Below are 55,761 nucleotides of genomic sequence, written 5' to 3'. Positions count from 1 at the left end.
CGCCAGTGCGCCGAATGCGCCGTGGGTGGAGGTGTGGCTGTCGCCGCAGACGATCGTCATACCCGGCAGGGTGAAACCCTGTTCGGGACCGACGATGTGAACGATGCCCTGGCGCTTGTCGCGTTCGGAATAATATTCAACGCCGAAGTCCCTGGCGTTCTGCGCCAGCGCTTCCACCTGAATACGGCTTTCTTCGTTCTTGATGCCTTCCAGCCGGTCGGCGGTGGTCGGCACGTTATGATCGACCACAGCGAGCGTGCGGGCCGGCGAATGCACCGGACGGCCGGCGATGCGCAGACCTTCGAAGGCCTGCGGGCTCGTCACCTCATGAACGAGGTGACGGTCAATATAGAGAAGACAGGTTCCATCCGGGTCGCGATTGACGACGTGGTCGTCCCAGATCTTGTCATACAAAGTGCGGGGTGCGCTCATGGCTCTGTGCCTTGTCATGGAAAAGGATAATAGGGTTCAGTAAGGCGGTGGACAGCGGTGCTGTCAGGCGAGCCTAAGTCGGCTGGTGAGCGCCCCGGAAATGCGCGCAAAGAAGCGTGCCGGCAGACGCTTGTGGTCCTGCAGCACATACACATTCTGAGCGAGACATCCGAATTTCGATCCCATGGCAACTTTCATAGCAGATCGATGGTTTTACGGCAACATGAATGCGCAGGAGACAGGCTGAAGGACAGGATCGTGCCAACACTATGCACTGCATCACGGCGAGACGGCCTGCCCAGCAACGCTTTGCAGTTGTTATGATGCAACGCAACTTGCCTATTTTGCAGCGCACATATAGATGGGTTCCCTTATCATTTGCATTCGACGAGAAATCGAAGGGAGGAAAGCATATGGTATCCGAAAAGGCCCTTATCTCGAAGATCACCTGGCGGCTCATGCCGTTTCTTGGCCTTCTCTATCTCATCGCCTATATCGACCGGCAGAATGTCAGCTATGCCAAGCTGCAGATGGTCGATGCGTTGAGCCTCAGCGAATACGCCTATGGTCTTGGCGCGTCGCTGTTCTTCATCGGCTACTTCATCTTCGAAGTGCCGAGCAACCTGTTCCTCAACCGCTTCGGCGCCAGCAAATGGTTTGCCCGCATTCTGGTTTCCTGGGGGGCCGTCACCATTGCGCTTGCCTATACGCAGAACGCTACGATGTTTTACATCCTGCGCTTCCTGCTCGGGCTTTGCGAGGCGGGCTTCTTCCCGGGTGTGCTGTTCCTGATGACGCTCTGGTTCCCGCGCGATTATCGCGGCCGCATGATCGGCCTGTTCATGATCTTCAGCGCGCTCGCCAATGCCATCGGCGCGCCGCTCGGCGGCATGTTGCTCGATCTCGACGGTTTCCTCGGTTATGCCGGGTGGGAATGGGTATTCCTTGCCACTGGTATTCCGGCTGTGATCGCTGGCATAGCCACCTTCTTCTATCTGGATGATACGCCCGAAAAGGCCAAGTTTCTGTCGCAGGACGAGAAGGACTGGCTGAAGAACCGGCTTGCCGAAGAGAACAAGGGCATGGAAGAGCATGCGGAAGATGGCTTCAAAGCCCTGATCAATCCGCGGGTTCTGTTCATGTCGCTCTGCTATGTTGGATTTCCGCTGGCCGCCTATGGTCTCAGCTACTGGCTTCCAACCATCGTGAAGAGCTTTGGCGTTTCCAACACCGCGAACGGTTTCATCAACATCATCCCCTGGGTGATCGTTGCCGTTGCCTTGTTCGTCGTGCCTCTGGCGGCCGATAAGGCAAAGAACAAGACGCCCTATATCGTTGGTCCTGCCTTTATCGGCGCGTTTTGCCTGCTGATGTCGGCATTGCTGAGCGACCCGGTGTTGCAGTTCGCTTTCCTCTGCATCGCCGCTGCAGGTATCTTTGCAGGCCAGCCGGTGTTCTGGAGCCTGCCCGGCCGCTTCCTCAAGGGAGCGGGCGCTGCTGCGGGTATCGCCGCCATCAATTCGGTCGGCAATCTCGGTGGCTTCGTGGCGCAAAACGTCGTGCCCTGGATCAAGGATCAGACCGGCAGCACCATTGCGCCGATGTTCTTCCTTGCCTTCTGCCTCGCGCTTGCCGGTGTGCTAGTCATCATCGCCACCCGCAAGATGGGCAATCAGGCTCAAACCGCCTGAACCAAAAGAGAGGGATGGCCGGATTGCTTCCGGCTGTCCCCTTTCCCTCATCCTTGTTTCGAGCGCATCGCCTTTTCAATCCGCCGCAATATCAGTGATAGGCCTATGGTCAAGATCAGGTAGATATAGGCGACGATCGAATAGGTCTCGAAAAACCGGAAAGAACCGGCGGCATAGACTTTTCCCATTTGGGTGATGTCGGTGACGCCGAGCACCGAAACAAGTGAGCTGTCCTTCACCATCGACACGAAATCGTTCGAAAGCGGCGGAAAGATCGTCCGGGTCGCCTGTGGCAGAGTGATCAGCCTGAAGCGCTGATAGCGGCTGAAACCGAGGGCCTTTGCTGCCTCGATCTGCCCCTCCGGAACGGCCTGTATGCCGGCGCGGAATATCTCTGCAATGAAAGCCGCATAACCGATGGTCAGTGCGATGATCGCCCGCCAGATCAATGATACGTCCCGCACAAGCAAAGGCTCCACCCATCCCTGTGAGACAAGCGGAGCAGTCAGCCCGTTATAGAGCGCCACCAGGCCTGGCGTTCCCACAAAAGCGATGTAGAAAAGCAGAACGATGATCGGTATGCCGCGAACCACTTCGATGTAAAACCGTGCCACTTGCCGTGCCACGATATTATCAGCCATTCCGACGAGGGCGATGCAAAGGCCGAGCAATGTTGCCAGCATAAAGGCCATGAGCGTGACGGAAACCGTGATGCCGACACCTTTTGCCACGGTGCTGAACACCTGCGTGTAAATGCCATTGACAGCGATCATCGCGGCAAGGGCAATGCCGATCACGAGGATCGCGAGCAGCCACCAGGGAAAATCCTCGCTCGTGCTGTTCTGCGTGTTCCGCTTTGTTGTGGCGTCGTGCAGCGTCATTCGCCAAGCTTGTAGTCGAGGAACCACTTCTTATCGAGTGCGGCGAAGGTGCCGTCCGCCTTCAGCGCCGCGATCGCGGCATTGACAGGGGCAACGAGATCGGAACCTTTTTTGAAGATGAAACCGAAGTCATCGCCGCCAAGCGGACCACCGATCAGTTTGAGCGTGCCGTTTGACGCATCGACATAACCCTTGCCGGCAACGCCATCGGTGAGCACGAGGTCGACATCGCCTGTTTTCAACGCCTGAACGCTGGCGCCGAAGGTTTCCATCAGGCGAAGGCGCGGATTTTGCTCGTTGCCATCCAGAACATCGTAAACGGCCGTGTAGAAGGGCGTGGTGCCGGCCTGTGCGCCAACGAGACCTTTATCGAAGGCGGCGAAACTCTTTGCGTCGGTAAAGCGGTTTTCGTCTGCCCGCACCAGCATGAACATTTCCGAACGCATATAAGGGACGGAGAAATCCACTTTTTCCCTGCGGTCGTCCTTGATGCTGATTCCGGTCATCCCGATGTCGTATTGCCCCGCAGAAACTGACTGTATCATCGCGTCCCAGGAAATATTTTGATATTCGACCTTGAAATTCAGCCGTCTGGCGATCTCTTCCATCGCATCATATTCCCATCCGATGGCTTTTCCGCTTTTCGGGTCGACGAATTGCAGCGGCGGATAGGCATTTTCCGTGACCACGACGACGGTGCGTCCCTCAAGATCCGGCAGATCGACGGCGCCGGCGAGTGCAGGCGTCATGGCCAATACGGCGAGGGCGGCGAGAAACGGGCGTCTGGCGATCATGAAAGGCTCCGGAGCGATTTTTCTCAAATTGCACGCTTGCCGGAGCGAGAGCAAGACATGTGAGCGCAACAAAAAAGGCGGTCCCAAGACCGCCTTTTCCGTAAATCCAGTAAACTGGAAATCTTATTCTGCTGCGGTTTCTGCAGCCTTTGCTGCTTCTTCTGCTGCCTTGGCTTCAGCAGCTTCGGCTGCTGCCTTTTCGGCGGCGAGAGCCTGTGCTGCTGCTACCTTTTCAGCTTCCAGACGTGCCTTTTCTTCGGCAGCTGCCTGGCGCTCGGACTCGTTCAGCTTACGGGCGCGCGTACCGGTGTTTTCAACGATACGGGCAGCCTTGCCGCGACGGTCGCGCAGATAGTAGAGCTTCGCACGACGAACCTTACCGCGGCGAACGATTTCAACGCCTTCGACCAGCGGGGAGTAGATCGGGAATACGCGCTCGACGCCTTCGCCGTAGGAGATCTTGCGAACGGTGAAGCTTTCGGAAAGGCCGCCGCCGGAACGGGCGATGCAAACGCCTTCATAAGCCTGAACGCGGGTACGGTTACCTTCGGTAACGCGCACGTTGACGCGCAACGTGTCGCCCGGAGAAAACTCAGGAAGGGTGCGCTTTGCTTCGATCTTGGCAGCCTGTTCGGCTTCCAGCTGCTGAATGATATTGGTCATGTTAACCTCTGATTTCTTCTGAAACAGCCAGAGCGCTCAACGGTTGCCTGTCGGTCGATGCCTTCAGGCCATGCCTTGCGGCAGGAGCGGGTTCGCCATTCTTTGCTTGCGGTTAAAGGGGTAAACCCCAATTCCACGCGGGCACATACACGAGGATGCACCGTTTGTCATCCCTTCATGACAATTTTTATCAATTCTTCGCCGCGCTCTGACAGTTGCGAAGCGGCTTTCGGCCGGATATGGCATGAAAACCTTGGGAGGGGCCATGTCCATATTCATCGTTCTCATGCTGTTTGCAACCGGCTTTCTGTCAGGTGTCGTCAATGCGATTGCCGGCGGCGGCACATTCCTGACCTTCGGTGCGATGACGCTGGCCGGCCTGCCGCCGATTGTCGCAAACGCCACGTCGGCGATCGTGCAGTTTCCGGGCTACGTCACGTCCGTCATCGCCTATGGGCCGGAGATACGCGCCCATTGGCGCGAGGCGATCCTTCTGTCGGCTGTTTCCGTCGTCGGTGGGCTGGGTGGATCGCTCCTGCTTCTGTCGCTCGACAACCCCTCCTTTCGTCAGCTGGTTCCATGGCTGCTTCTCGCCGCCACCGCCGTTTTTGCCGCCGGCCCTTGGCTCAGGCCGAAGGCAAGCACCGAGCGCTCTCCCGGCAATCTGCCGAGCCTCGTCTTCCAGGGGCTTGCCTCCATCTATGGCGGCTTTTTCGGCGCAGGAATGGGCATCATGATGCTTGCCATCCTCGGAATAACCTCGGGCGGGAGCTATCATCATCTCAACGCTTTGAAGAACCTGCTGTCGGTGGTGATTGCGGTCATCGCGATTACGATCTTCGTCAGCGGCGGTGTTGTCTCCTGGTGGGCGGCGCTCATCATGTTTCCCGCGGCAGCGCTTGGCGGCTATGCGGGCGTGCACACGGCGCGGCGGGTGCCGCAGTGGGTCATTCGCTGGCTGGTGATTGCGGTCGGGCTGGTGCTGACGGCTTATTATTTCGTCTCGACCTGAGGCTTCTCAAGAAGGTCGGGCCGCCTTTCCTTCGTCAGCTTCAGCGCCTGTTCATGACGCCATTTGTCGATGACGGCGTGATTGCCGGAGGTGAGAACGGCGGGGATATCGCGGCCTTCCCAGACCTGCGGGCGGGTATAATGAGGATGTTCCAGCAGCCCGCCCTCGAAGCTTTCATGCACGCCGGAAAGGTCATTGCCCATGACGCCCGGCAGGATGCGCACGACGGCGTCCAGCAGCGTCAGCGCCGCCGGCTCACCGCCGGAGAGGATGTAATCGCCGATCGACACCTCCTCCAGTGCGCGCGCCTCGATCACCCGCTGGTCGACGCCTTCAAAACGGCCGCAGACGATGATTGCGCCGTCACCCGCCGCAAGTTCGCGCACACGGTTCTGGGACAATGGCTTGCCGCGCGGGCTCATCAGCAGGCGCGGGCGCGTGTCACCATCGGAAACGTGGTCGATGGCCGCGGCCAGGACATCGGGTTTCAGCACCATGCCAGCGCCGCCGCCTGCGGGCGTGTCATCGACGCTTCTGTGCCTGTCGGTGGCGAATTCGCGGATCTGCACGGCGTCCAGCGACCATTGTCCCCGCTCCAGCGCCTTGCCGGCCAGCGAATATCCGAGATGTCCCGGAAACATTTCCGGGTAAAGCGTCAGCACGGTAGCCTTGAAGGTCATCGGTTACTTCTTGCCGAACGGCGGAACGCCGGTTTCGTCCTTGTCGTCGGGATTATCGATCAGGCCGGCGGCCATCGGATCGATAAGAATGCGTCCGGCTTCGAGGTCGATCTCCAGCACCGCCGCCTCTGAAAAGGGAATGAGGGCCGGGCGACGGCCCGCACCCTTCAGCTCCAGCAGATCACCCGCGCCGAAATCATAGACCGCACTGACGGCGCCATAACTCTTGCCTTCGGCATCAACCGCCTCCAGCCCTTCGAGATCGGCATAATAGAATTCGTCGTCATCAAGCTCGTCGTCGGGCAGATTGTCGCGTTCGATGAAGAGTTCGAGCCCATTCAGGCTTTCGGCTGCATCGCGGTCGTTGACGCCCCTGAAGCGCACAATGACAACGTTCTTGCCCTCGCGAATTTCCAGAATTTCAAAAATGCGGCCATCGGCGCTGACCAGATTGCCGTAATCGCCGAGCGCCAGCGGGTCATCGGTATATGTGCTGACACGGACTTCGCCACGCAGACCCTGCGCGCCACCGATTTTTGCCATGAGTATCGGGTTTTCCAGCTTTGCCATCGGGCCGTCCGTCTTCTGGTATTGGTTGCGTCAGCTTTAAGGTCTGTTGACGCCAAAATAAACAAAAAACGGGCGGCGTGGAAATCCACGCCACCCGTTCCTCAAAAGTTTCCGTGCAGATTATTCTGCAGCAGAGGCTTCCGCAGCGGCAGCGGCTGCATCTTCAGCCTTCTGCTTCTTTTCAGCAACGCGTTCCAGAGCGCGCTTGCCCGGCTTTGCCTTTTCCGGGTTGCTGCGAGCGGCGCGCTCGGCAAGGCCGGCTTCTGCGAGGAAGCGCAGAACGCGGTCGGTCGGCTGTGCGCCCTTGGCGATCCATTCCTTGATGAGGTCAGCCTTCAGCTCAACGCGCTGCGGGTTGTCCTTGGCAAGCATCGGGTTCCAGGAACCGACCTTCTCGAGGAAGCGGCCGTCGCGGGGCGAACGGGCGTCAGCAACAACGATCTGGTAATACGGGCGCTTCTTGGAACCACCGCGTGCGAGACGAATTTTGAGTGCCATGTCATTTACTCCTTAGGATGGCTTGTCCGCCGTTCAGGCGGTCTTTTCTGTGCCGCCATGTTCGGCGGCGATTGCTTCATGATGCCGGATGACTTCCTTGATGATGAAGTTCAGGAACTTCTCGGCGAAATCCGGGTCCAGATTGGCGTCCTTTGCCAGGTGGCGAAGGCGTTCGATCTGGTATTCCTCGCGCGCCGGGTCTGCCGGCGGCAAATTGTATTTTGCCTTCAGCACGCCCACCGCCTTGGTACAGCGGAAACGTTCGGCAAGAATGTGAACCAGTGCGGCATCGATGTTGTCGATCGACTGGCGGTATTCGGAAAGCTGGGCTTTCACCTCTGTATTGTTCATTGGCGTCCCCCTCACTTCTTTTTCGGAAAGCCGGGAAGGCCCGGCATGCCGCCAAGACCCGGCAGCTTTGTGCCTCCGAGGCCCGGCAATCCGCCCGGCAGACCGCCAAGGCCGGGCATTCCACCCGGCTTGCCGAGGCCGGCGGCTTCCGCCTGCTTCTGGAGCGCTTCAAGCTGCTTCGGATCGATGTTGGACAAATCAGGCATGCCGCCGCCCATCATGCCACCGAGACCCATCTTGCCGGCAAGGCCGCCCATCATCTGCTTCATGATGCCGCCTTTGCCCTTGCCGCCCATGGCTTTCATCATGTCGGCCATGCCGCGATGCATCTTCAGAAGCTTGTTGATTTCGGCGGCATCGGTGCCGGAACCGGCAGCGATGCGCTTCTTGCGGCTGTGTTTCAGAATATCCGGATTGGCGCGCTCCGCCTTGGTCATGGAGGAGATGATGGCAATCTGGCGATCGAACATCTTGTCGTTCATGCCGGCTGAAGCCATCTTGTCCTTCATACCGGCCATGCCGGGCATCAGCCCCATGATGCCGCCCATGCCGCCCATCTTTTTCATCTGGGCAAGCTGGTCGGCCAGATCGTTGAGGTCGAACTTGCCCTTGGCCATCTTCTCGGCCATGGCGCGGGCTTTTTCCGCATCGATGTTTTCGGCGGCCTTTTCGACCAGCGAGACGATGTCGCCCATGCCGAGAATACGGTCGGCGATACGGCGCGGGTGGAACTCGTCGAGTTCGTTCATGCGCTCGCCGATACCGATCAGCTTGATCGGCTTGCCGGTGACGGCGCGCATGGAGAGGGCCGCACCGCCGCGGCCGTCGCCGTCCATGCGGGTGAGAACAAGGCCGGTGATGCCGACACGCTCATCGAAATTTCGCGCCAGATTGACGGCGTCCTGACCGGTCAGCGAATCCGCCACCAGCAGGATTTCATGCGGGTTGGACTTCTTCTTGATGTCGGCCATTTCCAGCATCAAGGGTTCGTCGATATGGGTACGGCCGGCGGTATCGAGAATGACGACGTCGTGGCCGCCGAGCTTTGCGGCCTGCACGGCACGTGCGGCAATATCCGTCGGCGACTGGCCGGCAATGATCGGCAGCGTGTCGACGCCGGTCTGGACGCCGAGCTGGCGAAGCTGCTCCTGTGCGGCCGGACGACGCGTGTCGAGAGATGCCATCAGCACCTTCTTCTTGTCGCGGTCGGTCAGGCGCTTGGCGATCTTGCCGGTGGTTGTGGTTTTACCCGAGCCCTGCAGACCTACCATCATGATGACGACGGGGGCGGCCGCATGAAGGTCGATCGAGACGCCTTCGGTGCCGAGCATTTCGACAAGCTCGTCATGGACGATCTTGACGACCATCTGGCCGGGCTTGATGGATTTCAGAACGGCCGCGCCGACGGCTTTTTCACGCACTCTGTCGGTGAAGGAACGTACGACTTCCAAGGCCACATCCGCTTCCAGCAGCGCACGGCGAACCTCGCGCAGGGCGGCGGCAACATCGGCTTCCGTCAGCGCGCCACGGCCGGTCAGTCCATTTAGAATGGAACCAAGGCGGTCCTGGAGGTTTTCAAACATCGTTTCTTCCTTCTTCGTTCCGGGTTTCCGAAACGTCGGTGCTTTCGCTGGCAAAAACAAGACGCAAAGCCAAAAAGCACCCGAGGGCGCATCGCGCTGTCGGGTGTTGACCTCCGGGATCTCTTTATACCTTTTCGGGTCCCGGTCGGCGGCTTGGAGTCGTGAAACTGCCAGCTGATGGGCGGGATAAACAGGAAAGTGCCGGAAAAGTCAAGGCAGCGTTGGTTTCCGCCCGACAAAGCCTGCATTTCATCTTTGCGTGATCGGTCGTCGGCCGCCAGAGGCGGTGCTTGAACGGCGCCATTCTGCTCCCTATACATTTGTCATGAACCGTCGAAAATTTTTCCGTTTTTCCGCTGTTGGCCTGCTCGCTCTGGCGGGCGGCGGCCTTTATGCCCGTCGTTCAAGCGCCAGCGCCTATTATAGCGGCCCCATTTCCGATCATTTCGACGGGATACGCTTTTTCAATCCCGGTGGTACGCCACCCAGCAACTTCATGGGTCTGCTGAAATGGCGCTTCAATGGTGAACGCGCCAAGTGGCCGGAAAGCTATGCGAGCCCGTTTCCGTTTGCGAAACCGGACAGCCGGGTCGAGGGTAAAGACATGCGTGTCACCTTCATCGGCCATGCTTCCTTTCTTATCCAGACAGCGGGCCTGAATATTCTCGTCGATCCCGTGTGGTCTGAGCGCACGAGCCCGTTCAGCTTCGCCGGGCCCAAGCGCGTCAACCCGCCCGGTATCCGTTTCGAGGATCTGCCGCCCATCGATCTCGTGCTGGTAACGCATAATCACTACGATCATCTGGATATGGAGACGCTGAAGCGCCTGCATGTGGCGCACAAGCCGCTTTTCATCACGCCGCTCGGCAATGATGCCATCATCCGTACCGGCGTTCAGGCGGCGCGCATCGAGGTGGGCGACTGGGGTGATGTGATTGATGCCGGTGCGGTGAAAATTCACTTCGAGCCGTGCCATCATTGGTCGGCACGTGGTCTGAACGACCGGCGCATGGCACTCTGGGCGGCGTTCGTCATCGAAACGCCGGGTGGGAAAATCTACCATATTGGCGATACCGGCTTTCACGAGGGCCTCAACTATCACGCCGCGCGCAAGAAGCATGGTGAGTTCCGCCTCGCCAACCTGCCCTTCGGCGCCTATGAACCGCGCTGGTTCATGAAGGGCCAACACCAGAACCCGGCGGAAGCCGTGGAAGGCATGAAGCTTTGCGGTGCGGCGCATGTCTGCGGCCACCATTGGGGTACGGTACAGCTCACCGATGAGGCGGTGGATGCGCCGCTTGTGGCCCTCAAGGCAGCGCTGACCGAACACGGGGTGGAGGAGAGCCGTTTCCGGCCGATGCGCCCCGGAGAGGTTTTCGACGTGCCTTCCGCGTGACAGCCGCCCCGTTTGCGACGCAACAGTCTGGTAATTTGCCGGTGTTTCCGCCATATAGGGCGAAAGCACGGGAAAATCCCGTATGAAAAGCGGTTTTCAGGTTTAAAGCGATGGCGAACACGGTCGAATTTGCGAAGATGAACGGGCTTGGCAACAAGATCCTGGTTGTCGATATGCGCGGCCGAAAGGATATGGTCACGCCAGAGGCAGCAATTGTACTCAATGCCGATCCTGCCACCCAGTTCGACCAGATCATGGCCATCCACGATCCGCGTATCGAGGGAACTGATGCCTATATTGACATCCTCAACTGCGATGGCACCAAGGCGCAGGCCTGCGGCAACGGCACGCGTTGCGTGGTGCAGGCGCTGTCGTCCGAAACCGGCAAGACCAGCTTCACCTTCCAGACGGTCGCCGGTATCCTGAATGCCGTCGAGCATGAAGACGGCATGATATCGGTCGATATGGGGCTCCCGCGTTTCCGCTGGAGCGACATTCCGCTTTCTGAGGAATTCCACGATACCAGCCGCATCGAGTTGCAGATCGGGCCGATCGACGCGCCGATCCTGCATTCGCCTGCCGTCATGTCGATGGGCAACCCGCACGCCATATTCTGGGTTGATCGTGATCCGATGGAGTTCGATCTCGAACGTTTCGGGCCGCTTCTCGAAAACCACCCGATGTTTCCGGAAAAGGCCAATATCACGCTGGCGCAGGTCGTTTCAGACAGCGCGCTTCGCACCCGCACCTGGGAGCGCGGCGCCGGGCTGACGCTTGCCTGCGGTTCCGCCGCCTGCGCTTCAGCTGTTTCCGCTGCCCGCACCGGCCGCACTGGCCGAAAGGTCAGCATCGATGTGGCCTCCAGCCCCATTCGCGTGCCGCTGACGATCGACTGGCGTGACGATAACCACGTCATCATGACCGGTCCTGCCGAGTGGGAATGGTCAGGGTCGGTCGACCCAGTCACCGGTTCCTGGGCGCGGGATGCGGTCGAGCGGGGGGCTGTATGAGCGGCGTCGAGGTCATAACCTTCGGCTGTCGTCTCAACACCTATGAATCGGAAGTGATGCGGGCGGAGGCCGAAAAGGCCGGGCTTAACAATGCCGTGCTGGTCAATACCTGCGCGGTGACCGGGGAGGCGGTGCGTCAGGCCCGCCAGGCGATCCGCCGCGCCCGGCGCGACAACCCGTATGCGCGCATCATCGTCACCGGCTGCGCCGCCCAGACCGAGAAGCAGACCTTTGCCGACATGCCCGAGGTGGATGCGGTGCTGGGCAATGAGGAAAAGCTGAAAAGCGCCTCCTATCGCGCGCTGCCGGATTTCGGCGTTTCGGCGGAAGAAAAACTGCGTGTCAACGATATCATGAGCATCAAGGCGACTGCGCCGCAGATGGTCAAGCACATAGACGGGCATGTGCGCGCCTTCATTCAGGTGCAGAACGGCTGTGATCATCGCTGCACCTTCTGCATCATTCCCTATGGGCGCGGCAATTCGCGCTCCGTGCCGATGGGTGCGGTGGTGGATCAGGCGCGCAGGCTGACGGAGAGCGGTTATTGCGAGATCGTGCTGACCGGCGTGGATGCGACCAGTTACGGCGCCGATCTGCCGGGTGAGCCTTCTCTTGGTTATCTTGCCAAGACATTGCTGAAGCAGGTGCCCGACATTCTGCGCCTGCGCCTTTCTTCCATCGACAGTATCGAGGCCGACCACCATCTGATGGATCTGATTGCCGGTGAGCCGCGTTTCATGCCGCATCTGCACCTGTCACTCCAGCATGGCGACGACATGATTTTGAAACGCATGAAACGCCGCCATTCACGTGCCGATGCCATCCGCTTCTGTCACGAGGTGCGGGCCCTCAGGCCCGATGTGGCCTTCGGCGCGGATATGATCGCCGGTTTTCCGACCGAGACTGAAGAGATGTTCGAGAACGCGGCGACGCTTGCGGAAGAATGCGGCATTTCCAACCTGCATGTCTTTCCCTACAGCCCGCGTGCCGGCACGCCCGCCGCACGCATGCCGCAGCTGGACCGAGCGCTTGTGAAGGAGCGGGCGGCGAGGCTTCGCGTGCGGGGGGAGTCGCTTAAGGTGGCGCATCTGCAAGGAATGGTTGGTTCGGTGCAGACCATTCTTGTTGAAAACAACGGTTTTGCCCATACGGACAATTTCACGCTGGTGGCGGCGCCCGATCTTGCCCCGCGCACTCTTGCGCGGGTTGCGATTACCGGCCACAACGGCAAACATCTGAATATGAGGCTTCTAGCCGCAGATGCGGCCTGAGACAGCGCAAGAAAAGAGACACGGGAACAACCATGGCCCTCGGCTTCATCAAAAAAGTCTTTTCGTTCGGCAAGGACAAGGCCGAAACGGAAGAGCGGCCACAAGAGAATGCTGCGCTTGAGCGCGGCAATGAAAACGCCTCTTTCGAAGCGGCGCTGAACGACGCCGAAGCGCATGATGCTGTCGACAGGGATCCTGTTTCCGAACTGGAGATGGAGACGGCCGGCGGCCCGGCCCCCGACGAGGCGGAAGATCTAGCCTCCTCCGGCGAGAATGAAGACGAGGACGCGCCGCTTCTTCCCGGTGCCGAGCTTTCCGGCGATATGGGCCTGGTGCCATTGTCGTTGCTACAGGCGGAAGCGGCTGCCGAGGAGCAGGTCGAACCGACTCCGGAGGCTGCCGACGTCGTGCTTGATGCCGATGCGATGGATGCGCTGCTTGACGAGGCGGAAGCCGCGACCGCGCCTGAACCCATTGCGGTTCCACCATCTCTGCCAAAGGGCTTTTCGTCCGCCAGCGAACGGCAGGAGCCTGCGCCAGTCGCACCTGAGGTGAAACTGACATGGTTCCAGCGCCTGCGAAACGGGCTTGCCCGCACGTCTTCGCAGCTAACCACACAGATTTCAGCGCTTTTCACCAAACGCAAGCTGGATGAAGATACGCTCGACGAGCTGGAAGACCTTCTCATCCAGTCCGATCTCGGCGTCGAGACCGCCATGCGCATCACCGGCGCGTTGTCATCCGAACGCTACGGTAAGGATGTGAGCGGTGAAGATGTGGCGCGCATTATGGCTGGTGAAATCACCAAGGTGCTGAAGCCTGTTGCCAGACCTTTGGAACTCGATCTCTCGCACAAGCCGCATGTCATTCTCGTGGTCGGCGTCAACGGTACGGGCAAGACGACGACCATCGGCAAGCTCGCCGCCAAGCTTTCTGGCTCGGGCCTCAAGGTGATGCTGGCGGCCGGCGATACTTTCCGCGCGGCAGCGATCGAGCAGTTGAAGATATGGGCCGACCGCACCGGCTCGGACTTCATCGGCACCAAGCTTGGGGCAGATGCCTCGGGTCTCGCTTACGACGCCTATGAGCAGGCTCGGGCGCAAAAAAGCGATGTGCTCATCATCGACACCGCCGGCCGTTTGCAGAACAAGACGGAACTGATGGCGGAACTGGAAAAGATCGTGCGCGTGCTCGGCAAGCTCGATCCGGATGCGCCGCACACCGTGTTGCAGACTCTGGACGCAACGACGGGCCAGAACGCCATGAACCAGGTGGAAATATTCCGCAATGTTGCGGGCGTTTCGGGCCTGATTATGACAAAATTGGATGGCACGGCGCGGGGCGGTATCCTCGTCGCCATCGCTGCAAAACACAAGCTGCCGGTCTATTTCATCGGCGTGGGTGAAGGTGTTGACGATCTGGAGCCCTTCGAGGCGGAAGATTTCGCCAAAGCCATTGCGGGAGTTTGAGTATGGATATTGAAAGCAATTCCAAGGAAAGCGAAAAGATGGTGGCGGAAATCAGCCCGCTCCTGAAATTCGTGCTTGAGCTTGGCCCGCTCGTCGTTTTCTTTTTCGCCAATTCCCGCGGCGAATGGCTTGCCACCACTTTTCCGGTTCTGACAGAGTTCGGTGGCCCGATCTTCATCGCCACCGGCCTGTTCATGATCGCGACGGCGATTGCGCTCTCCGTTTCCTGGGTGCTGACGCGCAAGCTGCCGATCATGCCGCTGATTTCAGGCATCGTGGTCTTCGTGTTCGGCGCTCTGACGTTGTGGTTGCAGAATGACACTTTCATCAAGATGAAGCCGACCATCGTCAACACGCTGTTCGGCGTTATTCTGCTGGGCGGCCTGTTCTTCGGGCAGTCGCTGCTCGGTTACGTCTTCAATTCCGCCTTCAAGCTTACGGATGAGGGCTGGCGCAAGCTGACGCTGCGCTGGGGCATCTTTTTCCTCTTTCTGGCGGTGCTGAACGAGGTTGTCTGGCGCATGTTCTCCACAGACACCTGGGTGGCCTTCAAGGTCTGGGGCACCATGCCGATCACCATCATCTTCACCATGGCGCAGATGCCGCTTGTGATGCGCCATTCTGTCGAGCCGCTTGGCAAGGACGAAAAATGACATTTGCGGAGATGCCGGCTTCCCGTTCGCGTTCGCTTAAATGGTTCGGCGTGGCCGCCGGGCTGCTTCTCCTGCAGATCATCATTCTCTACGCCATGGGCCGCATTCCGATTTGTGAATGCGGTTATGTGAAGCTGTTCGAGCCTGGCGTGAATACACCGGGCAACTCCCAGCACATCGCTGACTGGTACACCCCGTCACATATCATCCACGGCTTCCTGTTCTACTGGTTTGCGTGGCTGCTGTTCCGCAACAAGCCGCTTTCCATGCGGCTTTCCCTTGCGGTGCTGGTAGAGGCCGCGTGGGAAATTCTTGAAAACTCGCCCATCATCCTCGATCGCTACCGAACCGCGACGATGGCGCTGGGGTACACGGGCGACAGTATCCTGAACTCGGCGATGGACACGGTTTTCATGGCGTTGGGTTTCTTCTTCGCCGGCCGTGCGCCGGTGTGGCTAACCGTGGTGGCCGCCATCTTCTTCGAGATATTCACCGGCTGGCTGATCCGCGACAACCTGACGCTCAACGTCGTCATGCTTGTCTGGCCTGTTGAAGCCATAAAGGAATGGCAGAACGCGCTCCCGCAAATGTGAACGGTGTTCGCCGACATTGCAGTCCGAACGGCCCTGGAATCGCGCGATATATGCAGGCTTTCTTAAGGGCATTGCGGTAACATCCGGGTTCAAAGGCTCGTCTCTCCCTCCGGCAGAACCCATTGCAAGACAATTTCGCCTATCTTCTTCCCTTTATCATGCTGACATTCGGCGTGGTGTTTCTGTTCCTGCAGAGGACCGGGCAGGCTTCCGCCCGCTACTGGGGTATCGGATATCTTTCGGCGGCCTTTGCTTTTGCAACACCGCTGGTGCTTGGCGGGCTGCCTTTTGAAGTTCAGGCGATCCTTTCGAATCTGTTGTTCTTTTCCGCCTTCTTCCTCTATGGCCACGCGTTGCTCACCCATTTCGGGCGGCCGCTCTATACCAAGGCGCGGCTGTCGATCGTCGTGGTTGCGGTGTTGCTGGTCTCTTTCCATGTTTTCATCACCCCCGATCTGAAACGCGAACTCGTCATCGGCGATCTCGTTTGCGCCCTTTTGCTCGCGATCCCGGTCTGGCTCGTGCGAAAGCGCCCGGCTGCGCTTGCCGACAGGCTGATGGTGGGGATCGCCTGTCTCGTGGTGGTGGAGACGCTGGTGCGCATCGGCTTGCTGCTGGTGATGACGCCGGGAGGCTCGATGATCGAGCTCAGCGAGTTCTTCGAGTCGGATTATGCTTTCTACATGCAGCTTGCCGCGAGTATTTTTGGCTTCCTGCTCGCGCTTTCGGTGCTCGCGAGCCAGATTTCCGTCACCGTGGACCGGCATCAGCACGCGGCGGAGCATGACCCCCTGACGGACGTGCTGAACCGCCGTGGCTTCGACCGGCGTGTGCCCGACTTTCGCAATGATACGCCTGATGGCGCGGTGATTGCCTGCGACATAGACCATTTCAAGCGCATCAATGATGTCTACGGCCATGCGGCGGGAGATATCGTCCTCATCGGCCTTTCCGATCTTCTCACAAAAAATGCGCCCGAGGATGCGCTGGTAGCGCGTTTCGGCGGCGAGGAATTCGTGGTGTTCCTGCCCGGTCAGACGGCTGCTGCGGCCAGCCAGCTTGCCAATGGCATGCGGACAGGCCTGTCGTCACTGGATTGGCGGAACCGGGGTGTGACCAGTCAGATCACGGCGAGCTTCGGTGTTTCGGCGGTCGCGAGGGGCGATCATTCCATTCACGACGCCATCAAGCGTGCTGATGACAGTCTTTATGCCGCAAAACGCGGCGGTCGCGATCAGGTGGTGCTGGAAGGCATGCGTCTGCCGGCGGAAGGCCCGCCTCTGAGGGTCGTTAACAAGGCGTGATGCCTTACGAGCGGTTATTTTCCGGCTGCGGCCGCAATGGCCGGTCGCAGGTCGCGCTCGACGCTGCGGGCATCAAAGGGGCCGACCTTTTTGTAAAGGATCGTGCCGTCCGCGCCGACCAGGTAACTTTCGGGAATGCCATACACACCCCAGTCAATCGCCGCCTTGCCGCTGGGATCGACCCCTATCGCGGCAAAGGGGTTGCCGAGCTCGCCGAGGAAGCGCAGGGCATTGTCCGGCTTGTCCTTGTAATTGATGCCGACGACAGTGATGCGGTCGTCTTTCGCCAGTTCCTGCAACAGCGGATGTTCCTGCCGGCAGGGAATGCACCAGGAAGCGAAGACATTGACCAGCGTCAGCTTGCCCTTGATGGCGGCATCCGTCAGTGCCGGCAGGTTCGAACCTTCCAGTGGCGGCAGCGACAGGGTCGGCGCCCTGGTACCGATCAGCGCTGACGGTATGGCGCTGACATCCAGTCCGTTGACATCCTGATCATATAGCATCTTGCCGGCAACGAGGGCAAAGCCGCCGAACAGCAGCAAGGGAAGAAGCGCCAGCGCGTAACGTGCGCGGCCAGACGACCTGGATTTTGATGTGTCATTCTGGTTAGTCTGCGTCATTTGCCGTCACCAGCGGAACCGGCTCTTGCCCTGCGGCGCACGCCGGATGCTTCGAGTTCCTTCAGTTCCCGCTTGCGTGCCTGGCCGTCAACGACGACCCAGGCGATGAGACAGAGAACGACAAGGCCGGTCGCCGCATAGGACATGCCGATATAAAAGGCGTGTGTCATCCCTCAACCCTCCCGGTTCGCCATGCGAGCGGCAAGCCGGCGTTGCGCGGCCACGCGGCGGCGCCAGATTTCATTGCGCATGGCGGCGATATGCAGGGTGAAGAACAGCAACGTGAAACCGATCGCCATGGTCAGAAGCGGCCAGAGAAACTCCGCGTCGATGGCGGAGCCGCCCATCCGGATGACGCTTGCCGGCTGGTGCAGCGTATTCCACCACTCGACAGAAAACTTGATGATCGGAATATTCACGAACCCGACGAGGATCAGCACCGCGCTGACGCGGGCGGCTCTGGATGGATCGTCCATGGCGCGGTTGAGTGCGATGAGCCCGAGATACATCAGGAAAAGCACGAAAACGGAGGTCAACCGCGCATCCCACACCCACCAGGTTCCCCACATAGGCTTGCCCCAGAGTGAGCCGGTGATAAGTGCGATGAGCGTGAAGGCCGCGCCAATGGGGGCTGCGGCCTTATGGCTGACATCGGCCAGCGGATGGCGCCAGACGAGGGTGCCGATAGCGGATATTGCCATGACCGAATAACACATCATGGCCAGCCAGGCGGAGGGCACGTGCACATACATGATGCGCACCGTGTAACCCTGCTGGTAATCTCCTTCCGAGGTGAAGGACATGTAGAGGCCGGCCGCCAGCACCAGCGCGGTCAAACCGGCGAGCCATGGCAGGATGCGTGCCGCCAGCGCCAGAAACCGCGTGGGATTGGCGAGATCGCTGAACTTGGTGATGGAGAAAGTCTGCTCGTTCATGCCGTTTGTGTAACCCGAGAATGGCCGCCCCGCAATTGATCCCTGTCAACAGGGTATCGTGCGTTGCGGTTTCCTCAATCCATAACATTGCGCAACGCCAAAGCGGCAAAGAAAGGGCCGGTCACGGCTGAAAATAACGTGATCGCGCACAAAATGAGAAAGGGTGGGAGGAAAGGCGCCGGGTCCTGCACTGCGGCGTAGGAAGCGCTGACACCGAAGATCAGCACCGGAATGGCGAGCGGCAGGACGAGGATGGAGACCAGAAGGCCGCCGCGTGGCAGGGCAACGGCAACCGCCGCCCCCACCGCGCCGATGAAGGTGATGGCGGGTGAGCCGACGAGGAGGGTGAGCATCACCGCGCCGATTGCCACCTCGTCCATGTTCATGAACAGGCCGAGAAGGGGTGATGCCAGCACTAGGGGCAGGCCCGTTGATACCCAGTGCGCCAGGCATTTGACGAAGACGGTCAGCACCAGCGGCGTTTCCTGCATCAGGATGAGATCGAGGGAGCCGTCGTCGCGTTCGGCCTGGAACAACCGGTCGAGGCCGAGAAGGGCGGACAGAAGTGCGCCGATCCAGACAATGGCCGGGCCGATACGGGCAAGCAGGTTGAGATCGGGTCCAACGCCGAAAGGGATGACGGCAACCACTGTCATGAAGAACAGGACGCCGATCAGCGCGCCGCCGCCGGCGCGGATGGAGAGTTTGAGATCGCGGAGGAAGAGAGCGGTCATTGGGGTGGCCTCGGCGGGTGAAGTTTACCCCCCTCTGCCCTGCCGGGCATCTCCCCCTCAAGGGGGGAGATCGGCAAGATGCCCTTCCACCACTCCATTCTCGAGCGTCGAGATTGTCGAGACCTAGCCACAGGCCGATCTCCCCCCTTGAGGGGGAGATGCCCGGCAGGGCAGAGGGGGGTAGGCCGCCTGCACATCGCCATCACGCCCAAGCCTCCACACCCGCAAACCCCGTCATCTGCAATTCCCGCGCATTCGTTAGCCCCAAAGGCTGATGGGTTGCCGCCAGCACGATACCGCCTTTTGCAAGATGGCCTTTCACAAGGTCGGTAAACATGTCGTCTGCCGCCCTGTCGAGCGCCGCAGTCGGTTCATCGAGAATCCATACCGGCCGCCATGCGACAAGGAGCTTTGCCATCGCGAAGCGGCGCTGTTGACCGGCGGACAGGTAACCGAAAGGCAGGTGGGTAATGCGGGCAAGGCCGACACTCTCGGCCGCTTCGTCAATCGCTACGCCCGCCGCGCCATGAAAGTCTCCAAGGAAATCCTTCCAGAAGCGCAGGTTCTCGGAAACTGTCAGTTCCGTCTTCATCGCATTGCGATGGCCGAGATAATGGCACGCTTCCGAAGGTCGCATCTCGGCTTCTATTACTTCGCCGGCTATCTTCACTTGCCCCCGCTCGGGTCGCAACAGACCGGCCACCGTGCGCAGCAGCGTCGATTTTCCCGAGCCGTTACGCCCGGTCAGCACCAGCGCCTCACCGTCGCTTAACTTGAAGGAAATGTTCATGAATATGAAATCTTCGCCGCGTCGCACGCCAAGATTTTCCGCCGTCAGATGCATGCTGCGGTTCCGATTAAAATTTGCCGTTCGATCATAAAAAAATCGATTAGCGTCGTGGAATGGTCTGGCACGTTTGTCTGAAATTATCTATATGGGTGTCAACACGCCAGCGGCCGGCGTGAACATCATCTTGCGCCGGACTTGACGATTGCGAGGAGCAATTTTCACGTGCGGACAGCGGAAATGGTCGTACCCGCATCCTGATGTGCATGAGTGCATAGGTGTCCGCACGAACGTGTTGGCTATCAGTGTAAGCGGGGTTTTTATCCATGCCCAAATCACTCGACAGTTTCAAATGTCGTTCCGTTCTTACCGTCGATGGTAAGGACTATGTCTATTTCAGCCTGCCCAAGGCTGAAGCCAATGGCCTGAAGGGCGTTTCCAAGCTGCCCTATTCCATGAAGGTCCTGCTCGAAAACCTCCTGCGTTTCGAGGACGGCCAGTCCGTTACCAAGGAACACATTCTGGCGGTTTCCGAATGGCTCAACAACAAGGGCCTCACCGAAAACGAAATCGCCTACCGCCCCGCCCGCGTTCTCATGCAGGACTTTACCGGCGTTCCTGCCGTGGTCGATCTTGCCGCGATGCGTGATGGTATCAAGGCTCTCGGTGGAGATCCCGAAAAGATCAATCCGCTGGTTCCTGTCGATCTCGTCATCGACCACTCCGTTATCGTTGACGAATTCGGTACGCCGAACGCTTTTGCCCGCAACGTCGAACTTGAATATGAGCGCAATGGCGAGCGTTACCGCTTCCTCAAGTGGGGCCAGCAGGCATTCAAGAACTTCCGCGTTGTTCCCCCCGGCACGGGCATCTGTCACCAGGTCAACCTGGAATATCTCGGCCAGACCGTCTGGACCAAGGAAGAGGACGGCGAGACCATCGCTTATCCGGATACCTGCGTCGGCACGGATAGCCACACGACCATGATCAACGGCCTCGGCGTTCTCGGCTGGGGCGTCGGCGGTATCGAGGCTGAAGCGGCCATGCTTGGCCAGCCGGTTTCCATGCTTCTGCCTGAGGTCATCGGCTTCAAGCTGACTGGCAAGGTGAAGGAGGGCGTCACCGCGACCGACCTCGTTCTGACCGTCGTGCAGATGCTGCGCAAGAAGGGCGTCGTTTCCAAGTTCGTTGAATTCTTCGGCCCCGGCCTTGATTCAATGTCTTTGGCCGACCGAGCGACCATCGGCAATATGGGCCCGGAATATGGCGCGACCTGCGGCTTCTTCCCGGTTGACAGCGAAACCATCAATTACCTGACGATGTCCGGCCGTACAAAGGATCGTATTGCCCTCGTGGAAGCCTACTCCAAGGCCCAGGACATGTGGCGCACCGGCGACGGTTCCGATCTTGTCTTTACCGACACGCTCGAACTCGACCTCGGCGACGTTGTACCGTCCATGGCCGGCCCGAAGCGTCCGGAAGGCCGCCTGCCGCTCGAAACCATCGCGCCCAATTTCGCGACTGCTCTCGAAAACGACTACAAGAAGCCCGGCCAGCTTTCGAGCCGCTACGCGGTTGAAGGCGAGGACTTCGATCTTGGTCACGGCGATGTGGCAATTGCCGCCATCACCTCCTGCACCAACACGTCCAACCCCTCCGTCCTCATCGCTGCCGGCCTTCTCGCCCGTAACGCTGTCGCCAAGGGGCTGACCTCCAAGCCATGGGTGAAGACGTCGCTTGCACCTGGATCACAGGTGGTTGCCGAATATCTCGACAAGTCGGGCCTTCAAAAGGATCTCGATGCGATCGGTTTCAACCTCGTTGGCTTCGGCTGCACGACCTGCATCGGCAACTCCGGCCCGCTGCCGGCGCCGATCTCCAAGACGATCAACGACAAGGGCCTGATTGCGGCCGGCGTTCTCTCCGGTAACCGCAACTTCGAAGGCCGTATCTCGCCTGACGTGCAGGCGAACTATCTGGCCTCTCCGCCCCTCGTCGTCGCTTACGCTCTTGCCGGTACGGTCCAGAAGGACCTGACCAAGGAGCCGATCGGCAATGATAAGGACGGCAACCCGGTCTATCTCAAGGATATCTGGCCGACCTCGAAGGAAATTCAGGAGTTCATCCTGAAATACGTCACGCGCGAGCTTTACGAGACGAAGTACGCCGACGTCTTCAAGGGTGATGCCAACTGGCAGGCCGTTCAGGTGCCGCCGGGTCAGACCTATGCCTGGGACGACCACTCGACCTATGTCCAGAACCCACCCTACTTCGTGGGCATGGGCAAGACGGGCTCGGGTCTCAAGAACATCAAGGGCGCGCGCGTTCTCGGTCTCTTCGGCGACAAGATCACCACCGACCATATTTCTCCGGCCGGTTCGATCAAGGCGGCATCGCCTGCCGGTGCTTATCTCACCGAGCATGGTGTCGGCGTTGCCGACTTCAACCAGTACGGCACACGTCGTGGCAACCACGAAGTGATGATGCGCGGCACCTTCGCCAATATCCGCATCCGCAACCACATGCTCGGCCCGAACGGCAAGGAAGGTGGCTACACCATTCACTATCCGTCCAAGGAAGAGATGTCGATCTATGACGCGGCCATGAAGTACAAGGCTGAGGGCGTTCCGCTCGTCATCTTTGCAGGTGTCGAATATGGCAACGGCTCATCCCGTGACTGGGCGGCCAAGGGTACCAACCTGCTCGGCGTCAAGGCGGTCATCGCGCAGTCCTTCGAGCGTATTCACCGTTCGAATCTGGTCGGCATGGGCGTCGTCCCCTTCGTCTTTGAAGAGGGAACGTCCTGGGCGAGCCTCGACCTCAAAGGCGATGAAATCGTTGAGATCGACGGTCTCGAAGGCGAGATCAAACCGCGTGAAAAGAAGATCGCCAAGATCACTTACAGCGATGGCACGGTGAAGGAAGTTCCGCTTCTTTGCCGTATCGATACGCTTGATGAAGTGATCTACATGAACAATGGCGGTATTCTGCAGACCGTTCTTCGCGATCTGGCTGCGTAAAGCTTCGGCAATCGAAGGCGCCGGGAGGGATCCCGGCGTCTTTCCGTTTCAAGTCGCTTGTTTTGTGATTGTCGCTCACCCCTTCGTGACTTTCTATTGAAGGGCGTTAGACGTTATTTTCCGGTTTGCATCCCGGCGGGATTGATCGCATCAATTCGTCTGGAGCTCTTCCGGACAAAGGTTTTTGTAATGCCGCTGAAATTCCCCCTGTCGATATGTCTTCTCGGCACGTTGCTCGTCACCTCCGCGCAGGCGCAGGAGGCGGTGAAGGGCGTCGTCGAATTGTTCACATCGCAGGGATGTGCATCCTGCCCCCCGGCGGATGAGGCCCTGCGCAAGATGATCCAGAAGGGCGACGTCGTCGGTCTCTCCTACCATGTCGATTATTGGAACTATCTCGGCTGGACGGATTCGCTCGCATCCAAGGAAAATACCGAACGGCAATACGGTTACATGCGTGCACTCGGCCGCAACGGGGTCTACACGCCGCAGGCCATTCTGAACGGCCGTGACCACGTAAAGGGCGCGGATGTGCGCGGGATTTATGACAGGCTCGACTCGTTCAAGCATGAGGGCAAGGGATTGAACGTACCCGTCTCGTCAAAATTTGCGGGTGATGAGGTGGAGATCGATATCGGTGCGGGCAGCGGCAAGGCCGATGTCGTCGTCGCATATTTTACCCGGGAGCAGACCGTGGATGTGCAGAAGGGTGAAAACCAGGGGAAAAAAATGTCCTACTGGCACAGCGTTTATGACGTGCAGACGGTCGGCATGTGGGACGGTTCGCCGATGACGGTAAAGCTGCCGGCGAGCGTGGTGGCCAAGGTAAAAAAGGGCGGCTGCGCCGTGCTGTTGCAGACGGCGAATTCAAGCGGTGATCCCGCGGCAATTGTCGGTGCAAGTATTTTATTGGGGAACGAAACGCCATAATCGCCGATCTGGCGATTGAAGATCCGGTCCGGGCACTGGGGGCTGGGGGTAAAGGGTCAATGCACCGGACCGGGTCATCTTGGTGCCTAGGCATCAATTGACAATGCGACTATTCCACCCAATTCAGGCCATGGTTTGACCGAAATACGGCAGGCGCCCGTAAAATGGGTGCCTAAATGGTTACCGTTTTTACCCTGCTTTTGCGCGGGACGGTTTGTCGGTGATGTTGGGGCAGATGCTCGTTGTCGCATTGTTTTTCTGCCTGCAGAGCTTTCGAAGCCGAGAAACCCCATCTGGTTCCTGTGAGCGCCGTAAGTCGACAACACTTGCAATTTCGAGCCGCCAAGCTCACATTGATCTGATGATTTGGGTGGAATCGGAGGTACTGGATGACCGATCAACCGGATGTGCAGCAGGCTCAAACCGCTTCACGCGACAGCTCCACCGTTATCGATCTCCGTGAATACAAGAAGAACAAGGATCCATTGCCGGTGACCTTTCACCGCCGCGAGCTGGATGCGATTTTGCGCATTTATGGCCGCATGGTGGGAGAAGGGGAGTGGCGGGATTACGCCATCGATCATCTGAAGGAAAAAGCGGTGTTTTCCGTCTTTAAACGGTCGGGAGAAATGCCGCTCTATAGGATCGAAAAGAACCCCAGGCTGGCGGCGAAGCAGGGAGCTTACAGCGTCGTGAATGTGGATGGCCGCATTCTGAAGCGCGGCCACGAGCTGCCGCAAGTCCTCAAGGTTTTCGACAAGGTTTTGAAACTTATCGAATGAGCTCCAGTAACGTCAGTCTCCTGCCTTGACGGACGATCAGGCGCATTGAGTGAAATGAGGTAATAAAAAAGGCGACCCTGAGGTCGCCTTTCTTTTTTCCGTAGGACCCAATCCCTTAGTCGTCGCGGTTCCCGAGGAACTGCAGGAGGAAGGTGAAGAGGTTGATGAAGTCGAGATAGAGCGTCAGCGCACCCATGATGGCCTTGCGGCCGGCGACGGCAACATCGTCAGCATCGAAATACATTTCCTTGATCTTCTGGGTGTCGTAGGCGGTCAGGCCTGCGAAGATCAGCACGCCAATCGCGGAAATCGCGAACTGCAGCGCGGAGGATGCAAGGAAGATGTTGACGATCGAAGCGATGATCAGACCGAACAGGCCCATGATCAAGAACGAACCCATGCCAGACAGGTCTTTCTTGGTCGTGTAACCGTAAAGCGAGAGCGCACCGAACGAAGCCGCGGTCACGAAGAAGGTCTGCACGATGCTCTGGCCGGTGTAGACCAGGAAGATCGAGGAGAGCGAAACACCCATCAGCGCGGCGTAAACCCAGAAGGTCGTCTGCGCAGCGGAAACGCTCATGTTCTGGATGCGGAAGCTAAGGAAGAAGACCAGTGCCAGCGGAGCGAGCATCACGACCCAACGAAGCGGCGACGCGAAAAGCAGCTGCTGGACAGCCGGATTGGAAGCGGCGAGCGTATAAGTGCCGAACGCGGCAACGCCGGTGATGACCAGAGCCAGCGCCATAAGGTTGTAAACCTTGAGCATATAGGCGCGAAGACCTTCGTCGATCAGCGCACCAGACTGTGCACGCGTCTGCGCCATGCGGTTCTGGTAGTTATTAAAGTCAGCCATTGTTTCCTCTTTTGAGCTCCGTAATTGCTACGGTGTCGGGATACCTCCCGGGCGCCGCTGCGGAGCTTCAGCAAGCCTGCTCAAGAATATGATGGCAGAACGTGTTCGATACAAGGCCTTTTCCCGCCGAAAAGACACCGTATGCGCGAAAAGCGCTCACGTTTTGGCGATCATTACAAAGAATTAATCGTTAAAGTTAAGCGACGCACAACCGATGATCATTCACCAGCCTGTCTGAGAACGGGCGCTGCCTTCTGCCCGAGAATCCGCCAGGTGCCGATGAGGCCGATGCCCACAGTCATCACAAGGGCGACGACGAGGGTTCCGATTGCCACATCCGGCAGGAAGCTGGAGGGTAGCTTCATGATGCGGGCGATCACGAACCATGCGGAGACACCGCCGGCGAAAAGCGCGAAGACGGCGGTGGCGAGACCGAGGATCATGTATTCATAGGAGAAGGCGCGTATGAGCAGGCTTCGCGTGCCGCCCAGCGTTTTCAGGATGACGGCGTCATGCGTACGGGCGCGATTGCCGGCCGCAAGCGCGCCGGCGAGAACCAGGACGGACGCAATGAGCGCAACGGCTGCGGCGGCGCGGATCGCGGTCGCGAGCTGGCCGACAAGCCGGTTGACGACGTCGAGTGCATCCTTCACGCGGACGCTGGTGATCGTGGGATACGTATTGGTGACGGCGCGCAATATGCGGCCTTCGTCGGCCGCAGTTGCGGAAGGATCGGCAAGTGTTGCCAGCCAGGCATGGGGCGCGCCGCGGAAAGTATTGGGCGAAAACACCATGACGAAGTTGATCGACAGGGATTCCCATTCGACATTGCGCAGATTGGCGATCTTCGCCGAAATGCTGCGGCCAAGCACGTTGACGGTAACGCTGTCGCCAATCTTCAGGCCCAGATCACCCGCCTCTTTCGCTGCGAAAGAGACCAGCGGTTCGCCGCTATAATCCGTTGCCCACCATGCGCCCTCCGTCAGCTTGGCATTTTTAGGAATGTTTTCGGAATAGGTGATGCCGCGGTCACCACGCAGCACCCATCGCCCGGACGAGGGTACGTCCATTTTCGTCACGTCTTCTCCGTTGAGAGCGAGGATGCGGCCGCGCAGCATGGGCACTTCCGTCAGGGTGCCATGCGGCGCTTCCTGTTTGAGAAGATCGCGGAAGCCTTGCACTTCGCTGCCCTGAATATCGACGAAAAAGAAATTCGGCGCTTTCTCCGGCAGGCTGTCCGTTAGTTCGCGGCGCAGGTTGCCGTCGATCAGTGTCAGCGTCACGAGGAGGGTCAGGCCGAGGCCGAGAGAAAGAACCACCGAGGGGGTGAGTGCGCCCGGTCGGTGAATATTGCCGATCGCCAGTCTCAGCGCAGCCGAATGAACGCGCGGACTGCGCTTGGCTATGGCCTTTACGCCGGAGGCAACCAGCCGCAGCACTACGAAGGCAAAGGCAATGGCCGCGAGGAAGACCGAGGCTATGAAACGGTCTTCCGCCGAGAAGACAGCAAGGGCCGCAAGCGCCGCCAGAAGCACACCGGTCGCGGTCAGATAAGGCCAGGACGGCAAGCTTCCCTCCTCGAAACCCTGTTCGCGGAAGAGCGCCGTAGCCGGCACCTCGCGTGCCTGACCGAGTGGTACGATGGCGAAGGCGAGTGTCGTCAGGAGGCCGAACAGGGCGGCGAGACCGAGCGCGCCGGGATAGAAGGCAAGTTCTTCCGGCACTGGCAGCACGCCCTCCAGAAACCGCATGGCGATGAGTGGCGCAACGGCACCGACCACAAGCCCGATGACAATGCCGACAGCCGCTATGAAGGCGATCTGGAAGAGATAGGTCATGGTGACCACGGAGGCCGGCGCACCCAGGCATTTCAGCGAGGCGATGGTGGTGCGCTTGGAATCCAGAAATGCGCGAACGGCATTGGCGACGCCGACACCGCCGACGATCAGGGCAGTGAGGCCAACCAGCGTCAGAAACTGCGAGAACCTGTTGACGTTTTCGGTGAGCGACGGGGCAGCCCGGTCGCTGGTGCGGATCGACCAGCCGGCATCGGGAAACGCCTTGTTGGCTGCATCGGTCACTGCCGCCCGTGCTGCAGGATCGTTCAGCTTGATCTTGTAGGCGTGTTCCACGAGACTGCCCGTCTGGACGAGACCAGAGGCGAAAAGGGCGTCGCGGCTGACCATCAGTCGAGGAGCAAAACCGAAACCATCAGATAGGGCATCCGGCTCATCGATCACGGTGCCGTTCAGTTTCAACGTCACATTACCGAGCAGAATCTCATCGCCGACCTTGATTCCGAGCCGTTCCAGTAAAAGCGGCGCGGCAATCGCGCCATAGGTGTCGCCATTTCCGGCCAGAAGCTCGCTCAGCGGCCGGTTCGGCTCGGCCACGAACGTTCCATAGAGCGGGTAGGAGCCGTCAATGGCCTTTACTTCCGTCAGGGTCTGTTCTGAGCCATTCGCGAGGCGCGCCATGGAGCGTAGACCGGTGGAAACCGCGACGGTGCCGAGACTATCGAGGTAAGCGCGCTCTTCTGCCGTCACTTCCCTGTTGCGCAGCTCAAAACGCACGTCGCCTGCCAGTATGGACTGCCCCTCCGTGGCGATGGCGCTGGTGACCGCGCGCGAGACGGAATTGACGGCGGCGATGGCGCCGGTTCCAAGCGCGATGCAGGCGAGGAAGATGTAAAAGCCCCGCAGGCCGCCGCGAATTTCGCGCCGCGCGAGCCTTGCTGCGTTTCTGACATTTGCAAAAGACGGAAGAAAGATTCCGGTCATGCGGATACCGCCCGAGCCATCTGTGAGCGGGCGCTGTCGCCCTCGATTTCGCCGGAGCGGACCTTGATCTGCCGTGAGCATCGGGCCGCCAGCGAGGGATCATGGGTAACGAGGATCATCGTCATGCCGCGCTCGGCCTGTTTGGCAAACAGAAGATCGGCGATCTGTTTGCCCGTGTCGGTATCGAGGTTGCCGGTCGGTTCATCGGCTATCAATACGGCTGGCGACGGGGCGAGTGCGCGGGCGATGGCCACACGCTGCTGCTCGCCGCCGGAGAGCTGTCCGGGATAATGATTGAGGCGCTCGCCGAGACCGACAGCGACCAGTTCACGCTCGGCGATTTCGAACGGGTTCGGAACGTTTGCCAATTCCAGCGGCACTGCGACATTTTCCAGTGCGGTCATGTTGGCGATGAGGTGGAAGGACTGAAAAACGATGCCAATGTTGCGGCCGCGGAAATCCGCGAGCGCGTCCTCACCGAGCTCGTGCAGCGGCGTATCCGCAATGATGATTTCGCCGCTGTCGAGCCTCTCGAGCCCGGCAAGCACCATCAGAAGTGTCGACTTTCCCGATCCGGAGGGGCCGACGATGCCAACCGCCTCGCTCTCTCTGATTGAGAGATCGATGTTCTTGAGAACGTGGACGGAGGCGGCGGCATTGCCGAGCGTGAGGTCGGCTTTCTTCAGCTCTATGATGCTTTTCGTCACAATTCTCGTTCCTATATAGGGTGATGAAAACGGTCTGGCGGTCGATCAGGCAATGGGAACCAAGTTAGGAAAGCCGTGATGAGATTTAAAGCTGCCCTGTTTCACTTCATCGTCATTTTCTCCACCGCCCTTTCCGCCACTGCTGGTTTCGCCCAGGAGCGGACATTGCAGCTGGTTGGCCTCGGCGACAGCCTGATGGCGGGTTATCAGCTTCCCCCGACTGACAGCTATACCGCACAGCTTGAAGCTGCATTAAAGGCCAGGGGGATCAATGTCGCCATCGCCAACGCAGGTGTGTCCGGTGACACTTCCTCAGGCGGTCTGGCGCGGGCGGAATGGTCTGTTCCCGATGGCACTGACGGCGTCATTCTGGAACTGGGCGCCAACGACGCCCTGCGGGGAATTCCGCCGGAACAGACCGAAAAGAACCTCGACACCATCATTTCCGGTTTTCAGAAGCGCAACATAGCCGTGTTGCTGGTCGGTATTATGGCGCCGCCAAATATGGGCGATGATTATGCAAAGCGCTTCAATCCGATATTCCCGAAGCTTGCGGGAAAATACAACCTGCCGCTTTATCCCTTCTTTCTGGATGGCGTGGTGACGGATGATGCGCTGAAGCTGGACGACAAGATGCACCCCAATACCAAGGGGGTGGCAGTGATGGTCGAAAAATCTTTGCCGGCTGTTGAAAGCTTCATCAAGACAATCGGTGCGCAAAAAAAATAAGCACTTGCGCCCGTCTGCATTGCGTGATTCGCTATGCTTGTTCTGCCAAAAGATTCGGGGAGCTCGCCATGCCGAGACTGTTTACCGCCCTCGAAATTCCGCGCAATGCGGCGATGAGCCTCTCGTTGTTGCGCGGTGGTCTGCCGGGAGCCCGGTGGATCGATGTGGAGAATTATCACATAACCCTTCGTTTTATCGGTGACATCGACGGTCGTACCGCCGATGAGGTCGTTGACAGGCTGGACCGGATAGACCGGCCGGAATTCCAGCTCAACCTCACCGGAATGGGCTCCTTCGGCTCCAAGAAGCCGCATTCCATCTGGGCTGGCGTTTCTCCCTCGCCCGAAATGCATGCGCTGCAGGCGGAAATCGAGAGAATCTGCCAAAGGATCGGTCTCCCGCCCGATCCGCGCAAGTTCATGCCCCACGTCACGCTGGCGCGGTTGCGCTCCTCCCGCGTGGACGATGTGGTGCAGTATCTTTCCGGACGCGGCAACTTCCGCACCTCACCCTTTACGGTCGGCCGCTTTGTGCTGATGTCGTCGAAGGAATCGGTGGGTGGCGGGCCCTATATCGTCGAAGAGGTGTTTCCGCTTCACGAGGCGCGGTCCAGCTCGATCTTTTCGAGCAGCGATCTGCATCCCGCTAAAAGCATGTTGTAAACTGTGAGGAATCCGTCCTCGGCCCCGTAATAGGGATCGGGGACGTTCTCGCGACGCCCGGCGGCATATTCCATGAAAAGATGGATTTTGTGCCGGTGCCTTTCGGAGCTCAATCGCAGCAGGTTCGCCAGATTGTTTTCGTCCATGGCGAATACCAGATCGAAGGTCTCGAAATCCGCCGCAGTGACCTGTCTCGCCCGTTGAAGTGAAATATCGATACCGTGCCGGCGCGCCATGGCGATGGATCGCGGATCGGGCGCGTCACCCCTGTGCCATCCGCCGGTGCCGGCGGAATCGACGATAAGCTGATGAAGCGCTGCGCTGTCGGCAAGTTCCTCAAAATCCCTTCGGCCAACGGTGAGCGGCAGATATTGCCCATGCAAACGAAGAGAATAGCTGTATGTTTCATGGAATATGCGTCGATCCGGTCGTTAAAGAGTTAATGGGTTTTAAAGCGGAGGCAAATTCATGAAATATCCCAGACTCGAGCCCGATGCCATCCGGCAGGCCCTGCAGAAACTGGAGGGTTGGTCCCTGCGCGAAGACGGGGCAGCGATCGTCCGTTCCTTCAAGTTTTCCAGCTTTGCGGAAGCCTTCGGTTTCATGGCTGAATCCGCACTCGTCGCAGAGCGGCTCAATCATCATCCCGAATGGTCCAACGTCTACTCGCGGGTCAAGGTATGCCTCACGACCCATGATTCGCAGGGTGTGACGGAGCGCGATTTTCTTCTGGCCGAGGCCATGCAGAAGGCCGCTGCCGGCCGAGGCAATTGAACGCTCCGCCTTAAATCCCATATAATAGCCGTGACCGGAGGACCGTCGATCATGGATGATGTGAAAATCGGTGAAATTCTTCTGCCGGGTGAAACCGACAGGCAGCGTGAGCGCGAAGAGGTTGTTCGGACCAGGTTCTGGCCGAAGCTGAAACGTGTCATGTCGAAAGTGCCGTTTGCCCGCGATGCGGCCGCGGCCTATTATTGCGCGATCGATCGCGACACGCCGCTGCGCGCCAAGGGTATCATCCTCGCTGCGCTGGCTTATTTCATCATGCCTTTTGATGCCGTGCCGGACATGCTGGCCGTCGTCGGTTTTACTGATGACATAGCCGTCATTACCGCAGCGCTCGCGATGATCCGCGCCAATATCAAGATGGAACATTACGACGCGGCGGACGCCATGTTGAAGCGGCAGCAGGAAGCCGGGTAACGCCTCTGTGATCTGCCCGTTCGGGCGCGCCCGACGGGCGACAAATTCTTGCCTGAATTTATGTGTCATACACACGGAGGAAGGGTGTCGCACGCCCTTCTCCTCAGGGCGTCGGGAGTCGCCAATCTGTAACACTGCAAGGCGTTTCCGGCATTTTATGCGTGTTGTTGACGGTTTGGTAACCGCTTCCCGACCACAATGAGAAAAGACGATCCGCACCTGAACGTGGCCGATCCAGACTCTGGGCTCGCCGATGCTTCGGGCCAATGGAAGACAATAACCCGGCAGGAAATTCTATGTTTGTAAGAAGTGTAGCAACCGCAGCGGCCATTTTGCTGACCAGCGTCGGCGTAGCATCTGCACAGTCGCCCACGCGCATCCAGCAGTTCAATGCTTGGGGTGCCTATTCGTACAAATCGGGCAACAGCACCGTCTGCTACGTTCTTTCCATTCCCACCGCCAAAGAACCGGCGAGCGTCGACCACGGCGATATATTCTTCATCGTCTCCCAGCGCCCGGGCCAGAACATCTCCTACGAGCCGCAGGCCATGGTAGGTTATCCGCTGAAGCAGGGTTCGAAGGTCAATGTGACGATCGACAACAAGAATTTCGTCATGTTCACCAAGGACAAGGCCGCCTGGGTTGAAAACGCTGCGGAAGAACCGGCTCTCGTGGCTGCCATGAAGGGCGGCAAGTCCATGACCGTCAAGGCAGTTTCTGGCCGTGGCACCGCGACCTCCTATTCCTATTCGCTGTCGGGTATCTCGGCTGCTCTCAAGCAGATCGAGAGCTGCAAGTAACGCTGACCCTTCATCGCGTTTGACAATGGCCGGTCCTCGACCGGCCATTTGCGTTTTTGCCGGTTTGATGCTAAAGGCGCGGCAATATTGACAGGCGGATGCGCGAAAAGTGCTCCGCCTTTGATTTTCTCGACATGCAGACGATTTTCCGCCTTCCCGACAGGCCGGTCGTGCGACGCATGGAACGATGGGATAACGTGATGTCCGTAATGCAAGCTCCTGCCGGTCTGGCAGTCAAAACCCCGCTGATCGCCAATAGCGATCTCATGTCCGGCAAGCCGTCGCTGATCGGCATGACCCGTGAGGAGATGGGTGAGGCGCTCGCGGAAATCGGTGTGCCGCAAAAGCAGGTGAAGATGCGCGTCAGCCAGTTGTGGAACTGGCTTTATGTGCGCGGCGTTTCCGATTTCGACAATATGACCAATGTCGCCAAGGAGCTTCGCGAGAAGCTGAAGGCGGCCTTCACCATCGCTCGACCTGAAATCGTCGAGGAGCAGATCTCCAATGACGGCACCCGCAAATGGCTGATGCGTTTTCCGCCGCGGGGCGCTGGTCGTCCCGTCGAGATCGAAACGGTTTATATTCCGGAAGAAGGGCGCGGCACGCTGTGCATTTCGAGCCAGGTGGGCTGTTCGCTGACCTGTTCTTTCTGTCACACCGGCACGCAGCGTCTGGTGCGGAACCTGACGGCCGAGGAAATCCTCTCGCAGCTGTTGCTGGCGCGTGATCGGCTCGGTGATTTCCCCGATGGTTCGACGCCGGTTGGTGCTTATGTGCCGAGCGAAGGCCGCAAGGTCTCCAACATCGTGATGATGGGCATGGGCGAGCCGCTCTACAATTTCGAGCATGTTAAGACCGCGCTTCTGATCGCCACCGATGGCGATGGCCTGTCGCTTTCCAAGCGCCGCGTTACACTCTCCACCTCGGGTGTGGTGCCGGAAATCTTCCGCACCGGCGATGAGATCGGCGTCATGCTGGCGATTTCGCTGCATGCGGTGCGTGATGAGTTGCGCGACATGCTGGTGCCCATCAACAAGAAATATCCTCTGAAGGAACTGATCGAAGCCTGCCGCAGATATCCGGGCCTCTCCAACGCCCGGCGCATCACCTTCGAATATGTGATGCTCAAGGACGTCAATGACAGTCTGGAAGACGCCAAGATGCTGGTGCAGCTTCTGAAGGGCGTTCCGGCCAAGATCAACCTCATTCCGTTCAACCCGTGGCCGGGCACGAATTACCAGTGCTCGGACTGGGCGCAGATCGAGAAGTTCGCCGATTTCATCAATCAGGCAGGTTATGCCTCGCCGATCCGCACGCCGCGCGGCCGCGATATCCTAGCGGCCTGTGGCCAGCTGAAGTCGGAATCCGAGCGCATGCGCAAGACCGAAAGGCTGGCTTTCGAGGCGATGATGATCGCCAACCATGGCGCAGACGACTGAATAAGCCGGTTTTGCCTCATAAAGCTGGGTTTCCGGCGGTTCTCCGATTGATTTCGGCCTGTCTTGTTCCTAAGAAGACGAAAACAGGGAACCAACAGGAGGATATCCATGCGCGCATTCATTCTGGCTCTCGCCGCTGCGAGCGCCATCGTTCTGCCGGCGAAGGCTGAAACCGTCACCGTTGCCGTGACCGCCATCGTCGAACATCCGGCACTCGATGCCGCCCGCGATGGCGTGAAGGCTGCCCTTGCCGAAGCGGGCTACAAGGAAGGTGAGAACCTCAAGTTCCTTTACGAATCCGCGCAGGGCAATCCCGGCACCGCAGCACAGATCGCGCGCCAGTTCGTTGGCGAGGCACCTGCTGTCATCGTGCCGATTTCCACGCCGTCCGCCCAGGCCGTCGTTGCCGCCACGCGCGACATTCCGGTTGTCTTCACGGCGGTTTCCGATCCGGTCGGCGCACAGCTCGTCAAGGATATGCAGAAGCCGGGCCGTAACGTCACCGGCCTTTCCGACATGTTGCCGGTCGGCGAACATCTGGCGCTCATCAAGGAAATCTCGCCGAACGCCAAGTCCATCGGCTTCATCTACAATTCGGCCGAGGCAAACTCTGTTTCGACACTCGCTCTCTTGAAGACCGAGGCCGAGAAGGCGGGTCTCAAGGTCGTTGAATCCGTCGCCACCAAGTCGGCTGAGGTGCAGGGTGCGACTCGTGCGCTGGTCGGCAAGGCCGACGTGATCTACGTTCCGACTGACAACACCATCGTTTCGGCTTTCGAGGCTGCTGCCGGTGTTGCGTCTGAAGCCAAGATCCCGCTCTATGCCGCCGATACGGATTCCGTTGCTCGCGGTGCGGTGGCTGCCCTCGGCTTCAACTATTTCGACGTTGGCAAGCAGACCGGTGCCGTCGTTGTCCGCATCCTCAAGGGTGAAAAGCCGGGCGATATTCCGGCAACCGTTGCTGTTGGCACCGATCTCGTGATCAACAAGAAGGCCGCTGAAAAAGCAGGCGTCACCTTCCCCGAAAGCGTTACGAAGCGCGCTACCAAGGTCATCGACTGAACCGAAACCTGACTGAATAACGGGCGGCGGCAAACTCGCCGCCCGTTTTACGTGGCACGAGACGGTGCCCGTATCCGCCCGATGGCGGCAATAACAAGGACATTACCGTGAGCCAAATCGCCTTCTGGGGTGCCGTGGAGCTGGGACTGGTCTTCGCTTTCGTGGCGATCGGCGTTTACCTCGCTTTCCGGGTGCTTGATTTTCCTGACCTGACCGTGGACGGTTCGTTTCCGCTTGGCGCTGCCGTGGCAGCCGTGCTGATCATCGCCGGTCTGAATGCCTGGGTCGCGACGGCGATTGCGATGGTGGCCGGTGCGGCTGCCGGCATCGTGACCGCCACACTCAATGTGCGTTTCAAGATTCTGAACCTGCTTGCCTCGATCCTGACGATGATCGCACTGTTTTCGGTCAACCTGCGCGTGATGGGAAAGCCGAATGTCGCGCTGCTCAATCAGGACACGATGATATCGCCGTTTTACGGCCTCGGCCTTTCTGAATATCTGGTGCGGCCGCTCTTCGTCGGCGCTTTGGTGCTGATTGCGGTCATTCTCGTCTGGCGTTTCCTTGAAAGCGATGCGGGTCTTGCCATGCGCGCGACGGGTGCCAATGCCCGGATGGCGCGGGCGCAGGGCGTGAAGACCGGTAGCCAGATCTATCTTGGCATGGCGCTTTCAAATGCGCTTGTGGCTCTTGGTGGTGCGCTGTTTGCCCAGACCAATGGTTTTGCGGATGTGACTTCCGGTGTCGGCACCATTGTTGTCGGGCTTGCGGCCGTCATCATCGGTGAAACCCTGTTTGGCGCGCGCGGCATCCTGATCGCGCTGATCGGCTGTGTCTTCGGCTCCATCGCCTATCGTCTCGCCATCCAGCTTGCTCTGTCGAGTGATGTGTTGGGTCTCAAGGCGTCCGATCTCAATTTCGTAACGGCGGTACTGGTGGCCATCGCATTGATCCTGCCCCGACTGCGCCGTGGGGGAGCAACATCGTGATTTCGCTTTCCGACATCCAGGTCGTCTTCGGGCGCGGCACGCCGCTGCAGAAGCAGGCGCTGTCCAAGATAGACCTCACCATTGAGGATGGCTCCTTCGTCACGGTCATCGGTTCCAATGGTGCGGGCAAATCCACACTTCTCGGTGTTCTGGCCGGCGATGTGCTGCCCACGGCAGGCAGGGTGATGATCGGTGGCGCCGATGTTACCCGCAAGCCGACCGCCAGCCGGGCGGGGCGGGTGGCACGCGTGTTTCAGGACCCGCTGGCGGGCAGCTGCGGCGCGCTTACCATCGAGGAAAACCTCGCGCTAGCGGCATCACGTGGTGAACGTCGCGGTCTTTTGCCCGCGCTCGGACGTGGCCGGCGGGATTTTTTCAAGGAGCGTATCGCTTCGCTCAATCTCGGTCTGGAAAATCGTCTGAAGGACCGCATGGACCTTCTGTCGGGCGGCCAGAGGCAGGCGGTCTCGCTCGTCATGGCGACACTATCAGGCTCGGACGTGCTTCTATTGGACGAACATACGGCAGCGCTCGATCCTGGCATGGCGGAATTCGTGATGGAATTGACCCGCAAGGTGGTATCGGAGCGCAAGCTGACGACGCTGATGGTCACCCATTCAATGCGTCAGGCGCTGGACTATGGCACGCGCACGATCATGCTGCATGCCGGTGAGATCGTGCTCGACGTTTCCGGCGACAGCCGCAAGGATCTTGAGGTGGAGGATCTGATCGACATGTTCCGCAAGATACGCGGCCAGAAGCTCGATGACGATGAGTTGCTGATTGGTTGATTCTAAAAAAGGCGCCGTAAGGCGCCTTTTGTTTGCCGTCAGCGCGCCTGCGTGAAGAAAATCTTCACGGCGAAAAGCGAAAAGACGCCGGCGATCGTATAATCCAGTCCGCGCAGAATCTTCCGGTTGCGTTGCAGCCAGGCGGAGAGAACATCTGCGGCGATCACGATGCCGATGCCGATCGGCAGTGCGACGATGATTGACCAGATGCCGAGGAAAATCAGCTTGCCGGTCACATGCGGATCAGATGCGCTGACGAATTGCGGCAGGAAGGTCATGAAGAAGATGATGATCTTCGGGTTCAGCAGGTTGACCCAGATGCCGTTCAGCAGGGCGGATTTGAGGGAGGCCTGCGCTTTTTCGCCGGTGCCTTTGACCATCACGAAATCCGAGCCCTTGCGGATCGCCTGAATGGCGAGCCAGACAAGATAAGCGGCTCCGCCGGTCTTCAGGATCATGAAAGCCGTCGGCGAGGCGACGATGAGGGCGGCGACACCGAAGGCGACCAGCATCGTGTGCACGGTGATGCCGATATTGGTTCCTACCAGGGTCATGAAGCCCGCCGCCCGGCCTTCGCGCAGGGAGCGGCTGATCCAGAGCGTCATGTCCGGACCCGGTGTTACCGCCAGGAGAAGGATGGCGATGGTGAAGGCGATCAGTGTTGGCAGGCTTGGAACGAAATCCATCGCGGCACCCGTAAAGCTGGAGAGGGCCGTTGTTTAACGTGATTGCGGATTTCTGCCAATGTTTTTGAGTGGCGGCCCTAGCGCAGTGGTGGATTAAGCAGGGCGGGGCACCGCAATTTTCAGATCGCGGCGGCCCCTTGGCGTCAGTTCTTGAGAAAGCTGGTGAAGGCGGCGGAATATTCCGTGTGCCAGCGTGAGAGCGGCGGGCGGTTCTGGACGATATCATAGGCCGCCCAGAGAATGCGTTTCTCGTCCGTCGGGCGGTCAACCTCGCCATCCGGGCAGAGAATGTAGAAATCGCCCCGGCCGATGCTTTCGAGCATGAACTCGATGGTCTGTTCGCCGGTCCAGGCGCCTTCCGGTTTTTCCGTTCTGCCGTGGGCTGTAAGGCCCGTGAAGACGAAGCCGGGGATGAGGAGATGGGCGGAAACTCTACCATTTGGAACATTGCGCAACTCGTGTTGAAGCGCTTCCGTGAAGGTTTTGACGCCTGATTTCGAGACATTGTAGGCGGGATCGCCGGGAGGCGTGGTGATGCCCTGTTTCGAGCCGGTGTTGATGATGAGTGCCGGCTCACCATGGGCGATCATGCCCTGACCGAAGACACGGCTGCCATTCACAACGCCCATCAGATTGACGCTGATAATCTTTTCCCAGTTGGCCTGGGGACCGAAAATGGCGCTGCCAGGCTGGATGCCGGCATTGTTCATGAGGACGTGAACGCGCCCGAAACGCTGAATTACGGCGCGTTCCAGCGCCTCCAGCTCATCGAGTTTCGAGACGTCGGTCGGGATCGCAACGATTTGCGCCTCGCCGTCCCGGGCAAGTGCCAGAACGTCCGCATGCGCGGCGGCAAGTTTCTCGCCATCGAGATCGACGAGCACGACACTCATGCCGAAACCGGCGAATTTGCGGGCGGCGGCGAGTCCGATGCCAGAGGCCGCACCTGTTATGACGGCGACATTATCTTCCTTGAATGCGGGGTGGATGGTCGTCATAGGTTTCTCCTTCGCGTCGTTTCTGCTGTTTCCAGCGGTTTGCAACGTTGCCTGAACCTGAGTGGCTTCATTCACGGTTTTCAAGTCGATCGCGCCGCTTCATCATAAAGCGCGAATTTTCTAAATGCATGTGACAACGGCTTCGTTCCCCTCGGTGTAGCTGTCGTCACGTGCGTCACGCGTGTCCATCAATTGTTTTGTCGCTTATCTCACGGAAAAGCGCTTCACACATTTCGGGTTGCACTGTAAAAGTGCCGAAATCCCAAGGAAATGGCGGTGTCCCGATGCCGTCATCATGCAGATGGACATCACTATGGCACTCCCGAAAGACGTTAAGAAAGTCGTTCTCGCCTATTCCGGCGGCCTCGACACCTCGATCATTCTGAAATGGCTTCAGACGGAACTCGGCGCTGAGGTCGTTACCTTCACCGCCGATCTCGGCCAGGGCGAAGAGCTTGAGCCGGCACGCAAGAAGGCCGAGATGCTGGGCATCAAGGAAATTTTCATCGAGGACGTCCGTGAAGAGTTCGTGCGCGATTTCGTGTTTCCAATGTTCCGCGCCAACGCCGTCTACGAAGGCGTCTATCTGCTCGGCACCTCCATTGCCCGGCCGCTGATTTCCAAGCACCTGATCGAAATCGCCAGGAAGACCGGCGCCGACGCCATCGCCCATGGTGCGACCGGCAAAGGCAACGACCAGGTGCGTTTCGAGCTTTCGGCCTATGCACTGAACCCTGACATCAAGATCATCGCCCCGTGGCGCGACTGGACGTTCAAGAGCCGTACCGACCTCCTGAACTTTGCCGAACAGCACCAGATTCCGGTTGCCAAGGACAAGAAGGGCGAAGCGCCGTTCTCCGTCGACGCCAACCTGCTGCACTCCTCTTCCGAGGGCAAGGTTCTAGAAGACCCGGCGGTGGAAGCTCCTGAATATGTGCATATGCGCACGATCTCCCCGGAAGCCGCTCCCGACAAGGCAACCGTCATCAAGGTTGGTTTCCGAAAGGGTGATGCCTGCTCGATCAATGGTGTCGAGATGTCGCCTGCGACGCTTCTTGCCACGCTCAACAATTATGGCCGTGAAAACGGCATCGGCCGTCTCGATCTGGTCGAGAATCGCTTCGTCGGCATGAAGTCGCGCGGCGTTTACGAAACGCCCGGCGGTACCATCCTTCTTGCCGCGCATCGCGCCATCGAGTCCATCACGCTCGACCGGGGTGCCGCGCATCTGAAGGACGAGCTGATGCCGCGCTACGCCGAGTTGATCTATTACGGCTTCTGGTTCTCGCCGGAGCGCGAAATGCTGCAGGCCCTGATCGACAAGAGCCAGGAGCATGTGGAAGGCGAAGTGACGCTGAAGCTCTATAAGGGCAACGTCATGGTAACCGGCCGCGAGAGTGCCAAGTCGCTCTACTCCGACGCGCTGGTGACCTTTGAGGACGACCACGGCGCTTATGACCAGAAGGATGCTGCAGGCTTCATCAAGCTCAATGCGCTGCGTCTTCGCACGTTGGCAAAGCGCAATCTCAGCAGGTAATTCTGTTCTTGAAAAAATAACGAAACCCGCTGGTGGTGACACCGGCGGTTTTTTCATGTCGCTCTTCTGGAGACGATGCGGAAGCCGATGTAGCTGGCAACGGCCGTGAATTCCATCATGGGAATGATGACGCCGAAGCCGGTCAAAGGTGAACCGATGAGGGAGGCTGCAGCGCCGCCGGCGAAGCCCGATCCCATCTGGATAAATCCCATCATGGCCGATGCCGAACCGGCGATATGCGGGAAGGGCGCAAGCGCTGCTGTCACCATCGAAGGGGTCAGCAGGGCGATGCCGACAGTCGCGACTGCAACGGGCCCCATGATCGAAAGGAACGATGGCGGCATCAGGAAAACCGACAATAAAATAAGGACGCCGCCGGTTCCGGAAAAACAGAGGCCGATCACGACCGAGCGCCGGTCACCCAGTCGGGGCGCGATGTAACGCAGGGCAATCGAGCCGAAGAAGTAGGCGCCTGTCTGCATCAGCATGCCGATGCCGAAGGCGGTGGGTGTCATGCCGACCTCGTTGATAAGGATGAAGGTCAGCATGGTGGCCTGCGCATAAAGCGCGCCGATGGAACCACCGAGCACCAGTGCAGCCAGAAGGAAACGTGGCGCGCTGAGCAGCGTGCCATAGGCCGACAGGAGCCGCCTGGGCCGGATCAGGCTCCTGTCCGGAACCGTTGTTTCCCGCAAAAAAATCACGACGGATAAAATGGCGATGGCTCCGAGGCCGACCATCAGAAAAAACACGGATTTCCAGCCGAAAGCCGCGAGTGAAAGTCCACCGATCGTCGGTCCGAGGGCAGGGCCGACCGCCAGCATGATACCAATGAGATTCATGATGCTGGAGGCTTCGGCGCCGGTAAACTGGTCGCGCACCACGGCACGCGCCACCGTCATACCGACCGAAGCACCGATGCCCTGAACCAGCCGGGCGAAAAGCAGCACTTCGATCGTCGGCGCGGAAATGGCCACCAGGCCGCCGCCCAGAAAGATCAGGAGGAAGACGATGCTTGCCTTTCGCCGACCGAAGGCATCCGATGCCGGCCCGGCGAGCAGTTGCGCCAGCGCGAACCCGGCAAAATAGAGGGACAGGCTGAGCTTGACGGCGGACTGGTCAGTGGCAAAAACCCGCGTTAGTTCCGGCATGGCGGGTGTGTAAATCGCCATGGATATGGGCGCAAGCGCCGTCAAAAACGCACCAAGCATCGCCGTGCGTTTCGTGGACATGATCGGTTTTGGCGACATGGTGATCAGCCGTTCTGCCCCGGTTGTTCCGGCTGCAGATTGTCACGAAGGGTTTGCAGAAAGTGGCGGAACAGCGCCACCTCCTCGTCATTCAGGCCCTGGGTGGCGTGGCGGACGAGTTCATCTATTTCCTGCCGGACGGCTTCCAGCATGTCGGCTGAGGATTTGGTCAGCACAATACGCTTGGAGCGTCTGTCCTGCGGGTCCTGCTGCCGCTCGATGAGATCGAGGGACTGCAACTTATCAAGATAGGCGCAGATCGTCATGGGTTCTATTCCGAGGCGAGCGGCGATGTCCGACTGTTTGCTGCCGTCAACGACAGCGACCGTCAGCAATGCGCGCGCCTCGCCGGGGGTCAGGCCCAGTCCGGCCTCGGATATACGGCGCTCAAAAGCACTGTTCAGCAGGCGTGCACCGCTGTTCAGCAGAAATGCCAATGAATCTTTTTCGCGTTTCGTGCCCATGCTTCGCCTTTTCGTAAGTCAGCCTTACTAAAATCCGGGCGATAATCAATGGTACACAAATCATATTACCGAAAATCGAGTAAACTATATGTCACTTCCATTGCGGTGTGCCCCGCAACGCGGTTCAGGGGCCGTCACGCCAAAGCAAAAAAAGACAGAACGTCCTGCATTTTTTCAACCTCGTCTGCGGTGCCGATGGAACGGGCAATTTCAGCTCGGTCGGAAAAATAGGTCAGGAAGTCGAATTCCGTGTCCTCGGTCACATCAGCTATGTCGATGACCTCACCGCTGGCACTAAGGGTTTGTGCCGGAAGTTCGGACGAAAGTTCAAAAAGGGTGTCCTGGCTGATTTTTCCCGCATGGTAATAATCTCGGGCGATTTCGCGCAGGTCGCGCGGGCTGATGCGGGTAAAATCTATCCCTCTTACCGTCTCTTCAAAGCCTGAGGCTGCATCGGATTTTCCGGCCTTGCCGAAATCGGCAATGCCCACGGATCTTGCGTTTCTGGAATTGTCCCTGAAAAGGAAATTATTAGAGGCCCTTAAAGAATAAATCTCCATAATACATATCTCCGTCATGGGATATTATTTAAAGAAGCAGACCATGATGTCGTCATATCGGTCAATACTTGGAAATGAAGGCGAGTGCGTATTCCACACCAAATTCCGATATTGAATTGGCGGCGGCGGCGTGCCCATATGGCTAAACCGGAATTGTACGAGGAACATGAAATGCCATCTGAGACCGCGCTTTATCCCGCACTCGTTCACTGGAACGGTCACAATGGTCTGCCAAAATTCGATGCAGTCAGGGATGAGGATTTCGCTCCGGCCTTTGACGCCGCACTTGGTTCCCATGAGCAGGAGATCGATGCGATCGCAGCCAATGTCGAGGCGCCGACATTCGCAAACACTGTAACTGCGCTTGAGGTCGCGGGTGACGATCTTTCACGCATTTCGGCGCTGTTCTGGAACAGGGCAGGAGCGAACACCAATGGCGTGATCCAGGCGCTGGAGCGGGAGATTGCTCCGAAAATGTCGCGGCACTATTCTAAGATCGGCATGAACGCGGCTCTGTTCAAGCGCATCGATACCTTGTGGGAAAAACGCGAGACACTTGGGCTGACGGGTGAGGAAAACCGTGTTCTCGAACGGCACTGGAAGGGTTTCGTGCGCTCCGGCGCGAAATTGCCGAAAGACCGGCAGGAGCGGCTGGCGGCGATCAATGAGGAGCTGGCCGGTCTCGGTGCAAAGTTCGGGCAGAATGTACTAGCGGATGAAAAGAACTGGAAGCTCTTGCTTTCCACGGAAGAGGAACTTGCCGGCATTCCCGGTTTTCTGCGCGACGCAATGGCGGGTGCGGCCCGGGAGCATGGCGAGGATGGCAAGTTCGCCGTCACCCTTTCCCGTTCCATCATCGAGCCCTTCCTGACATTTTCCGAACGTCGAGACCTGCGTGAACAGGCCTTCAAGGCATGGGTGGCGCGCGGTGAAAACGGTGGCGAGACCGACAACCGCGAGATCGTCCGCCGCACGCTTGAACTGCGCGGGGAGAAGGCGAAGCTTCTCGGTTATGCGAATTTCGCCGCCTACAAGCTTGACGACACGATGGCAAAGACGCCCGATGCCGTGAACGGCCTTCTGGGGCAGGTCTGGGAAAAGGCCGTTCGCCGCGCGGGTGAGGAGGAGGCTGAGCTTGCCGCCATCATCGCCGCGGAGGGCAAAAACCACGACGTTCTGCCATGGGACTGGCGACATTATGCCGAAAAGCTCCGCGCTCAGAAATTCAATTTCTCCGAGGCGGAACTGAAACCTTATCTGCAGCTGGAAAAGATCATTGAAGCCTGCTTCGATGTGGCCGGGCGGCTGTTTGGAATTCGTGCCGTCGAGGTCAAGGGTGTCGCCGCCTATCACCCGGACGTCCGGGTTTTCGAGATCCGCGACGACCAGGGCGATCTGAAGGCCATGTTCCTCGGCGATTATTTCGCGCGGCCCTCCAAGCGATCAGGCGCATGGATGAGTTCGTTCCAATCGCAGCACAAGTTGCCGCTGAAAAATGGTACGGTCGGAGAAATCCCGATCATCTATAATGTCTGCAACTTCGCCAAACCGGCCGAAGGTAAGCCCGCGCTTCTTTCGCTTGACGATGCGCGTACACTCTTCCACGAATTCGGCCACGCGCTGCATGGCATGTTGTCCGATGTCACCTACCCCTCGGTGTCGGGAACGGGCGTATCGCGCGATTTCGTCGAATTGCCCTCGCAGCTTTACGAGCACTGGCTGACTGTGCCGGAAATCCTGGAAAAATACGCCCTGCATTATGAAACCGGTGCGGCAATGCCGAAGGCGCTGCTGGACAAGGTTCTGGCCGCACAGACCTTCAATGCCGGCTTCAGCACGGTGGAGTTTACCTCTTCGGCGATTGTCGACATCGCGTTCCACACGCGCGACAGCGTCGACGACCCGATGGCCGTGCAGGGTGAGGTTCTTTCAACGCTCAACATGCCTGAATCCATCGTCATGCGCCATGCGACACCGCATTTTCAGCACGTTTTCTCCGGCGACGGTTATTCCGCTGGATATTATTCTTACATGTGGTCGGAAGTGCTGGATGCCGATGCCTTTTCCGCCTTCGAGGAAACCGGCAATGCCTTCGATAGCGATATGGCGCGGCGGCTGAAGGACAACATCTACTCCGTCGGTGGTTCCGTGGATCCCGAGGAAGCCTATCTCGCCTTCCGCGGCAAGATGCCGAGCCCGGACGCGATGCTTTCGAAGCGCGGTCTCCTATAAGAGACTGTCATATTTCTGAGCTAGAAGCTGAGCGCAGGGGGCTTATGACATGAGCCCCCCTTTCGCATTTGCAAAAAAAAGGTTATGAGCGCGCCAAACTAAATTGGCGTTTCTCATCAATATAGCGCCCAACCTCAGAGATTTTGAACAATGGCACTTCGCAACATCGCGATCATCGCGCACGTTGACCATGGAAAAACGACGCTTGTTGACGAGCTTCTGAAGCAATCCGGTTCGTTCCGTGAAAACCAGCGCGTGATGGAACGCGTGATGGATTCCAACGACATCGAAAAAGAGCGCGGCATCACCATTCTCGCCAAGGCGACCTCGATCGAGTGGAAAGATACCCGCATCAACATCGTCGACACCCCCGGCCACGCCGACTTCGGCGGTGAAGTCGAGCGTATCCTGTCGATGGTGGATGGCGCCATCGTTCTCGTTGACGCTGCCGAAGGGCCTATGCCGCAGACGAAGTTCGTGGTTGGCAAGGCGCTGAAGGTCGGCCTTCGCCCGATCGTCGCCATCAACAAGATCGACCGCCCGGATGCCCGCCATGAGGAAGTCGTCAACGAAGTCTTCGACCTTTTCGCGGCTCTGGATGCAACCGACGAGCAGCTCGACTTCCCGATCCTCTACGGCTCGGGCCGTTCCGGCTGGATGAACGTCAATCCGGAAGGCCCGACTGATGAAGGTCTTGCGCCGCTTCTCGATCTCGTCGTCAAGCACGTGCCGGAGCCCAAGGTCGAAGAGGGTCCGTTCCGCATGATCGGCACGATCCTCGAAGCCAACAACTTCCTCGGCCGCATCATCACCGGCCGTATCGCTTCCGGTTCGATCAAGCCGAACCAGGCGGTCAAGGTTCTCGGCCAGGATGGCAAGCTGATTGAAAACGGCCGCATCTCCAAGATCCTTGCTTTCCGTGGCATCGAGCGCACCTCGATCGAAGAAGCCCATGCAGGCGACATCGTCGCCATCGCAGGTCTCTCCAAGGGCACCGTCGCCGACACGTTCTGTGACCCTGCCGTCATGGAGCCGATGCAGGCGCAGCCGATCGATCCGCCAACCGTTACCATGTCCTTCATCGTCAACGATTCGCCGCTCGCCGGCACCGAAGGCGACAAGGTGACGAGCCGCGTCATCCGCGACCGTCTGTTCAAGGAGGCCGAAGGTAACGTTGCGCTGAAGATCGAAGAATCCGCCGACAAGGATTCCTTCTTCGTATCTGGCCGTGGCGAATTGCAGCTGGCGGTTCTGATCGAAAATATGCGCCGCGAAGGTTTTGAGCTTGCCGTTTCGCGTCCGCGCGTCGTCATGCACAAGGATGAGAACGGCCAGCTGATGGAGCCGGTCGAAGAAGTTGTCATCGACGTGGATGAGGAGCATTCCGGCGTCGTCGTGCAGAAGATGTCCGAGCGCAAGGCCGAAATGGTCGAGCTTCGCCCCTCCGGCGGCAACCGCGTCCGTCTGGTGTTCTTCGCGCCGACCCGTGGTCTGATCGGTTACCAGTCGGAACTCCTGACCGACACGCGCGGTACGGCCGTCATGAACCGCCTGTTCCACGACTACCAGCCTTACAAGGGCGAGATCGGCGGTCGCGTCAACGGCGTTCTGCTGTCGAACGAGTCGGGCGAAGCTGTTGCCTATGCTCTGTTCAACCTCGAAGATCGCGGCCCGATGATCATCGATGCCGGTGAGAAGGTTTATGCAGGCATGATCATCGGCATTCACAGCCGTGACAACGACCTCGACGTGAACGTGCTGAAGGGCAAGAAGCTCACCAACATCCGCGCCGCCGGCAAGGATGAAGCCGTGAAGCTCACCCCCCCGATCAAGTTCACGCTGGAGCGCGCGCTTTCCTGGATTCAGGATGACGAACTCGTTGAAGTCACGCCGAAGTCGATCCGTCTTCGCAAGCTCTATCTCGATCCGAATGACCGCAAGCGTTTCGAAAAGGCAAAGCTTGCTGCCAGCTGATCGGTTCGATCCCTGTTTCGAAAACCCGGCCTTGCGCCGGGTTTTTTTATGCATTCTTTTTTATGTGTGCATGAGTCGAAAGGCGCTTTGCCAAAGGTTAAGGATGCGTTAATTTTTTCTGGTCGTCCACATGAATAGGCTGTGGGTAAGCTTGCCGGCGTTAACCTTTATGACTGGTAAGTTTCCGTGGCCGGGGCCAGAATCGCGTTATGAAAACGTTATCCATCGATGTTCGCCGTGCTGAACCGCATGATGCGCGCGCCATATCCGAGGCGCACCGTCTGTCGTGGCAACAGGCCTATGCCGGGCTTATCCCGCATCGGCCGTTGACGCAGATGCTTGAGCGCCGTGGCGAAATCTGGTGGAAAAAGGCAACCAAGGGTTCCGCAACCATGCTGGTGGTTGAAGTGGCGGGCGTTGTTGCCGGCTACGCGACGCTGGGCCTCAGCCGGGCGCGCGGACTGCCGCATGACGGCGAAATTTACGAACTCTATCTCCGTCCGGAATATCAGGGCATCGGCCTCGGATCACTGCTTTTCACGGAAGCGCGCCGGTTGCTGACCTCGCTTGGCTGCAACGGTATTGTCGTCTGGTGCCTTGAGGACAGCGATGTAGCCAATCGCTTTTTCCGCTCGCATGGCGGGCGCGACATTGCCGAAGGCATGGAAGATTTCGGTGGCAAATCACTTCGCAAGGTTGGTTTCGTCTGGAACTGACGGCGCAAATTCCGGGATTGTCGTTTCGCGTCCGGTCGTGACCGCATCGCTGGCACCCAATTTATCCATTATGCCTTATATGCCCACAGCCGTGTTGCAATGCGCAGACTTTCCCAGTATCGAAAACCAAATCCAACCCGTCGAATGAGGGAAGCGAATGCGTATCGATGCAATTTCCGTAGGCAAAAATCCGCCGGAAGACGTTAATGTTATCGTTGAAGTGCCGGTCGGTGGACACCCGATCAAGTACGAGATGGACAAGGATGCCGGTGCGCTGATCGTTGATCGCTTCCTCTACACGCCGATGACCTATCCGGGTAACTATGGTTTCGTACCGCACACCCTGTCCGACGATGGCGATCCGATCGACGTTCTCATCTGCAACACCCGCCCGCTGGTACCGGGCTGCGTCATCAATGTTCGTCCCATCGGCGTGATGATCATGGAAGATGATGGCGGCAAGGACGAGAAGATTCTGGCGGTTCCGGTTCCGAAACTGACCCGTCGTTACGACAAGGTCAATAATTACACCGATCTTCCGGAAATCACGCTGAAGCAGATCGAGCACTTCTTCGAGCACTACAAGGATCTGGAGCCCGGCAAGTGGGTGAAGATGGGCGGCTGGCAGGATGTTGACGTCGCCAAGAAGCTGATCGTCGAAGCCATCGAGCGCTACAAGGCGCAGGGCTGATCTGGTCTAAAGCTTTTTCAATCGGTCTTCAAAATCCTCCGGGTCGGTGTCGATCCGGAGGATTTTTTTGCGCGCTGTTTCGCCCGAAACGAAGCTGATGGCGGTTTTGGGTACGCCAAGTTTCTTTGCCAGCAAAACAGTCAGGGCCTTGTTCGCCTTACCGCCTTCCGGCACGGCGCTGACCCGGGCCTTTAGCTGCGCGTTTCCGTCCGCATCCAGCTCGACTCCATCAATCGCGTCCCGCCCGCCATTCGGCGTGAGGCGAACGGAGAGCCGGATATGATCACCGTGTTTTTGCCAGCAGCCGTTCACGCGAACATCGGGTACAGCGTGTTCCACATGAAGGAGCGGATGAAGAAGATGATCAGGAGCACGATGATCGGCGAAATGTCGATGCCACCGAGATTGGGCAGAACGCGACGGATGGGGCGCAGAACCGGTTCCGTGACATTGAACAGAAAGCTGCCGATGGCGTTCACGAACTGGTTGCGGGAATTGATGACGTTGAAGGCGTAAAGCCATGAAAAAATGGCGCTGCCAATCAGCACCCAGGTATAGAGGTTCAAGGCCAGATCGATGGTCTGAAACAGGGCAAGCATCAATATCTCCGTATCTTGGTTGCAAGACATTTAGACATTCGTCGCTGAACCGGCAAGTGTTGCGCCGAATCGTAATCATCACCGGTTAGATCCACCTGCTGTGATCGTGGTCTAACTCATAACCGGGCGGCAGGATTTCACGCAAAAACCGCTCACACTTTGCGCGATCGCGATGGTGAGGGCTGGTGATTCCTGTCATATCGCTTTATTGCCATCACACATTTTCTTCGCGAGCACCCAGCCGATGTCTCTTCCTTCTGCCGAAAACCGTTTCGGTGCATTCCGGCATTCATCCTATCGACGTTTCTTCAGCGCCCGGTTTTTTTCGGCCTTTGCCATACAGATCGTCAGTGTTTCGGTTGGGTGGCAAATGTATGAAGTGACCGGCAATGCCTTTTATCTCGGCCTGATCGGTCTTTTCCAGTTTCTGCCGTCCCTTCTCTTGATCCTTGTTACGGGAACGGTTGCCGACCGTCACAATCGCCGGCGTATTATGGCCATATGCCTGATGGTTGCGGCGCTCTGTGCCGTCGCTCTTCTGGCGCTGACACTCACGCACAGCTTTTCCCCTTGGCCGGTCTTTGCCATTCTTGTCGTCTTCGGCATAGAGCGCGCTTTCATGGGACCGGCGGTCCAGTCGCTGGCGCCCAATCTCGTGCCGGTGGAGGATTTGCCGAACGCCATCGCCTGGAATTCTTCTTCCTGGCAGATGGCCTCCATTCTCGGTCCCGTTGCCGGCGGCCTGCTTTATGGTCTCGGCGCCTCCGTTGCCTACAGTGTGGCGCTCGTGCTCTTTATCGTCTCCGCAGGACTTGCGGTGGCGATCCGCAAGCCGGAGCAACGCGGCCCGGCAAAGGCGATCAGCCTCGAAACCATGCTCGCCGGGTTTAAATTCATCTCGCAGGAAAAGATCGTCCTCGGTGCAATATCGCTCGATCTCTTCGCGGTGTTGCTGGGTGGCGCGGTTGCATTGATGCCGATCTTTGCCAAGGAAGTGCTGACGCTCGGCCCGTGGGGCCTCGGGCTTCTGCGCGCGGCGCCCGGTATCGGCGCCATCACCGTCGCCGTTATTCTGGCATTCAAGCCCATTCGTCACCATGCCGGCCTGCTGATGTTCGCTGGCGTTGGCCTTTTCGGCGTTTCAACCGTGGTCTTCGGACTTTCGCAAACCGCGTGGCTGTCCATCGCCGCGTTGGTAGTCATGGGCGCATCGGACATGGTATCGGTTTATGTGCGAGAAACTTTGATCGCGCTTTGGACACCGGATGAGGTACGGGGGCGTGTGAACGCGGTGAACATGGTCTTCGTCGGCGCATCGAACGAACTGGGTGAGTTTCGTGCCGGCACCATGGCTCATGTTGTGGGTGCCGTTCCAGCCGTTGTCATCGGCGGGGCTGGCACGCTCGCCGTGGCGGTCATCTGGGCGCTCGGCTTTTCCAAGCTGCGCAAGATCGACAATCTCGACGCGCCGCACTGACAGCCATTGGTCTCAGATCGTCTTGGCTTTTCTTCGAAGCGCAAAAACGATCCAACTTTTTGTTTTCACGGATTATCCGGACGTAAAGCCGCAGCGCATCTTTACCGGAAATGCTCTAGCGCTGCGCCTTGCCCTCAAAAACCAGATCGAGAAAATTGCTGAGCCATGCCCTGAGCGGGGTATCGAACAGCATGCGGCCTTCCAGATGCTGGCTGCCCACCTGGGCATTGGGCATGCCGAAACGCTGCGCGCCGCGCACCACCCAGCTATGCATCATGGCACGGGTCAGTTCGGCGTGAAACTGCAGGCCCCAGGCATTTTTTCCATATCGATAGGCCTGGTTGGGGTAGGTCTCGCCCGATGCCAGAAGTTCGGCTCCACGCGGCAGCTCAAAGCCTTCGCGATGGAAGTGATAGACCATCTTCGGCCAGTGCGGCATCAGAAGCCGCCCATGTTCGGTGGCATGGAGCGGATACCAGCCAATCTCCACCTTGCCGTCCCTGTCGGCTTCCACCCTGCCGCCCAAATGTTTGGACAACATCTGCGCACCGAGACAGATGCCGAGAAAAGGCTTGTTTTCCTTCAGCGGCACTTTCAGCCAGTCGATTTCGGCTTTGACATAATCATGCGGATCATTGGCGCTCATCGGGCCGCCGAAAATGATGGCTCCGGCGTGTTTTTCCAGCGTCTGTGGCAGGTCATCGCCGAGCGCGGGGCGCCTTATATCCAGACGATACCCTTTTTCCACCAGCATCTGGCCGACGCGACCGGGCGTGGAGCGTTCCTGATGCAGGACGATGAGCAGTGAAGGTTGTTGTTTCTGTTGCCTGGAGGGGTCAAACAGCATCGTCTTCGTTTTCGCTTTCTTCAGCGGGTCCGGACCTCGTGGCGGCCTGCTGACGTTGCAGGACCCTGTCGCGCACGGAAACACCCAGCAGATCCGCGACACGCCAGATCACATGGTCTTCCATCTCGCTTCGTTCGCCGTCAGCGTAAACAATATCCCATAATATGCCAATAAGCTCCACGCGCTGATCTTCATCCAAGTGGCGACGGATATCGGTGGTAAAGCGGTAATAATCGACGGCTTCCTTGCCGGCCTCCTGGCCGGCGGCGAGCAGGGCATCAAGCTTGCCGCCGTCGAGATGGTAATATTCATGCAGAATTTCGCGAAGACGATCACGCTCGCTTTTCGAGATGGTGCCATCGGCTTCCATGACCTGAAAACAGAGGGCGGCTACCGCCACCCTCAGATCATCGGGACTGAAATCACCTGCCTGCGGGCCGACGAGGTTCTGAATAAACGACTGTATTTGCTGGAACATCGATAGCCTGCTCGTCAGAAGAGTTTGAGCCGTGTCTTGGGTTCGGCTTCCGCGCCGGGTTTCTTCACACCCGGATCATCTGGCGCACCGCCGAAAAAGGGCACTGCTTCGGCCTTTTCATTCGCCGCTTCGGTTTCCACCGGCGCTTCGATCGTGACGGGCTTTTTCTCCGTCGGAGCCGAAACACTCGGTTTTACCTCTATGGGCTCAGCCGAAGCCCGCTTTGGCTCCGCACGGGTCTCGGGCGCGGTTTCCACGACGACCGTCTTTACCGTCGGTTCGGTCCTTGCGGGTGCTGCGGCAATCGCGTTTTCGATTGTCAGATCTTCAACAGGGCCTTCCAGCTGCCCGAAAGGCGCTTTCCATTCGAAGGCATCGAGACGACCCGTGACAGGCGAGACCGGCAGCCATTTTTCAGAGACGATACCGTCGGCGACCCATGCCGGATCACGCGGCGCGCGCAGTGCCTGCGCCATCCAGTAGCGCACACGGCCCTGATCCCCGGTTTCGGCCTCCTCGATATCGGCCATCAAGAGGAAGATGCTTTCGCGCGGCTCGATCCGGGCGGCGGCCTCGGCCTTCGCCCGGGCCTTGGCGAATTCCTTGGCGTCGAGCGCCGCCTGCGCCACTGCAAACAGGGATTCGATGTTGTTGGGCTTCAGACTTTCAAGCCGCTCTGCCCGCTTCAGACGGTCGATGGCGGTATCGCCGCTGCGGGCGCGTACGTAAAGTTCGGCGATCTGCGGATGCGGATCGTTTTTCCAGACGGGTTCAAGAATCGCGGCGGCCTTGCGCAGATTGTCTTCGCGCAGGTAGGACTTTGCCGCGATAAGCGCTGCCGGGACGAGGCCTTTTGCAAGCTTGAGAGCGTGCTTCGCGTCCTCGCGCGCACCTACCGGGTCGCTTTCCAGTTTCTCGCCGGCCTTGGCAGTGAGAAGCACGGCTTTCAGCCGCTCCGCCTCGCCGCGTTCGATGACGCTGGCCGCCTTCTGCTGATCAAGCAGACGGATGGCATCGTCCCACTGCCCATTGCGGCATCGGTTTTCCAGCGTCGCCTGTGCCGCCCATGGCAGATAGGGTGCTTTTTCCGCGGCGTCCTCGGCATATTGCTGGGCGGCTTCGTAAGCGCCCTGACGACGTGCCTCGATATAGAGGCCGCGAAGGCCGAGTTCGCGCGTTTCGGGATCACGCGCCATGGCCTCGAACTTACGGCGCGCCTCATCATATTTGCCTTCGATGAGATCGGCCTGTGCATCGAGCAGGTGAATTAGCGGCTCCTGATCGGCACTCAGTAGTCCCTGCGTGCGGGCCGTCATCTTCCGTGCAAGAATGGCATTGCCAGCGCCAGCGGCGATGAGGCCAGTGGAGAGCGCCTGATAACCGCGGTCGCGCTTGCGCGCGCGGAAATAACGACGGGCGGCATTAGGCGAAGTCCATACGGCGTTGACGATCCACCAGAGCAGCATGGCAGCAGCGATGAGCGCCGCGATGATGGAGGCTGCGACCATCAGGCTCATTTCGATCAGCCGACCTTGCCAGACGATGGAAAGGACGCCCGGCCTGTCAGCCAGCCATGAGAAACCGAAACCGAGGGCCAGAACGATAACGGCGAAAGTCAGAATTCTGGTCATGCCCTTACCCCTGCCTGCGGGTGCTGGTGATGGCGCGGTTCAATGTGCCGCCGACCAGATTTTCGACCTCGATGCGCGCATCCAGCGATTTCTTGTAATCGGCGGATGCCGTCTTGGCGGCATCGGGAAGCCCGTTCCACTCAAGTGCCGCGCCCTGCAGATCGCCGTTGCGCAGCTTGTTTTCCATGCGCGCGATCTGGGCTTCTGGGGTCTCGCCCTCGATATTTCCGACAGGGCGTACCTTCACCAGCGAAAAGGCGCTTTCGGTCAGGCGTTCCATAATGCCCTGATTGGGGTCGGGCTGGTTTATGGCTGAGAGCATCGCATTGGCGACATCGGGGAACTTCTGCATCAGCTCCGAGCGTGATGGTACGCCGGTTGCGGCGAAGGATTGCAGCGATGCGATGGCCGGATCGTCGGGTGTTACTTTGGACAGCGTGTCGAGTTCCGTCAGGAACGGCCCACCGCGATCGATCGCGGCCTTCAGCGCGGCGGAAGCGATGGCGCGGGCGACTTCGATATCGTCGCGCGGCTCGTTGATTTTGGCTTCCGCATCCGCAAGACGGCGTGTCAGTTCCGCCGTCGCCGATGCCTGCGCGGATCGCTCCGACTGGAGGGTGGATTCCAGCGCGGCGATTTTTTCCGACAGCCCATCCACCTGCGGGGTCTCACCCTTTGCGCCTTCGAGGGTTGCGATGCGCTGTTCCAGCGCCGAGGTGTCGGAGGCTGGCGCATTGGCAAGCTGCTGGCGCAAGCTGTCCAGATCGGTTTTAAGGGCAGCGATTTCCTCGCTTCCCGCCTTGCCTGCATTGAAGGAGGGCAGGATGCCTGCATATTGCATGCTGCCGGCGGCGGCGAGCGCCACAAGGCCGCCGACGATACCTGCCGCGATCAGGCCCGAGGTCGCCGCCTGTTTGCTTTCGACCCGCTGCGGTATGGAGGGCTTTGCCGGTCCTGAGGACGAGGTCGCGGTCGAAGGCTTTGCCGTGGTGGCGCCGCCGGATGCGCTGGTGGAGGCTGTGGATCCGGAGGCGGGCTTTGCTCTTGCAGCCGAGGCAGCGCTCGTGTGGGCGGTGCCTGTCGAAGATTTAGTATCGGCTTGAGGCGGAGCGGAGGAGGGCGAGACAGGCGTTTTCTGTCCGTTATCCAGGTTCTCCGCCTTCGGTGTCGCCGCCACGGCGTCCGCTTTCCCGACATTGGGCTCGGGCTCGAGAGGGGGTCTCTTTGGCTGATCCCATATCGGTGCGGCATTGCTTGTTGCGGTTGCTTCCGATCTGATATCCGAAACTGCGGAATCCGCTGCGGTCTCCGGGGTTTTGTCACCGGGCTTTTTGTCGGTCTCGGCGGCATCCACGTCGGCGGAAACTGCTTTCACGTCTTTGGCGTCTAGGTCGATAGTGACCGGTTCGGCTTTGGACTTGGAGTGGCGTGGCGGCTTTCCCGATACCATGACAACCTCATTTCTGCCTGCAGTACTCTTAAACCTAGTCAGTGACGGCGGCAAAGGAAAGAGGCGAGCTCGAATTAGGTTCCAGAGTTGCGGTGCAGAAGTTCAAACATTGCAGCCTCGCTCGGCTCTTTGGCGGCAACCGCGTTTACGCGGAAGATTTCCGGAACGAGAGAAAACACGTTGCGGCTGATGCAGATGAATTGTGTTCTCGCCAACGCCTTTTCGTATTTTTCTGTCGATACATGATGGAAAAATGCCCGCGCCGCTTCCGATGAATAAAGCAGGACCACATCCGCCGCGTTTTTCACCAGGGCCGTTTCGAGCACAGTTTCAGGAACGTTGCAGGGCAGCATCTCGTAACAGTCGACCGTTTTGAAGGCAATGCCGGCGGCGGCAAGGCCTTCCTCGAAGACGGCGCCACGGGGTCGGCCGGCGAGATAAAGCAGGGGTTCTTTCTCGGAAAACAGGGCCGCGCGTTCAGTCACCAGCGCGTTCAGACTTACGGCGTCGCCGGAAGCGGTGAGAATGTGTTTGAAACCGATTTTTTCCGCCGCTTCAGCCGTTGCCCTTCCGACGGCGAACAGCGGTTTTGACAGATTGGGAACCAGCCGGTCTCGTGATGTCTCCAGTGCCCGCAAAGCCTCTGCGCTGGTCACGGCGATGGCCGCCATTGGGTGCGACAGCGCCGAGATGGCGCGCTCGTGATGATGGACGGGATAGAACAGCGGCAGTAGCGCCGGCGTGTGGCCGAGCGCTTCGAGTTTTGCGGCCGTCCTTTCGCCCGAACGCTGCGGCCGGGTGACGACGATCCGCATTGGCTCAGCCCCAGCCTTCGAAGAAACTGCTGCCTGCCTTGGCGCGTACCTCTTCGCCGGCCTGTTGGCCCAGTCTCGCCGCATCCCTGCGGTTGCCGGAGATTTCGATGCCATGGCTCGTCTGGCCATCGGGGGTGAGGATGAGGCCGTAAAAATGCAGTTCCTCGCCGTCACAGGTGGCATAACCGGCAATCGGCGTGCGACAGGAGCCGTCAAGCGCCGCCAGAAAGGCGCGCTCACAGTTCACTGAATCATGAGTGGGCCTGTCGTTTATGGGCGCGAGCAGTTCGTCCATGCGCGTATCGCCGATGCGGCTTTCCACGCCGATTGCGCCTTGGGCTGGAGCGGGAGGGAACTCCTTCGGGTCAAGAATTTCCGTCGGAACGGTGTCCTTTCCGAGCCGCTTCAGGCCCGCAAGGGCAAGAAGTGTCGCGTCCGCCTGGCCTTCCTCCAGCTTACGCAGCCTTGTATCGACCTGACCGCGAAAAATGATCACGCTCAGATCCGGCCGCAGGCGACGGATCAGCGCCTGGCGACGCAGGGATGCGGAGCCGACCACGGCGCCATGCGGCAGTTCGAGCAGCTTTAGCGCGGTGCGGCCGATGAAGGCGTCGCGTATGTCTTCACGCGGCAGGAAGGCGGACAGATAAAGGCCTTGCGGCAAAACGGTCGGCATGTC

57 protein-coding genes and 1 pseudogene (2 of these 58 running past the window's edge) are annotated in these 55,761 nt (G+C 58.9%); 27 read left to right on the top strand and 31 right to left on the bottom strand.

The genetic code is table 11. From position 1 onward, the window contains the following. Window positions 1-432 carry the 5' end (the start) of a 3-isopropylmalate dehydratase large subunit gene (gene leuC, locus QE453_RS21865; RefSeq protein ID WP_004443956.1) on the bottom strand. It extends 978 nt beyond the left edge of the window, so the window shows 432 of its 1,410 coding nt (coding positions 1-432); the start codon lies at window positions 430-432; its stop codon lies off the left edge, out of view. 413 nt (window positions 433-845) lie between these two features. Here leuC and QE453_RS21860 point away from each other — a divergent pair, with 413 nt between their 5' ends. Next, window positions 846-2,123, top strand: coding sequence for an MFS transporter (locus tag QE453_RS21860; RefSeq protein ID WP_022556971.1), 1,278 nt, complete (start codon window positions 846-848; stop codon window positions 2,121-2,123). A 47-nt stretch (window positions 2,124-2,170) separates the two neighbouring features. Here QE453_RS21860 and QE453_RS21855 read toward each other — a convergent pair whose 3' ends face one another. From QE453_RS21855 to rplS, 3 genes are all read right to left on the bottom strand, one after another. After that, on the bottom strand, window positions 2,171-3,004 hold the full coding sequence (locus QE453_RS21855) for an amino acid ABC transporter permease (protein WP_112765643.1): 834 nt from the start codon (window positions 3,002-3,004) through the stop codon (window positions 2,171-2,173). Then, window positions 3,001-3,798 (bottom strand): transporter substrate-binding domain-containing protein, encoded by a 798-nt coding sequence (locus tag QE453_RS21850; protein WP_004443949.1) that lies wholly within the window; start codon window positions 3,796-3,798, stop codon window positions 3,001-3,003. Before QE453_RS21850 ends, QE453_RS21855 begins: the two co-directional genes overlap by 4 nt. A 123-nt stretch (window positions 3,799-3,921) precedes the next feature. After that, entirely contained in the window at window positions 3,922-4,461 is a 540-nt protein-coding gene (gene rplS / locus QE453_RS21845; RefSeq protein WP_003505101.1) for a 50S ribosomal protein L19, read from the bottom strand. A 265-nt stretch (window positions 4,462-4,726) separates the two neighbouring features. Here rplS and QE453_RS21840 point away from each other — a divergent pair, with 265 nt between their 5' ends. Next, entirely contained in the window at window positions 4,727-5,473 is a 747-nt protein-coding gene (locus QE453_RS21840) for a sulfite exporter TauE/SafE family protein (RefSeq protein WP_006698271.1), read from the top strand. On the opposite strand, the gene trmD is transcribed toward QE453_RS21840, so the two are convergent. The 5 genes from trmD to ffh form a co-directional block, all read right to left on the bottom strand. Next, a complete protein-coding gene (gene trmD, locus QE453_RS21835) occupies window positions 5,455-6,153 on the bottom strand; it encodes a tRNA (guanosine(37)-N1)-methyltransferase TrmD (protein ID WP_004443947.1) in 699 nt (232 codons plus the stop codon). The genes QE453_RS21840 and trmD overlap by 19 nt on opposite strands. 3 nt (window positions 6,154-6,156) lie before the next feature. Further along, a complete protein-coding gene (gene rimM, locus QE453_RS21830) occupies window positions 6,157-6,723 on the bottom strand; it encodes a ribosome maturation factor RimM (RefSeq protein WP_244456043.1) in 567 nt (188 codons plus the stop codon). A gap of 120 nt (window positions 6,724-6,843) precedes the next feature. Continuing rightward, on the bottom strand, window positions 6,844-7,221 hold the full coding sequence (gene rpsP / locus QE453_RS21825; RefSeq protein WP_004443943.1) for a 30S ribosomal protein S16: 378 nt from the start codon (window positions 7,219-7,221) through the stop codon (window positions 6,844-6,846). 33 nt (window positions 7,222-7,254) lie between these two features. Further along, a complete protein-coding gene (locus tag QE453_RS21820) occupies window positions 7,255-7,572 on the bottom strand; it encodes a chorismate mutase (RefSeq protein ID WP_003505091.1) in 318 nt (105 codons plus the stop codon). Between the two features lie 11 nt (window positions 7,573-7,583). Beyond that, a complete protein-coding gene (ffh, locus tag QE453_RS21815) occupies window positions 7,584-9,155 on the bottom strand; it encodes a signal recognition particle protein (protein ID WP_004443941.1) in 1,572 nt (523 codons plus the stop codon). Between the two features lie 325 nt (window positions 9,156-9,480). On the opposite strand from ffh, the gene QE453_RS21810 reads away from it, so the two are divergent. The 7 genes from QE453_RS21810 to QE453_RS21780 all read left to right on the top strand — a co-directional run bounded on the left by QE453_RS21810 (window position 9,481) and on the right by QE453_RS21780 (window position 16,851). Further along, the gene (locus QE453_RS21810) at window positions 9,481-10,551 is read left to right on the top strand and encodes an MBL fold metallo-hydrolase (RefSeq protein WP_045533555.1); all 1,071 of its coding nucleotides are present in this window, start codon (window positions 9,481-9,483) and stop codon (window positions 10,549-10,551) included. A 110-nt stretch (window positions 10,552-10,661) separates the two neighbouring features. Continuing rightward, the gene (gene dapF / locus QE453_RS21805) at window positions 10,662-11,561 is read left to right on the top strand and encodes a diaminopimelate epimerase (RefSeq protein WP_309777999.1); all 900 of its coding nucleotides are present in this window, start codon (window positions 10,662-10,664) and stop codon (window positions 11,559-11,561) included. Beyond that, window positions 11,558-12,832 (top strand): tRNA (N(6)-L-threonylcarbamoyladenosine(37)-C(2))-methylthiotransferase MtaB, encoded by a 1,275-nt coding sequence (gene mtaB, locus QE453_RS21800; RefSeq protein WP_309777997.1) that lies wholly within the window; start codon window positions 11,558-11,560, stop codon window positions 12,830-12,832. The genes dapF and mtaB overlap by 4 nt, the downstream gene beginning before the upstream one ends. Window positions 12,833-12,864: 32 nt before the next feature. Next, complete coding sequence (gene ftsY / locus QE453_RS21795) at window positions 12,865-14,301, top strand: signal recognition particle-docking protein FtsY (RefSeq protein WP_309777995.1); 1,437 nt, start codon at window positions 12,865-12,867, stop codon at window positions 14,299-14,301. Window positions 14,302-14,303: 2 nt separating this feature from the next. Beyond that, complete coding sequence (locus tag QE453_RS21790; protein WP_004443928.1) at window positions 14,304-14,954, top strand: septation protein A; 651 nt, start codon at window positions 14,304-14,306, stop codon at window positions 14,952-14,954. Further along, window positions 14,951-15,547 (top strand): DUF2585 domain-containing protein, encoded by a 597-nt coding sequence (locus QE453_RS21785; protein ID WP_309777993.1) that lies wholly within the window; start codon window positions 14,951-14,953, stop codon window positions 15,545-15,547. Before QE453_RS21790 ends, QE453_RS21785 begins: the two co-directional genes overlap by 4 nt. Window positions 15,548-15,669: 122 nt before the next feature. Beyond that, window positions 15,670-16,851 (top strand): diguanylate cyclase, encoded by a 1,182-nt coding sequence (locus QE453_RS21780; RefSeq protein WP_034500065.1) that lies wholly within the window; start codon window positions 15,670-15,672, stop codon window positions 16,849-16,851. A 14-nt stretch (window positions 16,852-16,865) separates the two neighbouring features. Here QE453_RS21780 and QE453_RS21775 read toward each other — a convergent pair whose 3' ends face one another. The 5 genes from QE453_RS21775 to ccmA all read right to left on the bottom strand — a co-directional run bounded on the left by QE453_RS21775 (window position 16,866) and on the right by ccmA (window position 19,984). Next, window positions 16,866-17,471, bottom strand: a complete 606-nt coding sequence (locus QE453_RS21775; RefSeq protein ID WP_107340296.1) for a DsbE family thiol:disulfide interchange protein — start codon at window positions 17,469-17,471, stop codon at window positions 16,866-16,868. Continuing rightward, a complete protein-coding gene (gene ccmD, locus QE453_RS21770) occupies window positions 17,468-17,641 on the bottom strand; it encodes a heme exporter protein CcmD (protein WP_004443917.1) in 174 nt (57 codons plus the stop codon). Before ccmD ends, QE453_RS21775 begins: the two co-directional genes overlap by 4 nt. 3 nt (window positions 17,642-17,644) lie before the next feature. Then, window positions 17,645-18,406, bottom strand: a complete 762-nt coding sequence (locus QE453_RS21765) for a heme ABC transporter permease (RefSeq protein WP_006698262.1) — start codon at window positions 18,404-18,406, stop codon at window positions 17,645-17,647. A gap of 74 nt (window positions 18,407-18,480) precedes the next feature. Beyond that, window positions 18,481-19,140 (bottom strand): heme exporter protein CcmB, encoded by a 660-nt coding sequence (ccmB, locus tag QE453_RS21760; protein ID WP_004443913.1) that lies wholly within the window; start codon window positions 19,138-19,140, stop codon window positions 18,481-18,483. 202 nt (window positions 19,141-19,342) lie between these two features. Continuing rightward, window positions 19,343-19,984 carry a heme ABC exporter ATP-binding protein CcmA gene (ccmA, locus tag QE453_RS21755; protein ID WP_309777990.1) on the bottom strand — a complete coding sequence of 214 codons (642 nt, stop codon included), beginning with the start codon at window positions 19,982-19,984 and terminating at the stop codon, window positions 19,343-19,345. Window positions 19,985-20,253: 269 nt separating this feature from the next. Here ccmA and acnA point away from each other — a divergent pair, with 269 nt between their 5' ends. From acnA to QE453_RS21740, 3 genes are all read left to right on the top strand, one after another. Then, window positions 20,254-22,947 (top strand): aconitate hydratase AcnA, encoded by a 2,694-nt coding sequence (gene acnA, locus QE453_RS21750; protein ID WP_309777987.1) that lies wholly within the window; start codon window positions 20,254-20,256, stop codon window positions 22,945-22,947. A 189-nt stretch (window positions 22,948-23,136) separates the two neighbouring features. Next, window positions 23,137-23,877, top strand: a complete 741-nt coding sequence (locus QE453_RS21745) for a thioredoxin family protein (RefSeq protein WP_309777984.1) — start codon at window positions 23,137-23,139, stop codon at window positions 23,875-23,877. A gap of 389 nt (window positions 23,878-24,266) precedes the next feature. After that, window positions 24,267-24,659, top strand: coding sequence for a DUF2794 domain-containing protein (locus QE453_RS21740; RefSeq protein ID WP_004443903.1), 393 nt, complete (start codon window positions 24,267-24,269; stop codon window positions 24,657-24,659). 115 nt (window positions 24,660-24,774) lie between these two features. Here QE453_RS21740 and QE453_RS21735 read toward each other — a convergent pair whose 3' ends face one another. From QE453_RS21735 to QE453_RS21725, 3 genes are all read right to left on the bottom strand, one after another. Continuing rightward, window positions 24,775-25,512 (bottom strand): Bax inhibitor-1/YccA family protein, encoded by a 738-nt coding sequence (locus QE453_RS21735; RefSeq protein WP_006698258.1) that lies wholly within the window; start codon window positions 25,510-25,512, stop codon window positions 24,775-24,777. Window positions 25,513-25,730: 218 nt separating this feature from the next. Next, entirely contained in the window at window positions 25,731-28,292 is a 2,562-nt protein-coding gene (locus QE453_RS21730; RefSeq protein ID WP_309777983.1) for an ABC transporter permease, read from the bottom strand. Beyond that, complete coding sequence (locus QE453_RS21725) at window positions 28,289-28,999, bottom strand: ABC transporter ATP-binding protein (RefSeq protein WP_037090183.1); 711 nt, start codon at window positions 28,997-28,999, stop codon at window positions 28,289-28,291. Before QE453_RS21725 ends, QE453_RS21730 begins: the two co-directional genes overlap by 4 nt. Window positions 29,000-29,077: 78 nt before the next feature. On the opposite strand from QE453_RS21725, the gene QE453_RS21720 reads away from it, so the two are divergent. Both QE453_RS21720 and thpR read left to right on the top strand, forming a co-directional pair. After that, the gene (locus QE453_RS21720) at window positions 29,078-29,728 is read left to right on the top strand and encodes an arylesterase (protein WP_309757800.1); all 651 of its coding nucleotides are present in this window, start codon (window positions 29,078-29,080) and stop codon (window positions 29,726-29,728) included. A gap of 68 nt (window positions 29,729-29,796) precedes the next feature. Beyond that, window positions 29,797-30,390 carry an RNA 2',3'-cyclic phosphodiesterase gene (gene thpR, locus QE453_RS21715; RefSeq protein WP_004443895.1) on the top strand — a complete coding sequence of 198 codons (594 nt, stop codon included), beginning with the start codon at window positions 29,797-29,799 and terminating at the stop codon, window positions 30,388-30,390. Here the strand turns inward: thpR and QE453_RS21710 are convergent. Continuing rightward, window positions 30,324-30,769 (bottom strand): annotated as a pseudogene (locus QE453_RS21710) (low molecular weight protein-tyrosine-phosphatase). The gene thpR and the pseudogene QE453_RS21710 sit on opposite strands and share 67 nt — an antisense overlap. An 89-nt stretch (window positions 30,770-30,858) precedes the next feature. Here QE453_RS21710 and QE453_RS21705 point away from each other — a divergent pair. The 7 genes from QE453_RS21705 to QE453_RS21675 all read left to right on the top strand — a co-directional run bounded on the left by QE453_RS21705 (window position 30,859) and on the right by QE453_RS21675 (window position 36,677). Further along, the gene (locus QE453_RS21705; protein ID WP_004443891.1) at window positions 30,859-31,164 is read left to right on the top strand and encodes a 4a-hydroxytetrahydrobiopterin dehydratase; all 306 of its coding nucleotides are present in this window, start codon (window positions 30,859-30,861) and stop codon (window positions 31,162-31,164) included. A gap of 51 nt (window positions 31,165-31,215) precedes the next feature. Continuing rightward, window positions 31,216-31,596 (top strand): YkvA family protein, encoded by a 381-nt coding sequence (locus tag QE453_RS21700; protein ID WP_004443888.1) that lies wholly within the window; start codon window positions 31,216-31,218, stop codon window positions 31,594-31,596. Between the two features lie 296 nt (window positions 31,597-31,892). Further along, a complete protein-coding gene (locus tag QE453_RS21695; RefSeq protein ID WP_003523183.1) occupies window positions 31,893-32,396 on the top strand; it encodes an invasion associated locus B family protein in 504 nt (167 codons plus the stop codon). Between the two features lie 266 nt (window positions 32,397-32,662). Then, on the top strand, window positions 32,663-33,835 hold the full coding sequence (rlmN, locus tag QE453_RS21690; protein ID WP_077987047.1) for a 23S rRNA (adenine(2503)-C(2))-methyltransferase RlmN: 1,173 nt from the start codon (window positions 32,663-32,665) through the stop codon (window positions 33,833-33,835). A gap of 108 nt (window positions 33,836-33,943) precedes the next feature. Continuing rightward, window positions 33,944-34,897: an ABC transporter substrate-binding protein gene (locus tag QE453_RS21685; protein ID WP_004443882.1), complete on the top strand. Its 954-nt coding sequence runs from the start codon at window positions 33,944-33,946 to the stop codon at window positions 34,895-34,897. A gap of 107 nt (window positions 34,898-35,004) precedes the next feature. Next, window positions 35,005-35,886, top strand: a complete 882-nt coding sequence (locus QE453_RS21680) for an ABC transporter permease (RefSeq protein ID WP_004443879.1) — start codon at window positions 35,005-35,007, stop codon at window positions 35,884-35,886. After that, complete coding sequence (locus QE453_RS21675; protein WP_022556955.1) at window positions 35,883-36,677, top strand: ABC transporter ATP-binding protein; 795 nt, start codon at window positions 35,883-35,885, stop codon at window positions 36,675-36,677. The genes QE453_RS21680 and QE453_RS21675 overlap by 4 nt, the downstream gene beginning before the upstream one ends. A 38-nt stretch (window positions 36,678-36,715) precedes the next feature. Here the strand turns inward: QE453_RS21675 and QE453_RS21670 are convergent, their stop codons facing one another. Further along, complete coding sequence (locus tag QE453_RS21670) at window positions 36,716-37,363, bottom strand: LysE family translocator (protein WP_004443874.1); 648 nt, start codon at window positions 37,361-37,363, stop codon at window positions 36,716-36,718. A gap of 143 nt (window positions 37,364-37,506) precedes the next feature. After that, window positions 37,507-38,361, bottom strand: coding sequence for an SDR family NAD(P)-dependent oxidoreductase (locus QE453_RS21665; protein ID WP_004443871.1), 855 nt, complete (start codon window positions 38,359-38,361; stop codon window positions 37,507-37,509). A 313-nt stretch (window positions 38,362-38,674) separates the two neighbouring features. Between QE453_RS21665 and QE453_RS21660 the strand changes: the two genes are divergently transcribed. Beyond that, window positions 38,675-39,898 carry an argininosuccinate synthase gene (locus QE453_RS21660; protein WP_309777980.1) on the top strand — a complete coding sequence of 408 codons (1,224 nt, stop codon included), beginning with the start codon at window positions 38,675-38,677 and terminating at the stop codon, window positions 39,896-39,898. Window positions 39,899-39,951: 53 nt separating this feature from the next. Here QE453_RS21660 and QE453_RS21655 read toward each other — a convergent pair whose 3' ends face one another. The 3 genes from QE453_RS21655 to QE453_RS21645 form a co-directional block, all read right to left on the bottom strand. After that, window positions 39,952-41,148 (bottom strand): multidrug effflux MFS transporter, encoded by a 1,197-nt coding sequence (locus QE453_RS21655; protein WP_309777978.1) that lies wholly within the window; start codon window positions 41,146-41,148, stop codon window positions 39,952-39,954. Window positions 41,149-41,153: 5 nt separating this feature from the next. Further along, on the bottom strand, window positions 41,154-41,612 hold the full coding sequence (locus tag QE453_RS21650; RefSeq protein ID WP_006698248.1) for a MarR family winged helix-turn-helix transcriptional regulator: 459 nt from the start codon (window positions 41,610-41,612) through the stop codon (window positions 41,154-41,156). A gap of 134 nt (window positions 41,613-41,746) precedes the next feature. Continuing rightward, window positions 41,747-42,172, bottom strand: coding sequence for a hypothetical protein (locus QE453_RS21645; protein ID WP_037090200.1), 426 nt, complete (start codon window positions 42,170-42,172; stop codon window positions 41,747-41,749). 171 nt (window positions 42,173-42,343) lie between these two features. Here QE453_RS21645 and QE453_RS21640 point away from each other — a divergent pair, with 171 nt between their 5' ends. From QE453_RS21640 to ppa, 4 genes are all read left to right on the top strand, one after another. Continuing rightward, window positions 42,344-44,404, top strand: a complete 2,061-nt coding sequence (locus QE453_RS21640; RefSeq protein ID WP_309777976.1) for a M3 family metallopeptidase — start codon at window positions 42,344-42,346, stop codon at window positions 44,402-44,404. 150 nt (window positions 44,405-44,554) lie between these two features. Further along, the gene (gene typA / locus QE453_RS21635) at window positions 44,555-46,378 is read left to right on the top strand and encodes a translational GTPase TypA (RefSeq protein ID WP_004443860.1); all 1,824 of its coding nucleotides are present in this window, start codon (window positions 44,555-44,557) and stop codon (window positions 46,376-46,378) included. Between the two features lie 209 nt (window positions 46,379-46,587). Then, window positions 46,588-47,094 carry a GNAT family N-acetyltransferase gene (locus QE453_RS21630; protein WP_006698245.1) on the top strand — a complete coding sequence of 169 codons (507 nt, stop codon included), beginning with the start codon at window positions 46,588-46,590 and terminating at the stop codon, window positions 47,092-47,094. A gap of 157 nt (window positions 47,095-47,251) precedes the next feature. Next, the gene (gene ppa / locus QE453_RS21625) at window positions 47,252-47,785 is read left to right on the top strand and encodes an inorganic diphosphatase (RefSeq protein ID WP_004443856.1); all 534 of its coding nucleotides are present in this window, start codon (window positions 47,252-47,254) and stop codon (window positions 47,783-47,785) included. A gap of 6 nt (window positions 47,786-47,791) precedes the next feature. Here ppa and QE453_RS21620 read toward each other — a convergent pair whose 3' ends face one another. Together QE453_RS21620 and QE453_RS21615 are read right to left on the bottom strand one after the other, a co-directional pair. Then, complete coding sequence (locus QE453_RS21620; RefSeq protein WP_037090205.1) at window positions 47,792-48,097, bottom strand: DUF167 domain-containing protein; 306 nt, start codon at window positions 48,095-48,097, stop codon at window positions 47,792-47,794. Continuing rightward, complete coding sequence (locus tag QE453_RS21615) at window positions 48,094-48,384, bottom strand: YggT family protein (protein ID WP_004443850.1); 291 nt, start codon at window positions 48,382-48,384, stop codon at window positions 48,094-48,096. Before QE453_RS21615 ends, QE453_RS21620 begins: the two co-directional genes overlap by 4 nt. A gap of 244 nt (window positions 48,385-48,628) precedes the next feature. Between QE453_RS21615 and QE453_RS21610 the strand changes: the two genes are divergently transcribed. After that, window positions 48,629-49,861 (top strand): MFS transporter, encoded by a 1,233-nt coding sequence (locus QE453_RS21610; RefSeq protein WP_004443847.1) that lies wholly within the window; start codon window positions 48,629-48,631, stop codon window positions 49,859-49,861. Between the two features lie 115 nt (window positions 49,862-49,976). Here the strand turns inward: QE453_RS21610 and QE453_RS21605 are convergent, their stop codons facing one another. The 6 genes from QE453_RS21605 to hemC form a co-directional block, all read right to left on the bottom strand. Beyond that, on the bottom strand, window positions 49,977-50,708 hold the full coding sequence (locus QE453_RS21605; protein WP_042936033.1) for a glutamine amidotransferase: 732 nt from the start codon (window positions 50,706-50,708) through the stop codon (window positions 49,977-49,979). After that, complete coding sequence (locus tag QE453_RS21600) at window positions 50,698-51,186, bottom strand: TerB family tellurite resistance protein (RefSeq protein ID WP_004443844.1); 489 nt, start codon at window positions 51,184-51,186, stop codon at window positions 50,698-50,700. Before QE453_RS21600 ends, QE453_RS21605 begins: the two co-directional genes overlap by 11 nt. Window positions 51,187-51,200: 14 nt before the next feature. Further along, the gene (locus QE453_RS21595; protein ID WP_309777974.1) at window positions 51,201-52,817 is read right to left on the bottom strand and encodes a heme biosynthesis protein HemY; all 1,617 of its coding nucleotides are present in this window, start codon (window positions 52,815-52,817) and stop codon (window positions 51,201-51,203) included. 4 nt (window positions 52,818-52,821) lie between these two features. After that, window positions 52,822-54,267, bottom strand: a complete 1,446-nt coding sequence (locus QE453_RS21590) for a COG4223 family protein (RefSeq protein ID WP_309777973.1) — start codon at window positions 54,265-54,267, stop codon at window positions 52,822-52,824. Between the two features lie 74 nt (window positions 54,268-54,341). Then, window positions 54,342-55,082 (bottom strand): uroporphyrinogen-III synthase, encoded by a 741-nt coding sequence (locus tag QE453_RS21585; protein ID WP_244456033.1) that lies wholly within the window; start codon window positions 55,080-55,082, stop codon window positions 54,342-54,344. A gap of 4 nt (window positions 55,083-55,086) precedes the next feature. Next, on the bottom strand, window positions 55,087-55,761 hold the 3' portion of the coding sequence (hemC, locus tag QE453_RS21580; RefSeq protein WP_244456032.1) for a hydroxymethylbilane synthase. 255 nt of this gene lie beyond the right edge of the window; only the last 675 of its 930 coding nucleotides appear in the window; the start codon falls outside the window, past its right edge; it ends in the stop codon at window positions 55,087-55,089.

The organism is Agrobacterium sp. SORGH_AS_0440, assembly GCF_031453135.1.
Taxonomy (GTDB): Bacteria; Pseudomonadota; Alphaproteobacteria; order Rhizobiales; family Rhizobiaceae; genus Agrobacterium; species Agrobacterium pusense.
Note: the sequence above shows the minus strand (reverse complement) of the source record. Positions and strands in the feature narration are given on the sequence as shown.

Bases quoted from the DNA above. Each gene is read 5' to 3' on its own strand.
- QE453_RS21655 (WP_309777978.1), bottom strand. From the start codon at position 41,148: ATGTCGCCAAAACCGATCATGTCCACGAAACGCACGGCGATGCTTGGT.
- QE453_RS21855 (WP_112765643.1), bottom strand. From the start codon at position 3,004: ATGACGCTGCACGACGCCACAACAAAGCGGAACACGCAGAACAGCACG.
- QE453_RS21610 (WP_004443847.1), top strand. From the start codon at position 48,629: ATGTCTCTTCCTTCTGCCGAAAACCGTTTCGGTGCATTCCGGCATTCA.
- QE453_RS21590 (WP_309777973.1), bottom strand. From the start codon at position 54,267: ATGGTATCGGGAAAGCCGCCACGCCACTCCAAGTCCAAAGCCGAACCG.
- QE453_RS21630 (WP_006698245.1), top strand. From the start codon at position 46,588: ATGAAAACGTTATCCATCGATGTTCGCCGTGCTGAACCGCATGATGCG.
- QE453_RS21790 (WP_004443928.1), top strand. From the start codon at position 14,304: ATGGATATTGAAAGCAATTCCAAGGAAAGCGAAAAGATGGTGGCGGAA.
- thpR (WP_004443895.1), top strand. From the start codon at position 29,797: ATGCCGAGACTGTTTACCGCCCTCGAAATTCCGCGCAATGCGGCGATG.
- QE453_RS21615 (WP_004443850.1), bottom strand. From the start codon at position 48,384: ATGCTTGCCCTGTTTCAGACCATCGATCTGGCCTTGAACCTCTATACC.
- QE453_RS21785 (WP_309777993.1), top strand. From the start codon at position 14,951: ATGACATTTGCGGAGATGCCGGCTTCCCGTTCGCGTTCGCTTAAATGG.
- trmD (WP_004443947.1), bottom strand. From the start codon at position 6,153: ATGACCTTCAAGGCTACCGTGCTGACGCTTTACCCGGAAATGTTTCCG.
- ccmD (WP_004443917.1), bottom strand. From the start codon at position 17,641: ATGACACACGCCTTTTATATCGGCATGTCCTATGCGGCGACCGGCCTT.
- mtaB (WP_309777997.1), top strand. From the start codon at position 11,558: ATGAGCGGCGTCGAGGTCATAACCTTCGGCTGTCGTCTCAACACCTAT.
- QE453_RS21595 (WP_309777974.1), bottom strand. From the start codon at position 52,817: ATGACCAGAATTCTGACTTTCGCCGTTATCGTTCTGGCCCTCGGTTTC.
- rpsP (WP_004443943.1), bottom strand. From the start codon at position 7,221: ATGGCACTCAAAATTCGTCTCGCACGCGGTGGTTCCAAGAAGCGCCCG.
- ppa (WP_004443856.1), top strand. From the start codon at position 47,252: ATGCGTATCGATGCAATTTCCGTAGGCAAAAATCCGCCGGAAGACGTT.
- QE453_RS21730 (WP_309777983.1), bottom strand. From the start codon at position 28,292: ATGACCGGAATCTTTCTTCCGTCTTTTGCAAATGTCAGAAACGCAGCA.
- QE453_RS21645 (WP_037090200.1), bottom strand. From the start codon at position 42,172: ATGGAGATTTATTCTTTAAGGGCCTCTAATAATTTCCTTTTCAGGGAC.
- QE453_RS21765 (WP_006698262.1), bottom strand. From the start codon at position 18,406: ATGAACGAGCAGACTTTCTCCATCACCAAGTTCAGCGATCTCGCCAAT.
- QE453_RS21745 (WP_309777984.1), top strand. From the start codon at position 23,137: ATGCCGCTGAAATTCCCCCTGTCGATATGTCTTCTCGGCACGTTGCTC.
- QE453_RS21860 (WP_022556971.1), top strand. From the start codon at position 846: ATGGTATCCGAAAAGGCCCTTATCTCGAAGATCACCTGGCGGCTCATG.
- QE453_RS21660 (WP_309777980.1), top strand. From the start codon at position 38,675: ATGGCACTCCCGAAAGACGTTAAGAAAGTCGTTCTCGCCTATTCCGGC.
- QE453_RS21810 (WP_045533555.1), top strand. From the start codon at position 9,481: ATGAACCGTCGAAAATTTTTCCGTTTTTCCGCTGTTGGCCTGCTCGCT.
- QE453_RS21695 (WP_003523183.1), top strand. From the start codon at position 31,893: ATGTTTGTAAGAAGTGTAGCAACCGCAGCGGCCATTTTGCTGACCAGC.
- ffh (WP_004443941.1), bottom strand. From the start codon at position 9,155: ATGTTTGAAAACCTCCAGGACCGCCTTGGTTCCATTCTAAATGGACTG.
- QE453_RS21735 (WP_006698258.1), bottom strand. From the start codon at position 25,512: ATGGCTGACTTTAATAACTACCAGAACCGCATGGCGCAGACGCGTGCA.
- QE453_RS21775 (WP_107340296.1), bottom strand. From the start codon at position 17,471: ATGACGCAGACTAACCAGAATGACACATCAAAATCCAGGTCGTCTGGC.
- rimM (WP_244456043.1), bottom strand. From the start codon at position 6,723: ATGGCAAAGCTGGAAAACCCGATACTCATGGCAAAAATCGGTGGCGCG.
- QE453_RS21650 (WP_006698248.1), bottom strand. From the start codon at position 41,612: ATGGGCACGAAACGCGAAAAAGATTCATTGGCATTTCTGCTGAACAGC.
- QE453_RS21720 (WP_309757800.1), top strand. From the start codon at position 29,078: ATGAGATTTAAAGCTGCCCTGTTTCACTTCATCGTCATTTTCTCCACC.
- rplS (WP_003505101.1), bottom strand. From the start codon at position 4,461: ATGACCAATATCATTCAGCAGCTGGAAGCCGAACAGGCTGCCAAGATC.
- ccmB (WP_004443913.1), bottom strand. From the start codon at position 19,140: ATGACCGCTCTCTTCCTCCGCGATCTCAAACTCTCCATCCGCGCCGGC.
- QE453_RS21640 (WP_309777976.1), top strand. From the start codon at position 42,344: ATGCCATCTGAGACCGCGCTTTATCCCGCACTCGTTCACTGGAACGGT.
- QE453_RS21685 (WP_004443882.1), top strand. From the start codon at position 33,944: ATGCGCGCATTCATTCTGGCTCTCGCCGCTGCGAGCGCCATCGTTCTG.
- QE453_RS21665 (WP_004443871.1), bottom strand. From the start codon at position 38,361: ATGACGACCATCCACCCCGCATTCAAGGAAGATAATGTCGCCGTCATA.
- ccmA (WP_309777990.1), bottom strand. From the start codon at position 19,984: ATGCATCTGACGGCGGAAAATCTTGGCGTGCGACGCGGCGAAGATTTC.
- QE453_RS21740 (WP_004443903.1), top strand. From the start codon at position 24,267: ATGACCGATCAACCGGATGTGCAGCAGGCTCAAACCGCTTCACGCGAC.
- QE453_RS21700 (WP_004443888.1), top strand. From the start codon at position 31,216: ATGGATGATGTGAAAATCGGTGAAATTCTTCTGCCGGGTGAAACCGAC.
- QE453_RS21585 (WP_244456033.1), bottom strand. From the start codon at position 55,082: ATGCGGATCGTCGTCACCCGGCCGCAGCGTTCGGGCGAAAGGACGGCC.
- QE453_RS21850 (WP_004443949.1), bottom strand. From the start codon at position 3,798: ATGATCGCCAGACGCCCGTTTCTCGCCGCCCTCGCCGTATTGGCCATG.
- QE453_RS21670 (WP_004443874.1), bottom strand. From the start codon at position 37,363: ATGGATTTCGTTCCAAGCCTGCCAACACTGATCGCCTTCACCATCGCC.
- dapF (WP_309777999.1), top strand. From the start codon at position 10,662: ATGGCGAACACGGTCGAATTTGCGAAGATGAACGGGCTTGGCAACAAG.
- QE453_RS21705 (WP_004443891.1), top strand. From the start codon at position 30,859: ATGAAATATCCCAGACTCGAGCCCGATGCCATCCGGCAGGCCCTGCAG.
- rlmN (WP_077987047.1), top strand. From the start codon at position 32,663: ATGTCCGGCAAGCCGTCGCTGATCGGCATGACCCGTGAGGAGATGGGT.
- QE453_RS21820 (WP_003505091.1), bottom strand. From the start codon at position 7,572: ATGAACAATACAGAGGTGAAAGCCCAGCTTTCCGAATACCGCCAGTCG.
- QE453_RS21600 (WP_004443844.1), bottom strand. From the start codon at position 51,186: ATGTTCCAGCAAATACAGTCGTTTATTCAGAACCTCGTCGGCCCGCAG.
- ftsY (WP_309777995.1), top strand. From the start codon at position 12,865: ATGGCCCTCGGCTTCATCAAAAAAGTCTTTTCGTTCGGCAAGGACAAG.
- QE453_RS21605 (WP_042936033.1), bottom strand. From the start codon at position 50,708: ATGCTGTTTGACCCCTCCAGGCAACAGAAACAACAACCTTCACTGCTC.
- typA (WP_004443860.1), top strand. From the start codon at position 44,555: ATGGCACTTCGCAACATCGCGATCATCGCGCACGTTGACCATGGAAAA.
- acnA (WP_309777987.1), top strand. From the start codon at position 20,254: ATGCCCAAATCACTCGACAGTTTCAAATGTCGTTCCGTTCTTACCGTC.
- QE453_RS21840 (WP_006698271.1), top strand. From the start codon at position 4,727: ATGTCCATATTCATCGTTCTCATGCTGTTTGCAACCGGCTTTCTGTCA.